General features: G+C 36.9%; 37 protein-coding genes (1 of these 37 cut by a window edge). 35 read left to right on the top strand and 2 right to left on the bottom strand.

Annotated elements, in window-relative coordinates:
- The 17 genes from H5092_RS12900 to H5092_RS12980 form a co-directional block, all read left to right on the top strand.
- On the top strand, positions 1–1,099 hold the 3' end of the coding sequence (locus tag H5092_RS12900; RefSeq protein WP_182733642.1) for an SLBB domain-containing protein. Its footprint begins 1,580 nt before the window's first position; 1,099 of the gene's 2,679 nt are visible here — the last part of the coding sequence; its start codon lies beyond the left edge, outside the window; the stop codon is at positions 1,097–1,099.
- A gap of 113 nt (positions 1,100–1,212) precedes the next feature.
- Positions 1,213–2,175, top strand: a complete 963-nt coding sequence (locus H5092_RS12905; protein WP_154903972.1) for a Wzz/FepE/Etk N-terminal domain-containing protein — start codon at positions 1,213–1,215, stop codon at positions 2,173–2,175.
- Between the two features lie 62 nt (positions 2,176–2,237).
- On the top strand, positions 2,238–3,518 hold the full coding sequence (tviB, locus tag H5092_RS12910; protein ID WP_182733643.1) for a Vi polysaccharide biosynthesis UDP-N-acetylglucosamine C-6 dehydrogenase TviB: 1,281 nt from the start codon (positions 2,238–2,240) through the stop codon (positions 3,516–3,518).
- 11 nt (positions 3,519–3,529) lie between these two features.
- A complete protein-coding gene (locus tag H5092_RS12915) occupies positions 3,530–4,486 on the top strand; it encodes a Gfo/Idh/MocA family oxidoreductase (RefSeq protein WP_154903971.1) in 957 nt (318 codons plus the stop codon).
- A 2-nt stretch (positions 4,487–4,488) separates the two neighbouring features.
- Positions 4,489–5,070, top strand: coding sequence for an acyltransferase (locus tag H5092_RS12920; RefSeq protein WP_182733644.1), 582 nt, complete (start codon positions 4,489–4,491; stop codon positions 5,068–5,070).
- Between the two features lie 7 nt (positions 5,071–5,077).
- Complete coding sequence (locus tag H5092_RS12925; protein WP_154903969.1) at positions 5,078–6,142, top strand: DegT/DnrJ/EryC1/StrS aminotransferase family protein; 1,065 nt, start codon at positions 5,078–5,080, stop codon at positions 6,140–6,142.
- Between the two features lie 18 nt (positions 6,143–6,160).
- On the top strand, positions 6,161–6,676 hold the full coding sequence (locus H5092_RS12930) for a DapH/DapD/GlmU-related protein (RefSeq protein WP_154903968.1): 516 nt from the start codon (positions 6,161–6,163) through the stop codon (positions 6,674–6,676).
- Positions 6,666–8,081 carry a lipopolysaccharide biosynthesis protein gene (locus H5092_RS12935; RefSeq protein ID WP_154903967.1) on the top strand — a complete coding sequence of 472 codons (1,416 nt, stop codon included), beginning with the start codon at positions 6,666–6,668 and terminating at the stop codon, positions 8,079–8,081. Before H5092_RS12930 ends, H5092_RS12935 begins: the two co-directional genes overlap by 11 nt.
- A 274-nt stretch (positions 8,082–8,355) precedes the next feature.
- Complete coding sequence (locus H5092_RS12940; RefSeq protein ID WP_154903966.1) at positions 8,356–9,201, top strand: hypothetical protein; 846 nt, start codon at positions 8,356–8,358, stop codon at positions 9,199–9,201.
- Positions 9,202–9,461: 260 nt separating this feature from the next.
- Positions 9,462–10,559 carry a glycosyltransferase gene (locus tag H5092_RS12945; RefSeq protein WP_182733645.1) on the top strand — a complete coding sequence of 366 codons (1,098 nt, stop codon included), beginning with the start codon at positions 9,462–9,464 and terminating at the stop codon, positions 10,557–10,559.
- Between the two features lie 355 nt (positions 10,560–10,914).
- Entirely contained in the window at positions 10,915–12,018 is a 1,104-nt protein-coding gene (locus tag H5092_RS12950) for a glycosyltransferase family 4 protein (protein ID WP_182733646.1), read from the top strand.
- A 300-nt stretch (positions 12,019–12,318) separates the two neighbouring features.
- A complete protein-coding gene (locus tag H5092_RS12955; protein ID WP_154903963.1) occupies positions 12,319–13,551 on the top strand; it encodes a glycosyltransferase family 4 protein in 1,233 nt (410 codons plus the stop codon).
- Positions 13,535–14,131: a sugar transferase gene (locus H5092_RS12960; protein WP_220492531.1), complete on the top strand. Its 597-nt coding sequence runs from the start codon at positions 13,535–13,537 to the stop codon at positions 14,129–14,131. Before H5092_RS12955 ends, H5092_RS12960 begins: the two co-directional genes overlap by 17 nt.
- A complete protein-coding gene (locus H5092_RS12965) occupies positions 14,124–14,765 on the top strand; it encodes an acetyltransferase (RefSeq protein WP_182733647.1) in 642 nt (213 codons plus the stop codon). Before H5092_RS12960 ends, H5092_RS12965 begins: the two co-directional genes overlap by 8 nt.
- 24 nt (positions 14,766–14,789) lie before the next feature.
- A complete protein-coding gene (locus H5092_RS12970) occupies positions 14,790–15,968 on the top strand; it encodes a DegT/DnrJ/EryC1/StrS aminotransferase family protein (protein WP_024596605.1) in 1,179 nt (392 codons plus the stop codon).
- 170 nt (positions 15,969–16,138) lie between these two features.
- Positions 16,139–18,073, top strand: coding sequence for a nucleoside-diphosphate sugar epimerase/dehydratase (locus H5092_RS12975; RefSeq protein WP_182720576.1), 1,935 nt, complete (start codon positions 16,139–16,141; stop codon positions 18,071–18,073).
- Between the two features lie 49 nt (positions 18,074–18,122).
- The gene (locus H5092_RS12980) at positions 18,123–18,317 is read left to right on the top strand and encodes a hypothetical protein (protein WP_182733648.1); all 195 of its coding nucleotides are present in this window, start codon (positions 18,123–18,125) and stop codon (positions 18,315–18,317) included.
- A 542-nt stretch (positions 18,318–18,859) separates the two neighbouring features.
- Here H5092_RS12980 and H5092_RS12985 read toward each other — a convergent pair.
- Together H5092_RS12985 and H5092_RS12990 are read right to left on the bottom strand one after the other, a co-directional pair.
- A complete protein-coding gene (locus tag H5092_RS12985; protein ID WP_310736014.1) occupies positions 18,860–19,327 on the bottom strand; it encodes an REP-associated tyrosine transposase in 468 nt (155 codons plus the stop codon).
- A 35-nt stretch (positions 19,328–19,362) separates the two neighbouring features.
- Positions 19,363–20,736, bottom strand: coding sequence for an MBL fold metallo-hydrolase RNA specificity domain-containing protein (locus H5092_RS12990; protein ID WP_182733650.1), 1,374 nt, complete (start codon positions 20,734–20,736; stop codon positions 19,363–19,365).
- 469 nt (positions 20,737–21,205) lie between these two features.
- Here H5092_RS12990 and wecA point away from each other — a divergent pair, with 469 nt between their 5' ends.
- From wecA to H5092_RS13080, 18 genes are all read left to right on the top strand, one after another.
- Positions 21,206–22,237, top strand: a complete 1,032-nt coding sequence (gene wecA / locus H5092_RS12995) for a UDP-N-acetylglucosamine--undecaprenyl-phosphate N-acetylglucosaminephosphotransferase (RefSeq protein ID WP_182733651.1) — start codon at positions 21,206–21,208, stop codon at positions 22,235–22,237.
- A 110-nt stretch (positions 22,238–22,347) separates the two neighbouring features.
- Positions 22,348–22,674 (top strand): DVU3141 family protein, encoded by a 327-nt coding sequence (locus H5092_RS13000; protein ID WP_220492533.1) that lies wholly within the window; start codon positions 22,348–22,350, stop codon positions 22,672–22,674.
- A 7-nt stretch (positions 22,675–22,681) separates the two neighbouring features.
- Positions 22,682–24,409 carry a polysaccharide biosynthesis/export family protein gene (locus tag H5092_RS13005; RefSeq protein WP_182733653.1) on the top strand — a complete coding sequence of 576 codons (1,728 nt, stop codon included), beginning with the start codon at positions 22,682–22,684 and terminating at the stop codon, positions 24,407–24,409.
- Between the two features lie 2 nt (positions 24,410–24,411).
- Positions 24,412–25,197: an ABC transporter permease gene (locus tag H5092_RS13010; RefSeq protein ID WP_182733654.1), complete on the top strand. Its 786-nt coding sequence runs from the start codon at positions 24,412–24,414 to the stop codon at positions 25,195–25,197.
- Between the two features lie 23 nt (positions 25,198–25,220).
- Positions 25,221–25,871, top strand: a complete 651-nt coding sequence (locus H5092_RS13015; protein WP_182733655.1) for an ABC transporter ATP-binding protein — start codon at positions 25,221–25,223, stop codon at positions 25,869–25,871.
- 2 nt (positions 25,872–25,873) lie between these two features.
- Positions 25,874–27,340 (top strand): lipopolysaccharide biosynthesis protein, encoded by a 1,467-nt coding sequence (locus H5092_RS13020; protein WP_182733656.1) that lies wholly within the window; start codon positions 25,874–25,876, stop codon positions 27,338–27,340.
- Positions 27,341–27,406: 66 nt separating this feature from the next.
- Positions 27,407–28,318: a glucose-1-phosphate thymidylyltransferase RfbA gene (gene rfbA / locus H5092_RS13025; RefSeq protein WP_182733657.1), complete on the top strand. Its 912-nt coding sequence runs from the start codon at positions 27,407–27,409 to the stop codon at positions 28,316–28,318.
- Positions 28,319–28,329: 11 nt separating this feature from the next.
- A complete protein-coding gene (rfbC, locus tag H5092_RS13030) occupies positions 28,330–28,875 on the top strand; it encodes a dTDP-4-dehydrorhamnose 3,5-epimerase (RefSeq protein ID WP_182733658.1) in 546 nt (181 codons plus the stop codon).
- A 24-nt stretch (positions 28,876–28,899) separates the two neighbouring features.
- Positions 28,900–29,799 (top strand): dTDP-4-dehydrorhamnose reductase, encoded by a 900-nt coding sequence (gene rfbD, locus H5092_RS13035; protein ID WP_182733659.1) that lies wholly within the window; start codon positions 28,900–28,902, stop codon positions 29,797–29,799.
- A 340-nt stretch (positions 29,800–30,139) separates the two neighbouring features.
- The gene (gene rfbB / locus H5092_RS13040; protein WP_182733660.1) at positions 30,140–31,219 is read left to right on the top strand and encodes a dTDP-glucose 4,6-dehydratase; all 1,080 of its coding nucleotides are present in this window, start codon (positions 30,140–30,142) and stop codon (positions 31,217–31,219) included.
- 15 nt (positions 31,220–31,234) lie between these two features.
- Complete coding sequence (locus H5092_RS13045) at positions 31,235–33,766, top strand: glycosyltransferase family 2 protein (protein ID WP_182733661.1); 2,532 nt, start codon at positions 31,235–31,237, stop codon at positions 33,764–33,766.
- On the top strand, positions 33,766–34,830 hold the full coding sequence (locus H5092_RS13050) for a glycosyltransferase (protein ID WP_182733662.1): 1,065 nt from the start codon (positions 33,766–33,768) through the stop codon (positions 34,828–34,830). Before H5092_RS13045 ends, H5092_RS13050 begins: the two co-directional genes overlap by 1 nt.
- Before the next feature lie 57 nt (positions 34,831–34,887).
- On the top strand, positions 34,888–35,532 hold the full coding sequence (locus H5092_RS13055; RefSeq protein ID WP_182733663.1) for a hypothetical protein: 645 nt from the start codon (positions 34,888–34,890) through the stop codon (positions 35,530–35,532).
- A gap of 21 nt (positions 35,533–35,553) precedes the next feature.
- Positions 35,554–36,558, top strand: coding sequence for a hypothetical protein (locus H5092_RS13060; RefSeq protein WP_182733664.1), 1,005 nt, complete (start codon positions 35,554–35,556; stop codon positions 36,556–36,558).
- A gap of 17 nt (positions 36,559–36,575) precedes the next feature.
- The gene (locus tag H5092_RS13065) at positions 36,576–37,883 is read left to right on the top strand and encodes a hypothetical protein (protein ID WP_182733665.1); all 1,308 of its coding nucleotides are present in this window, start codon (positions 36,576–36,578) and stop codon (positions 37,881–37,883) included.
- Positions 37,884–37,891: 8 nt separating this feature from the next.
- The gene (locus H5092_RS13070; RefSeq protein WP_182733666.1) at positions 37,892–38,947 is read left to right on the top strand and encodes a DUF563 domain-containing protein; all 1,056 of its coding nucleotides are present in this window, start codon (positions 37,892–37,894) and stop codon (positions 38,945–38,947) included.
- Positions 38,948–39,241: 294 nt separating this feature from the next.
- Positions 39,242–40,408, top strand: coding sequence for a nucleotide sugar dehydrogenase (locus H5092_RS13075; RefSeq protein WP_182733667.1), 1,167 nt, complete (start codon positions 39,242–39,244; stop codon positions 40,406–40,408).
- A gap of 874 nt (positions 40,409–41,282) precedes the next feature.
- A partial coding sequence (locus H5092_RS13080; protein WP_220492535.1) for a thrombospondin type 3 repeat-containing protein occupies positions 41,283–43,267 on the top strand: 1,985 nt, incomplete at its 3' end.

The following is a 43,267-nucleotide window of genomic DNA, read 5'->3' on the forward strand; positions in this document are numbered from 1 at the left end:
ACTCAAACCTGAGGATTATGCATTATTTAGTCGCCATAACTTATTAGCGCCGATTATTGCTAAATTTAAACAGCAAGCATCAGTGCAACAAGCAATGCAATTAGTTGAAATCAGCGGGAATGTAACTTTCCCTGGTATTTATCCACTAATGATTGGTGGTGAGGTAAGTGATTTAATAACAGCAGCCGGTGGCCTGTTAGAGTCTGCCTACGTAAAACAAGCTGAAATTACACGTATTGTAGCCAGCGATGGTTCTAAAATAGAACACTTAAGATTTGACCTTGAAAGCGCCATGAAAGGCGACCTTCAAAGTAATATTACATTACAAAGTAAAGACAGCATCAACGTTTTTGCAATTCCAAATTGGCAAGAAAATGTAAAAGTAGAATTAAAAGGCGAGCTTAAATTTCCAGGTACGTACACTATACGCCGTGGTGAAACGCTAACTGAATTACTTGATCGCGCGGGTGGTTTTTCACAATTTGCAGAACAAAAAGCAGCTGTATTTACCCGTACATCAATTAAAGAGCAAGAGGAAAAGCAGTTAGCGCGTTTATCTACAGAGCTTCGCCGCGACATTGCCTCTAAAAGCTTCCAAAACTCGGTAAGTAGCAACACACTTTCTTATGAAGAAATGAACAAGCTGTTAAACGACCTCGCAAGTGTAGAAGCCGTAGGACGTTTAGTAATTGATTTACCTTTAATTGTAAATAATCAACAAAACTTAGTACTGCAAGATGGCGATACACTTTATGTACCAAGTAAGCGCGATTCAATCAGCGTAATTGGTGAAGTTAATTACTCAACATCACATCTTTATAAATCAGGTGTTAGTGTTGATGATTATATAGCGCTAAGTGGTGGCCTTAAAGAGCGTGCGGCTGAAGATCGAATTTACATTATTAAAGCTAATGGTTCAGTGAAAATACCAAACACAGGTGGCTGGTTTGCAGCAAATAATGCTGACCAGTTAGAACCAGGGGACACAATAGTTATCCCAATGGATGCAGGGCATATGGATAAGCTAACGCTTTGGAGTACAGCAACGCAGATTCTTTATCAGCTTGGTGTGGCTGTAGCTGCTATTGGTAGCCTTTAACAAATATGCGCGACTTTATGTCGCGCAGAATAAACAATTTGAAGTAATACTTGAGCCTATATCTAAACTATTACAGAAATTTGATGCTTATCTGCTGAATTTGTGAGATTTAAATGGAAAATAAATTAAAAAACCCCAAGCAATATTATGGTGCAGATGAAGCTCATAATATTGTAAATGACGAAGTTAACTTACGAGAAATATTTTCAGCTATCTGGCAAGGTAAATGGACCATCATAGTTATTACTACTTTGTTTTCCATTGCATCTGTCTTTTATGCAATCAATCAAGATAATATTTATAAGTCTGAGGCATTATTGGCTCCTGCAGAGCAGGATAAATCAGGTGGCATAGGTTCATTGGCAGGTCAATTTGGCGGTTTAGCCAATTTAGCAGGAATCAACTTAGGATCAGGCATAAGAGATAAGACCCAAATGGCTCTTGAAGTATTAAAATCTCGTAAGTTCATTACTCAATTTATTCAAAAGCATAATTTGCTGCCAGATTTAATGGCGGTAGAGTCGTGGGATTTAACTAAGGGGACTATAAATTATAATCCTAATATATATAACTCAGGCACAAATACTTGGCTACGAGAGGTGAAAGCTCCTAAAAAGGCAGAACCTTCAATGCAAGAGGCCTATAAAGAGTTCACTAAAATTATAAATATAGCTGATGATAAAGAAACCGGTATGATCACCTTAGCGGTTGAGCATAAATCCCCAGTTATTGCTCAACAATGGGTTAATTGGTTAATACACGATATAAATGCAGAGATGAAAACTCGCGATGTAGCAGAGGCAAATAAAAGCGCTGACTTTTTAACCCAACAATTAGAGCAGACAAAAATAGCCGATATACGCACAGTACTTTATAAATTAATCGAAGAGCAGACCAAGACGATTATGTTTGCTAATGTTCGGGATGAGTATGTTTTTAAAACTATTGACCCAGCCATTGTAGCCGAAGAGAAGTTCAAACCTAAACGTGCTGTTATTTGCATACTAGGGGCGTTCTTAGGGGCTGCCTTAGCTATTATATATGTATTATTTGGTTTTTATTCAAAAAGAAATTGAGAGAAAATTGAACTAAAGACCAAGAGTTAAAGAAAAGCTTTCAAATCTTAAGAGAAATTAAAATGTATATTTCATCAGAAGAAATTAAAATAGGCGTTATTGGTTTGGGTTATGTTGGCTTGCCATTAGCTGTCGAGTTTGGGAAAAAATATCCCGTATTGGGTTTTGATATAAACCAGAAAAGGGTAGATGAGCTAAGTGCAGGGCATGATGCTACGCTAGAAGTCAGTGATGAAGAACTTCAAGATATTAAGCAGCTAAACTTCTCTTGTAATAAGCAAGAATTAGCCAGTTGTAATGTGTATATTGTAACGGTGCCTACCCCTATAGATGAAAGCAATGCGCCAGATCTAACCCCACTTCGAAAAGCATCAGAGTTATTAGGAGAGTTTGTTCAAAAAGGTGATGTTGTTATATACGAATCTACTGTGTACCCAGGTGCAACCGAGGAAGTATGCTTGCCTATTATCGAAAAAGTTTCGGGTTTAGTATTTAATCAAGACTTTTTTGCTGGTTACTCTCCTGAGCGAATAAACCCAGGTGACAAAGTAAATACTCTAACTAAAATTATGAAGATCACTTCAGGCTCTACGCTTGAAATAGGTGAGTTCGTAAATAGTCTATATAGCTCGATCATAACCGCAGGTACTCATTTAGCTGGTTCAATAAAAGTAGCAGAAGCTGCGAAAGTGATTGAAAATACACAAAGAGATTTGAATATTGCGATCATCAATGAATTTGCAAAAATATTTAACCGCTTAGGTATTGATACAGAAGAGGTGCTAAATGCAGCTGGCACAAAGTGGAACTTTTTAAAGTTTAAACCTGGTTTAGTAGGTGGGCACTGCATTAGTGTAGACCCATATTATTTAACTCATAAAGCACAAGAAGTAGGATATCGCCCAGAAGTTATACTTGCTGGTCGAAGAATAAATGATGGTATGGGTGAATATGTTGCAACTCAATTAGTAAAAAAACTATCAAGTCAAAAAATACATATTGATGAAGCAAAAGTGCTCGTGCTTGGTTTTACTTTTAAAGGTGATTGCCCCGACGTCAGAAATACCAAAATAATCGATATAGTTAATGAGCTTAAAGACTTTAATATGACAGTTGATGTTTACGACAGTTGGGCTAACTCTGATGAAGTTAAGCATGAATACGGTATTGATTTAATAAGCACACTACAAGAAAATAATTATGATGGAATTGTTTTAGCGGTTGATCACAGCGAGTTCAAAAAAATGGGGGCTGGAGCTGTTCGTAAGTATGGGAAATCAAAGCATGTCTTATATGATGTCAAACATGTTTTTGGAACTAGTGATTCTGACCTAAGATTATAATAAGGAATACGATGAAAAATTTTGCACTTATAGGCGCATCAGGATATATAGCACCTCGTCATTTGAAAGCTATTAAAGAAACAGGTCATAACCTTCTAGTGGCAATGGATATTAATGATTCAGTGGGGATCATGGACAGCCACTTCCCAGATGCTGAGTTTTTTACAGAGTTTGAAGATTTTACCGCGTATGTTGAAGATTGTGCGATGAAGGGCCAAAAACTAGACTACATAGCTATTTGCAGCCCTAATTATTTACATGCACCTCATATGAAATATGCACTGAAAAATGGTATTGATGTCATTTGCGAAAAGCCACTTGTATTGAATTCAGAAGATATGGATATTCTCAAAGAATATGAAACTAAGTATGGAGCAAATGTTAACTCAATACTTCAATTAAGGTTGCATCCTTCAATCATTGCTTTAAAAGAAAAAGTAGCCGCTGCGCCAGCAGAGAAAGTATTTGATGTAGATTTGACCTATATGACCTCGCGCGGTAAGTGGTATATGAAATCTTGGAAAGGATTTGACCACAAATCAGGCGGTGTAGCCACAAATATTGGTGTGCATTTTTACGACATGCTACATTTTATTTTTGGTGAACTTAAGCACAATGAAGTTCATTATCGTGATGAAAAAACGTCTAGTGGCTACCTTGTTTACGAGCGTGCACGTGTGAAGTGGTTCTTATCAATTGATGCTAACAACTTACCTGACAATGCTGTTAAGGGTGAAAAGCTTACCTATCGTAGTATCACAATTAATGACGGGGTTAATACAGAGGAGCTTGAGTTTTCAGGTGGATTTACTGATCTACATACTCAAAGTTATCAAAATATATTAGCAGGTAACGGCTTTGGTATTGATGAAAATAGAGTTGCCATTGAAACTGTAGAAAAAATTCGTGAAATGCTAGTAGTCGAAGCTGGCGACAAAGCACATCCATCACTTGCAAAGGTTTTATAGTTATGGATTATCACGTGCATGAAAGCGCCATTGTTGATAATGGGGCAAAAATAGGCAATAACACACGTGTTTGGCATTTTGTGCACGTGTGTAGTGGGGCACAGATAGGCGAAGGGTGTTCTTTAGGTCAAAACGTGTTTGTAGGCAACAAGGCTATTATTGGTAATAATGTAAAAGTACAAAATAACGTATCTATTTACGACAATGTCTATATCGAGGATGATGTTTTTTGCGGTCCTAGCATGGTTTTTACTAATGTATACAACCCTAGGTCGTTTATTGAGCGAAAAACTGAGTACCGCGATACACTAGTAAAAAAAGGCGCAACACTTGGTGCTAACTGTACAATTGTTTGTGGTGTAACTATTGGCGAGTATTCGTTAGTTGGTGCTGGTGCTGTTATAAATAAAAATGTAGCAGCATTTGCTCTTATGGTAGGTGTGCCAGCTAAACAGATTGGGTGGATCAGTAAATACGGCGAACAGCTCCAGTTACCTGTTAAGGGGACTGGTACCGAAAAGTGTAAGCATACAGGTGATATATACCAGCTTTCAGGTTCAACACTGACTTTAATTAATGAGTAATGACTAAATGCAATTTATAGACTTAGCTGCGCAGTACAAGCACTTAAAAATAAAAATAGATAAACGAATTCAAGATGTATTAGATCATGGTAAATACATTATGGGTCCTGAAGTACACGAGCTAGAAGAAAAACTTGCAGAATATGTAGGTGTTAAACATGCAATAACATGTGCGAACGGTACTGATGCTCTTACGCTTGCCATGATGGTGCTTAATATTGAGAAAGGCGACGCAGTCTTCTGCCCTACATTTACTTTCTTCGCGACTGCAGAGGTTATTGCTTATGAAGGAGCTACGCCTGTCTTTGTCGACTCAGACGAGGCCACTTTTAATATTTGCCCTGTTGATCTTGAAAGGCGTATTCAAACAACTATAGCTGAAGGCAGGCTAGTTCCTAGAGCTATAATCGCTGTAGATTTATTTGGTTTACCAGCTAATTACCCTGAAATTCAAAAAATTGCGAACAAATATAATTTAAAATTAGTTGAAGATGCAGCACAAGGCTTTGGTGGTAGTATTAACGGCAAAAGAGCGGGTAGCTTTGGTGATATCGCAACAACAAGCTTTTTTCCTGCTAAACCACTAGGTTGCTATGGCGACGGTGGTGCAATATTTACTAATAATGACGAATATGCAGAGTTAATAAAATCTTATCGCGTTCATGGGAAAGGTAGCGACAAGTACGACAACGTTCGTATAGGTATGAACTCTCGATTAGATACGATTCAAGCTGCGATATTACTTGAGAAGTTAGCAGAATTTCCAATTGAGCTTATAAGCCGTAATAAAGTAGCTGATAATTATGAAGCTACATTATCAGGTAATTACAAAACACCTCAAGTACCTGAGCACTACATTAGTTCTTGGGCGCAATATACTTTAGTTTCTGACAACCGAGATGCCGCAATGGCAAAGTATAAAGAGCAAGGTATACCCACCATGATTTATTATGGTACTTGCATGCATCAACAAACAGCTTTTAGCTCTGTAACTTATAAAGATGGTGATTACCCAGTTGCTGAAATGCTATCACGTTCTGTATTTAGTATTCCGATGCATCCATACTTTTAACCCTTTTTAAGGTTTTTAATGCGTAAATTACATTTTTTAATAGCCAAAGTGGTTTTCTCTCTATTCAATTGGGCAAAAAAAACTGTTTTTTTAGCTAAATTAGAAAAAATGAAAAACGTTTCTAATTTAGCTTCTTGTGGCGTTAATACCGTATTTACCGGTAATGTGCAAAATATATACATAGGAGATTACACTTATATAAATCGAGCCCATATAACATGTGGTGATAAGTCAAATGTAATTATAGGCTCTGGTTGTGCAATAGGCTATAACGTCTCTATAAAGGCTTTGACACATTCTATGAAAAAGCCAACAACAAATATTAACGGACCTCTAGTACATAATGAGAAAACTATAAAAATAGGTAATGATTGCTGGATCGGAGACAATGTTTTTATTAAAGAAGGCGTTGCTATAGGATCTAATGTAATTGTAGGTGCGAACTCAGTTGTTACGTCTGATTTTGGGGATAACATAATAATAGCTGGAAGCCCTGCTAAATTAATAAAAGAAAGAAACGAAAATGAATCCTAGGAGTTTTTTTAATTTTCTACTCGGGCCTATTTTTGTTGTAATTTTAAGCTTTATATCAATCCCATTAATGACTAGTTTATTTCCCCCGGAAAGTATCGGTAAGTTTGCCATTTTACAAGTTTTAATAACTTTTTCGATAGTTTTTTTATCGTTTGGTTTAGACTTGTCGTACATAAGAAGCTACCACGAGACGATGGAAAAGAAGTCTTTGCTTTTCTCATCTTTGCTTCCAGGAATAGGGCTATTAATTGTAGTTATATTTATCTGTCTACTTATTAGTCCATCTTTTATAGCAAGTAAGTTATTTGAAGCCGATAATACCCTATATTTTTACATTTCAGCTTTAGCAGTACTGTTCTCATTTTTAATTCGATTTCTCTCCCTTCCGCTTAGGATGGAAAATAAAGGTAAGTCGTTTTCATTAGTTCAATCAATTCCAAAAGTATTTTTATTTCTGTTTTTGCTTATAGCCTATAATTTAAATATAATCTTTGATGATTTCTTTTGGTTGTTAGCTGCGCACTGCGTTTCGTTATTTTTTGCTTTGCTTATTAATTTTATTATTTTAGGGCGCTCACAATTTACTTTTAATTTACCTTATATATCAATATCTAGTTATAAAAAAATGTTTCAGTTTGGGGTGCCAGCAGCTTTTTCTGGGCTTATATTTTGGCTATTTCAATCTTCAGATAAGTTATTATTAAAGACGCTTGCTCCTTTATCTGATTTAGGTATTTATAGCGTTGCTTTTAGTATTTCAGCGGGGGTTGCTGTTTTTTCTAATGTTTTTAATATGCTCTGGTCTCCTTACATTTACGAGAAGTTGAGCTCTAATAGTAAACTTGATGACTTGGGTTATTTTATTGATTTTTATTTAATGTTTACATACTTCTTTTTAGGTCTAGCCATTGCTTGTTCACCTGTAATTACATTGTTCTTTTCTGAACAATACTTTTCAATACAATATATTATTGCTTGTTGCGCATTGGGTTTCTTGTTCTATTCATTATCGGAAATGACGGCTATAGGCATTAATATTGAAAAAAAGACTTCTAAGGGTTTAATCGCTACAGTTATATCTGCTATTTTCGGAATCTTAATTAGTTACTTTTTAGTACTCTATTTCTCAGCTACTGGGGCTGCAATAGGCATGCTTATTTCATACTGGATTTATTTGGTTTTAAGGACCGAAGTAAGCATTAGGGTGTGGAAAAAAGTTGATCGACTTAAAATCTATTCTGTTACATTAATTGCATTATCATTTGCTTCAACTTTTGCGCTTCTAAAGTTAGATGAATATAAATATACCCTTGTTGCTGTATTTATTTACTACATAATTGGCTTTTTAATTTTCAGAAAAACATTCAAGCAAACTATAAAGTTTATTATTAAGCTTAAAAATTGAGAGTTATTTATATATGTATGCTCTAATATTTATAATTATATGCTTGTTGCTTTTGAAAGGGAGCTTCTTAGAGGTTGTAAGTCCAACTTTATACTCATTATTAAATGTATTAACTTTTGTTGCTCTTACTCTTTTTCTTTTTATACTTATCCTTAAGAAAAACATAAAAGTAAACTTAACTAATATGCTTGTTCTACTGAGCCTTTTCTTTTTTATGTTAGTGTCTTCATTCTATAACTTTGAAAGTATTAAAAGTGGAGGCTGGAATGCTTTAATGACTCTTTTAGTTTTATTCTTACTTTCTTCTGTTAAGCCTAATAAAGATGATTTTGATTTCTATAAAATTGAAAAGTCCTATTTATTTATTACTGTCATTTTTTTAATGACTAGTTACATGCTCTATATTTTAGGTGCTCAATTTGCCTCCTCTCATACTCAATATATATTAAGTGGGCCTTATTTAAATCAAAATACTATGTCAGTTAATCTATTTTGCTTAAGCATTATTGGATGTTTGATTGTTAAAGAAGAAAACAAGTATTACTTTGTTCCTCTACTTTTAATTATTTTTCTATCTATATTTTTGACAATGTCGAGAGCTGGAATGTTGTTCTCCATTTTTGTTTCTTTAATATTTTTTGGTAAAAACAGAATTATTCTCTTCACTCCCCTTTTAGTGGCTATAGGTTTGTATTTTTTACCTGCTGATTTTTATAGTCGGCTAGAATCGAAAACTTTAGAGGCTGGCTCATCAGGTCGGCTTGATTTTATTAATCAAGTCTTTTCAGATAAGCTCGATAATATAGGTTCTTTATTTTTTGGAGTAGGAGTTAATAATACTGTTTTTAAGCTACATGGGGATACTCTTTCTGCTCATAATAGTTATATCAGCTTTTTTTCAGATTTTGGTCTATTATGCTTCTCCTTATTATTTATGTATATAACCCTAATTTTACGAAAAGTGGAAAGAAAAAGTATGTTGTATATGCTTCTTTTGCTAGGGTATGGTTTATTCGAAACAATCTTATTTAAAGGGTTATCATTATCATTTTTTCTCTTCTGTCTCTTGGCTAATAATCAACGTAAAAAGAAATATGTTAGTAATACAGTTGGAATATAGAGCTTTTAAGCGCTGCTGAGAGCAAAGTATATAAAATATCTGTAAGTAAGGCAGCAGCTATAAGGTCTTAATTGTTGGTAATGTAAATTAAGACTCGTCCGATAATAAAAAGGCATTATGACGCTGAAAGCCTAATATATTAAAAGTAAAAAGAGTCACCTAACATTAAAATAAACAATAAAGTAGACAGTTTCTCAAAAGTACTCTAGAAGTCATAGTTAAGTACTTTGACTACTTTTATCACTTAGAAGTATCTATAAATGAAAGTTTTAATTATTCCGTATAACTACCCAACAATCAATAATAGCCAAAAAGCAATATTTATAGCCGATCAAGTAAGTATGCTACGGGAGCAAGGTAATGACGTGACTGTTCTTGGAGCAATACCAAAAACAGCTAGTGAAGCGATTAAAAGCCGTTGCTTTAGGTTTGGCCGTTTGTCTGAAGAAAAGGATGTTGTTTCATTTCCTGCAATCAGAGGTATGGACCGCTTAAATAATACATTGCAACTAGCAATTGGCAAAAAGCTATTCCAACAATTTTTATTGCATAACCCTAAACCTAATTTAGTGCACGTGCATAATGCTTCATGCGGTGCTTTAGCTCTGTGGATCAAAAAAAATTATGATATACCGTTTGTGGTTACAGAACACTCAAGCTTGAAGTGGAAAAAATTGTGTGAAAAAAGCTTAATTTTGTATAAAGAAAGTAAAGCTAATATTGCTGTAAGTAATGCATTTGGCATGCACCTATCGTTAAAGTATAAGCAGATTTTTCATTATGTCCCCAATGTTGTTGACATAAATTTCTTTAAAAAAGCTGATAGCGGCAGAATAACAGGGGCTTGTAAAACCTTCGTTTCAATTGGTAATTTAACAGTAAATAAAAATCATCAATTAGCGATAAGGTCAGTTAAAAGTTTATTAGAAAAAGGTTATGAGGTTAAACTATTTATTGGAGGAGCTGGCCCCGAAGAACAGCAATTAAAAAAATTGATTAAGAGTTTAAATTTACAGAAAGATGTTTTCTTACTAGGGCAGTTATCACGCTTGCAAATTAAAGACTTGTTAAATAGATCTGATTATTTTTTATTACCAAGTAAGAAAGAAACATTTGGGGTTGTTTTAATTGAAGCTATGGCCGCTGGCTTACCAGTATTAGCCCTTAAAAATGGTGGTAGTGAATCTATTGTTACGCCTGAGGTGGGTCTACTGGCTGAAAATGAGCAATTTTTCATAGAAAAAATAAGCCTTCTTTTAAAAATGGACTTTCAGAAAAACGCCATTTTTGAGTATGTTTATAGTAAATTTTCACAGTGTGCAGTAATGAAAACGTTACTTAAAATATACAAGATTTAAATAGTTATACCGACTGGATTTTATTTCGGTTTATATACATTCCAATAATTACTTCTGTAAATACGAACACTTTATATGTGATTTTATTGTATTGTAATGTTATTTAACCCTTAGAGTTTATTTTGTAATTATTTGCTTATGTAAGTGTTTTATTAGTGGCGAAACTTCTAATATCTTCTTATAACAATTATAATTATGGCTTAATGACTCTTACAGGAAGCAGTCATTACTTTTATTTACGAACCCTATAATAGAAAGTTTTTTACTCAAGTCGCCGCACTCTTAAATGATAGACTGATTAAAATTATGCAGCTGCATTGAAACAGCCCAAATGGTTGAAGGAAGTCAAGTAAGTATGAAAATTAAAAGAATTGCACAATTAACAACCGTTCATCCTAGATATGACACCAGGATATTAGTAAAAACGAGTGCCTCTTTAGCTGCAAGAGGCTTCGAAGTCGTTTTACTTGTTGCAGATTCATTAGAAGATGAATTGGTAAGTGGAGTACGAATCGTTAATATAGGGGGATCAAAAGGGAATAGGATTGTTAAAACCCTAAATAGACTCGTTTTAATGTTCCGAGCGGCAGTTAAGGAAAACGCGGATATATACCACTTTCACGATCCAGAGCTAATGCTTATTGCGCCTTTGTTAAAACTCAGAGGGAAAGTAGTGATTTATGATGTACATGAAGATGTACCAAGACAGGTTTTGCGTAAAAAGTGGATTCCATTTCTTCTGAGAAGACCAATATCTTTGTTAATTAGAGCGGTCGAAAGCCTTGTATCAAAATTAGTGGACGGCATTGTTACTGTGACGCCGACTATTGCGAGTCGTTTCCCTTCAGAGAAGACAATTGAAACTCGAAATTATGTAGATTTAAAAGAGTTTGACTCATACGAACCAACAAAATCTAAGTCATTAATTACCTATGTCGGGGGGATTACAGAGGCCCGAGGTATAGTACCAATGGTATCAGCCTTTGCAAACTTACCAGTTAATTTAACTTTGGCTGGAAAGTTTCAAGAAAGTGGACTAGAAAAAAAATGTAAAAGCACACCCGGATGGCAGAATGTCAATTTTATTGGTTGGCAGTCTCGTAAAAGTATCGTAGAAATATTAGATGAAACCCAGATAGGATTAGTTGTACTCCAAGCAACAGGGGACTACGAGGAGGCATTTCCAGTGAAGCTATTTGAATATATGGCTGCAGGCGCTGCTGTTATTGCATCTGATTTTCCGTTATGGAGGGAGATTATTGATGGGGCTGAATGTGGTATTTGCGTTGACCCTGCTTCAGCAACTGCAATTGAAGAAGCGATTGCATATTTAAAAAATAACCCTGATGTTGCAAAAAAAATGGGTCTCAACGGCAGAAAAGCTGTTGTTGAAAACTATAATTGGGAAAGTCAAGCTACAAAATTATTTCATATGTACGACAAATTGCTATCTGTATAAGTGGGTATGTATAAAAATGAAAATATTTACAATTTTAGTTGATACAAGATCACAACTTATAAAAGCAGCCTCACTAAATTAGGAGCTTATTAATAATAGCTCTGCAGTTAGTGTGGTTATAAATCATGAACCAAATATCTTAGATTTTTTAAAAAATGAAAAACTTAATACTAGATTGTTTAATTAAAATACGTTGCAAGCCTTGCTTTTTTTATAACCTTTTGTTTTTTAAAGGTTGTAGTGTTAATTTGTACGGAAGTGGAGTTGCTTCTAGCAATATTATTAATGCGTTAATTAACTATGGAAAATAACGTTTGGTACATATCAAAATATGCCAATATAAAAGAGTATGGAGCAGACACAAGGCAAGCCAGCTTTTGCAAAGAATTTGCTAAGGCTGGTTACAATGTCAGGCTTATCACATCAAACTCTTCCCATTTATATAACCATTTACCAAAATTTAAAAGCCGTTACTTTGATGAAAAGAGTAATGACTTCAGTGTCACTTGGGTAAATACCTTGAAATACTCTAAAGCTACGAGTATCAAACGTATTTTTAGTTGGTTATGGTTTGATTTTTTTGTATTGATGATGGCATTTAATAAAAGGTATGAGAAACCTGATGTTGTTATTGCCTCCTCACTATCATTATTCACTGTATTAACCGGTTGTTTTTATAAAAAGTTTTATAAAGCTAAGTTTATATTTGAGGTTAGAGATATTTGGCCGCAAACGTTAATAGACTTAAAAGGCTTTAGCGCAAATCACCCATTAATTTGGCTTTTAAGTAAGATCGAAAGGTTAGGTTATAAATACTCTGATTCTATAGTTGGTACCATGCCCGGTTTAAAACTACATGTTGAAAACGAAGTCGGCCTTGGTTCTAAAGTGCATTGTATTCCTCAAGGTGTGAGCTTTGACTTTTACAAAAATAGTCAGGAAGAATTAAGTAAGGAATATATCGAACAATATATTCCTAAAAATAAATTTCTTGTAACCTACACTGGAACTTTTGGAGAGGCTAATGCTTTAGAGTACATAGTTGATGCTGCGAAAAAGTTGAGAAATTCAAGTAATATACATTTTTTGTTTGTTGGCGGTGGTTATTTAGAAGAGCAGTTAATTGATAGCTCTAAAGATCTCAATAATATTACTTTTGCGCCTAAAATAAGGAAAGAGCAGATACAACACTTACTTGGTCTATCTGATTTACTCGTTGCCTCGGTGCGTAACGAAAGAATATACAAATACGGTATGTCTTTAAACAAGTTTATTGATTATATGTATGCAAAAAAACCTATTGTTTGTATGTATTCTGGTTACCCATCTATGATAAATGAAGCTAACTGTGGTGAGTTTACGCCAGCTGAGGATAGTGATTATTTTGCGAATGTAATCAAGAAATATCAATCTATGAATTCTTTAGATAGGGAACAGGTTGGTGAATTTGGCTTTGAGTTTTTGATAAATGAGAGAAGTTTTATCGTGTTAAGTAAAAAGTATATGGGGTTATTTAATGAAGCGAATAATTGACTTTTTAATTGCTCTTTGGGCATTGCTTTTTTTACTGCCAGTAATACTTGTGGTTGCTATATTTATTCGTTTTAAATTGGGCTCACCTATTTTGTTTACGCAAGACCGCCCTGGCTTAAACGGTAAAGTGTTTAAAATGATGAAGTTTAGAAGCATGCTCGATGCTAAAGATAAGCACGGTAACCTGCTTCCAGATAACGAGAGAATGACTAAATTTGGTGCTTTTTTACGTTCTACCAGTTTAGACGAGCTACCAGGCTTGTTTAATGTTATTAAAGGCGACATGAGCTTAGTTGGGCCAAGGCCACTACTAGTGCAGTACTTACCGCTGTATAGCTCAGAACAAGCTAAACGCCATAATGTAAGACCTGGTATTACAGGTTGGGCACAAGTAAATGGTCGTAATGCAATTAGCTGGGATGAAAAGTTTAAGCTTGATGTATGGTATGTAGAAAATCAAAGCTTCCTCCTCGATATAAAAATATTACTGTTAACAGTAAAAAAAGTTTTCGTAAGAGAGGGCATCAGTGCTGATGGGCATGTAACTATTGAGCCTTTTAAAGGTTCTAATAATGACTAAGCCAGCTTTAAAAACGCTGGCTATTTTAGGAGCTAGCGGCCACGGTAAAATAATAGCTGATATTGCGGAGCAGCTAGGCTTTAGTGTTAGCTTTTATGATGATGCTTATCCTAATAAAAAAAATATAGAGCATTGGTCTGTTGTAGGTACATTTTCAGATTTGCTGAATGTACCTAGTAACAACATGAATGTTGCTGTTGCTATAGGTCACAATAATACTCGAGAAGAAAAAATAAAAACGTTAGCCAAAAATGGCTACACACTTCCTATCCTAATACACCCAAGTGCAATTATAAGTAAATATGCTCAAATAGATTCTGGATCTGTTATAGCTGCCAACGCTGTTATTAACGCTTTCGCAGTAATAGGCCGTGGCTGTATAATTAATACCTCAGCTATAATTGAGCATGATTGTAAAATAGGTGACTTTACCCATATTTGTCCTGGTACTTCGTTAGCTGGCGGAGTTTACGTCGGGCGTAGTAGTTGGGTAGGTATTGGAAGTAAAGTAAAACAACTTATTAATATTGGCGATAATACATTAATTGGTGCAGGTAGTTTGGTTGTTAAAGATATACCATCAGGTGTAATTGCTTATGGCTCTCCCTGCATTAAAGTTTCAGAAAATAGTTAAGCTTTTAAATCTTATAGGAATTTCATGTTAAATACCCCATTCTCTCCATGGCCTAGCTTTACACAAGAAGAAGCCGATGCAGTTAGCCGTGTTATTTTATCTAATAAAGTAAATTATTGGACGGGTACTGAAGGCCGTGAATTTGAAAAAGAATTTGCAAGCTGGGCTGACAGCAAATACGCAATAGCGTTAGGTAATGGCACATTAGCACTTGATCTTGCACTCAAGGCATTAAACATCGGCGCTGGTGATGAAGTAATAACTACACCACGCACCTTTTTAGCATCTGCTTCAAGTATTGTTACATCAGGAGCAGCACCTGTATTTGCAGATGTCGATCTGAATAGCCAAGCTATTACCGCCGAATCTATAAAAGCAGTACTTACATCAAAAACTAAAGCAGTTATTGTTGTTCATTTAGCAGGTATGCCAGCGGAAATGGATGAAATAATGGCGCTCAGCAAAGAACATGGTTTTTATGTAATTGAAGACTGTGCACAAGCGCATGGTGCTAAATATAAAGGTCGTTCTGTTGGAAGCATTGGTCACATAGGTGCATGGAGTTTCTGCCAAGATAAAATAATGACCACAGGTGGCGAGGGCGGCATGGTAACGACTAACTCAAAAGAGTTATGGTCAAGCATGTGGAGCTATAAAGACCACGGGAAAAGCTTTGATGCTATTTATAATAGAGAGCATCCACCAGGTTTTAGATGGCTACATGAGAGCTTTGGCACTAATTGGCGTATGACCGAAATGCAAGCTACTATAGGTCGTATTCAGCTAAAGCGTATGGCTGATTGGACCGCAAAACGCCAAGCATATAGTACATTGCTCGATAGTGCAGCAGAGAATTTCGAGTGTATAAGATTAGTTAATGTACCAGAACATATCGAACATGCTCAATATAAGCACTATATGTTTATAAAACCAGAATGTTTGGCTCATGATTGGGATCGCGACCGTATAGTAAACGAAATTACGGAACGTGGTGTACCGTGTCTCCAAGGTAGTTGTGCAGAGGTTTATCTTGAAAAAGCATTTGATGATACCCCTTGGAGACCTAAAAAACGTTTACCTAATGCAGTACTATTAGGAGAAACGTCAATTATGTTTTTGGTCCATCCAACTTTGACTGAAAGCGAAATAGGTAAAACAGCTCAAATAATCAACGAAGTGCTTGTTTTAGCTTCTTTAAAATAAAAACATATACCTAACGATAACGTTTACTAACAAAAAATAACCAAATACATAAAGACTATATAAATATTTACATATAGTCTTTATTTATTAAGTGCAATAGTTGTTCATCTTGTAGTAAAATTGTAATCAATAGAATAGTAGTCTTACTGCTAGCTTCAGGGAAATGTATTGTGTCTTTAAAATTTTTAGTTAATTTACCTCGTCCTCAAAAAAGAATTATTTCTCTCCTCATCGATAGCGTATTTATAATTGTTGCTTTTTGGCTGGCTTTTTTATTAAGGCTAGACAGCACCGTCGTTTTAAAAAATACACATACTTGGATTTTATTATCAGCATTATTGCCGCTTAGCTTATTAAGCTTTGTAAAGCTTGGGCTCTACAGAGCTGTGCTGCGCTATATGAACACACAGGCTATGTGGGCCATTATTGCCGGTGTTGTACTTTCGACTGTTTATTTAACTATTTTATCTTTTTTTCTTAGTGCGCCAGTACCACGCACCGTTCCTTTTATTTATGCCAGCTTTTGTATTTTATTTGTTGGTGGTGCAAGGCTAACCGTGCGAGCTGTAGTTGGCCAAATAACTATGCGCCGCAAAGAAGGCGTAATTATTTATGGGGCTGGTTCTGCTGGCCGCCAATTAGCAACTGCCTTAGCAAATGGCCCTGAATACTCACCAGTCGCATTTATAGACGACGACCCTAAAAAGCATTTATCGTTAATTCAAGGTATTTGTGTGCATGCACCGTCGCAAATTGCTGAAATTGCAAAGCAAAAGTGTGCAAATAAAATATTATTGGCACTACCAAGTACATCTCGCAGTCGTCGAAAAGAAGTACTTAACGCAATAGAAAAATTTAAATTACAAGTTATGACTGTTCCCGGTATGGCAGATATTGTTGCAGGAACAACTAATCTTGATGAAGTAAAAGATGTTGAAATTGACGACCTGCTAGGCCGCGATTCAGTGCAACCTCGCCAAGATTTAATGTCGGCAAATATAGCCGATAAAGTTGTTATGGTTACAGGTGCCGGCGGCTCTATAGGTTCTGAGCTTTGTAGGCAAATAGTAAAAAATAGTCCGACTAAATTAGTGTTATTTGAACTATCTGAGTTCGCGCTTTACGCAATTGAAAAAGAGTTATCAGAGTTTTGTGCAAAAAATGACTTAAATATTGAAATACTACCAATACTGGGCTCTATTCAAAATAAAAAATTAGTTGAGTCAACATTTTCTACTTTTAGTGTTCAAACTGTTTACCATGCAGCAGCGTATAAGCATGTACCTTTAGTTGAACACAATGTTGTAGAAGGCGTGCGTAATAATGTTTACGGCACCTATAACTTAGCAACTGCGGCCATATATACAAAGGTAGAAACTTTTGTTCTTATATCAACAGATAAAGCAGTACGCCCAACAAATATAATGGGTACTACTAAGCGCATGGCTGAATTAGTATTGCAAGGGCTATCTGAAATCCAAGACACAACACGTTTTACCATGGTTCGATTTGGTAATGTTTTAGGATCGTCAGGATCTGTTGTACCCCTGTTTAGAAAGCAAATTAAAGCAGGTGGTCCAATAACACTAACTCACCAAGACATAACCCGCTACTTTATGACAATTCCAGAAGCAGCTCAGCTAGTTATTCAAGCCGGCGCAATGGGTGTGGGAAGTGACGTGTTTGTACTCGATATGGGTGAGCCTGTTAAAATTAAAGATTTAGCTATTAAAATGGTTCACTTGTCAGGGCTTGAAGTTAAACACGCAAAACGACCAAATGGCGATATAGAAATACAATGCACAGGTTTACGCCCGGGTGAAAAGCTTTTTGAAGAGCTCCTTATAGGAGACAACGTTATTGGCACCGACCATCCAAGAATCCTAAGTGCACAAGAAATTAAAATGCCATGGAGTGAACTGTCTCCATTTTTAGATAAGCTTAAATTAGCCTGTGACGAAACCGATCACCAAGAAATACGTAGATTACTTTTAACCGCACCTACTGCTTTTTCACCAACTGACGGTATTTGTGATTTAAACTGGAAACAAAAATTTAATAATCAAACGAATGTTACAGTTTTACCAAACGTAAGTGGCTCCTAAAGCGAATAGATTTCAATAGTTTGATGTTTTTAGGGAATGAAATGCCTACGTGGATTACCCCTCGGTGTATGGTGACCATGTAAGCGTCTTGCTTGCTGGCGCACTAAAAGCGCAGCTTTACGTATTTATTAACTTGCGTGAGCAAGCTTCACGCCTACGTGGATTTTTCATCCTCGGTCTAGGTGAATATGTAGGCGCCTTGCTTGTTGGCGCACTAAAAGCGCTGCTTTTATATATTTATTAAATTGCGTGAGCAAGCTTCACGCCTACGCGAATTTTTCATCCTCGGTGTAGTGACCATGTAGGCGCCTTGATTGCTGGCGCACTAAAAGCGCAGCTTTTACGTATTTATCAAATTGCGTGAGCAAGCTTCATGGCTACGTGGATTTTTCATCCTCGGTCTAGGTGAATATGTAGGCGCCTTGCTTGTTGGCGCACTAAAAGCGCTGCTTTTATATATTTATTAAATTGCGTGAGCAAGTTTCACGCCTACGTGGATTTTTATCTTCGGCGTATGTAACCATGTAGGCGCCTTGCTTGCTGGCGCACTAAAAGCGCAGCTTTTACGTATTTATTAACTTGCGTGAGCAAGCTTCACGCCTACGTGGATTTTTATCTTCGGCGTATGTAACCATGTAGGCGCCTTGCTTGCTGGCGCACTAAAAGCGCAGCTTTTACGTATTCATCAAATTGCGTGAGCGAGCTTCACGCCTACGCGAATTTTTCATCCTCGATGTATGGTGACCATGTAGGCGCCTTGCTTACTGGCGCTTTAAAGCCACCGCTTTACAAGTAAACACAATCCCAATATGGATATTTCTTTATGTTGTCCACTAAGCCATCACGTAAAGGGTTTGCGACTACATACCTCGCTTGACCTATTAAATCTTCATTATTCCTTATTTTGTGGTCATAGTAATTTGATTGCCATATCCTTCCATGCGTACCGCTATGTTTATTAAGTCTATAAGTTGTAATGTTTTTAAAATTCCTAACTAGGTTTGAAAGGTTAAGGCTACTATTTAACTGTAAAATCCAATGTATATGATCAGGCATGATTACGTAGCAGATAGTATTAAGTGAATTGTTTTTTGAAAATTTAATGAGTTCACTCGCAATTAACCGTGCACATAAAAAGTTAGCAAATAATGGCTTACGAAAATCACAACAAATTGTAATAGAGTAATAAGCGTTTACCGAAGTGCAGCGTCCTTTTAAACGTTTATGTGTGTTTGCCATATAATTAATTTCCATTTTAATAAATTAAATAGCGTGAGCAAGCTTCTCGCCTACAATTTACCAATCTCTATTTTAACTTCACTACTTAATATCTCTTTGTACTTTGCTGCTAACGCATTTTTTGCATCATCATCGCCATGCACAATTTTTATATGGCTTGGCTTTTTATGCATACCTGTTACAAATTTAATTAATCCGTTTTGATCGGCATGGGCGCTGTAGCCACTAATTGTATGTACTTTGGCGTTTATAGTAATGCGAGCATCGTTTATAAAAACATATCCATTACGAGGGCTATATTTTTGAATTTCACGGCCTAGCGTTTTATTACCTTGGTAACCTACAAACAATACATCGGTGGTTTTGTCATTTAAAAATCGCTCAAGATAATTAACTATACGCCCACCAGTGCACATACCGCTTGCTGCTAATATTATGGCTGGTGTTGGCCGCGAACTTAAATAGTTGATAATAGCCAAATGCTCTTTGTGTGAATCAACCGTAGTTAGGTTTTTAAAATCGAGCGGGTGCCTACCGTTTGCAACTTTGCGTTTGGCCTCGCTATCCCATAGGTATTTAAACTTTTTGTATTGCTCAGTAAAATTGGCTGCCATAGGGGAGTCGAGTATTACGTGAATGTCTCGCCACTTAGACTTTTTAGATGAGCTATGTATGAGTTGCTCCAGCTCATATAGCAGCTCTTGTGTACGCCCAATACTAAAAGCTGGCACTAACACCACGCCATTATCGCTAACAGCGCGTTCGATAATGTTTTTTAGCGTTTGAGTGCGCTCTTTACGGCCTTGATGGTTTTTATCGCCGTAGGTTGATTCAATAACTAGAGTGTCGGCTTTGTAGGGCGGCTTAGGCGAAGGGAGTAGCGGGGTATGCGGCGCGCCTAAATCTCCTGAAAACACAACGCGATGTTTGTTGTTATCATTATTTGTAATATCAATTTCAACGTAGGCAGAACCTAATATATGCCCCGCACGCTGAAACCTCGCCTTAGCTTTATCGGGCGCTTTGCAAGGCAGTTCAAACCACGTTTTATAATCAACAGCAACTATGCGTTTACTTAATAAGCTTAAGCAGGCAGCTATAATTTTAGGGTCGCGGGTTACACCCACTTTTAAAGCGTCTTCAATTACTAAAGGTAATAAACTGGCCGATGCAATACTTGTAAAAATAGGGCCTTTAAAACCGGCTGCTAATAAGTAAGGAATTCGACCAACATGGTCAATATGGCAATGGGTAACAATAAGCGCAGTAACATGGGTAACATCAAATTCAATTGAAAGATCTGCTTTAGAATCCTCACCCTGAAATAATCCGCAATCAACAAGCACACTTGTTTGCTCGTTAATTACCAGTTCGTGGCACGAACCGGTAACTCCATTAACCGCTCCGTGGTGAAGTATTTGCATGATGGCTCACAGTAATTAGTCGTTTTTGTAATGACATTTACAGTAGAAGTTAAATTACAAAGATTCAAGGTAGGGTATAGCCGCAGTGTTTTAATGATAAAGAAAGCATATTTTCTTTATTAAAACTTAATTCCTAATTTATTTATAATTTAGCTGTCGTAGATCAACGTTCAGGCTATATTTAACCATATTTATTTACCATACTGTCGATTACACGCTATGGTCGGTTATCGAGAGATAGAATTAAAGCTGTAATAGTATTGAAGTACTTTAAACAACTATTTGTGGTATTATTTTTAACATTGAAAAAATAAATCATTACAAAACTAGTGATAAATCATGTGTTTTAAGTGCTTTTTCTTGATAATATAGTTGTAATTAGCCATGCATAAATGTAAAGGTTTTGTATACTTATGAGAAGTACATATACGTTGCGCTTTAGCTATACTTTTACACATATGGATACATAATGGATTTTTGGTTCCCTCTCTCAATTACGTTTATTATCTCACTTATTGCCATAAAAGTGATTAATCCTATTGCTGTAAAAACAGGGTTGGTTGACTTCCCTTGCGATAGAAAAATACATAAAGGAAACATTCCTTTAGTTGGCGGAATTGCAATTTATTTAGCCGTATTAATTACTTCAATGTTATTTATAGAACACAGCCGAAACTTAAATATTTATTTAGTTGCATCAGCGTTGGTACTTTTTTTGGGTACTTTAGATGATCGTTATCAACTCTCGGTAAAAATCCGACTTGTTGCACAAGTGTTTGTAGCCTCGTTAGTTATATTTGGAACAGAGATCTACTTACACAGCTTAGGATATATTTTAGGTTGGTTTGAACTCAAATTAGCAGGATTTGGAATTGTATTAACGGTTATTGCCATTATTGCAGGAATCAATGCTATTAACATGATGGATGGCATGGATGGATTAGTCGGTTTACTCAGTGTAGTTGCATTTACTGCTTTGGCGTTTTTACTAAGTCGAGTAACTAATGCATGGTATTTGCTACCTTTTTTATTTATTGCTGCCTTATTAGGGTATTTAATATTTAATCTTAAACTGCACAGCTCAGTCACAAAAATATTTATGGGTGACTCAGGCAATATGCTCATAGGCTTAACTCTAGTTTGGCTTATGGTAATAGGGATAGAGTTAGATGCGCCAGCATTAAGACCTGTAACTGCCTTGTATATAATTGCTGTACCTTTAATGGATATGGCAACAGTAATAATGCGAAGAGTCAAATCAGGTGTATCCCCTTTTCAGGCTGACAGACAGCATTTGCATCATATTTTTGAAGCTGCAGGTTACAGTCATCGATTTTCGCTTATTGTTATTTCGTCTGGTGCAAGTATACTTGCCCTACTAGGTTGTTTGGCTGAAGTTTATGCAGTTGCTGAGTGGATAATGCTAGTGTCTTTTTTATTGTTTTTTATGTGTTATTCGGCAATTACTAAACAAGTATGGAAAAAGCTAACGAAAATTTAGCACATCAAGGATTTTATTTTGTTACTTACCAATAGATTAGAAAATAAATAATGAAAAATAATAAAGTTATACTATCACTTCTCCCTTTTCTGTTTTTAACAGGCTGTGCTATGTCACCCCCTGTTCTTCATGCCACACGTGCTCTAATAGACGAACCAATAAAATCTAACAGTGCTAGCGCATTACCCACGTATTTCAGTGATGTATTAGACTCTAAGCCGCAAGGCTATACAGGGCAATACAATAATATTGAGTTTACATTAGGCCTGCATTATACGTCAGCATTGGGTGAAAACTGTAGAGTGGTTTATTTAAAAAGAGCAGAACAATTAGCCGAACAAGAACGTCGAGCTGTGTGTAAAAATACCAACCAGCAATGGGTAGTAACGCCTCAAGTAATTGAAAACAAAAACAACCAAATTAGCTTTGGAGCTTAAGCCCTTTATGAACATGCTAAGCAAAATATTTCAAACATTTTTAATATTAATCTGCTCTACCTTTAGTCTATTTAGCGCTAATGTTACTGCAGCAGAACAAATGTCTTTAAGCCAGCTTGAAAGCGCAGGTACAACTCAAACGCAACTACCTAATGCTGCGTTACAAAATGGAACATATAATAAACAAGGGCGTTCTGGAACATTATTGCCAGGCGAAATGTCAGCGGCTGAATTACTACCTACTCCAGAGCTTGGCTTACCACCTCCATATGGTGCAAACTTATTTGCCGGTGGTTACGAAAGTGAGCGCCAAGATGGTTTAAACGACGACTATACAATAGCACCAGGCGACAAAGTTTCTATTTGGCTGTGGGGTGCAATAAATCAATCAGAAGTTATAACGGTTGATAACCAAGGTAATTTATTTATAACTAATGTAGGTCCTGTATACGTAGCAGACGTAAAAGCAAGCCAGCTAAATAGTTACGTAAGCAAGAAAATAAAAGAAGTATATAAAAGTAGCGTACAAATATACGTAAACTTACTTACAGCAACGCCAGTGAGTGTTTACATAAGTGGTAGCATTGTTCGTCCTGGGCAATATGCAGGTATAGCTTCCGACAGTATTTTGTACTACTTAAAGCGAGCCGGTGGAATAGACTCTGAGCGAGGCAGTTACCGCTCTATAAAGGTATTACGAGACGATAAAGTAATTCAAAATATTGACCTATACGACTTTATACTAAGTGGTTACCTCCCTAAGTTTAACTTTAAAGACAACGACGTAATTTTAGTTGAGCGCCAAAAGGCAACAGTTGTTGTATCAGGAAGTGTAAGAGCACCATTTAGGTTTGAGTTTAAAGATAATCAAGCAACGGGTGAGCAACTAGCAAAATTTGCCTTGCCACTTGCTAAAGTCAGCCACGTAGGAATAGTAGGCGACCGTAAAACAGGCCCATTTTCGGTTTACTTACCTTACAACGAGTTTAAAAGCTTTACACTTAAAGATGGCGACCGCCTTATTTTTAACGACGATATACGTGCACAAGTGCTCGATATTCAAGTAGCGGGTAGTTACTTAGGACCATCGTACTTTGCGGTAAAAAACAACACCCGCTTGCACGACCTACTTGCCAACATACAAATAGATAAAGATCTTGCTGACTACAAGTCAATTTATATACAGCGTAAAAGCGTAGCTAAAAAGCAAAAAGAGATGATTGACCAAGCGTTAGACCGATTAGAACGCAGCATATTTACCGCCCCTGCATCGTCCGACGGAGAAGCTAAAATAAGAGCCGAAGAAGGTAAAATGATTTTAGAATTTACAGAACGTGCCCGCAAAGCGATTCCGCTTGGCAAAGTAGTTATTTCTGATCAAGGTCAAGTTGCAAATATTAGGTTAGAGCAGGGGGATGTAATACACATACCAGCAAAAACTGATTTAATACACATAGGTGGCGAAGTGCTCATGCCACAAGCGCTTGTGTACAACCCAAATGCAACAATTGACGACTACATCGCATGGGCTGGGGGTTATAGCGAACGAGCCAATTACGACCAAATAATGGTTATACACCCTAATGGCATGATAGACGTAGACGCCTACGGCAACTTAAAACCAGGGGATCAAATATTAGTATTACCAAAAGTCGACACTAAGTTTTTGCAATCGGTTAAAGATATAACGCAAATAATTTACCAAATTGCTATTGCGGCAAATGTAGCAACTTAATTATGACTACCGTACTTAAACGTAGTAATTGGGCAATATGGCGCGACGTTATATTTGCCCTATTTGTTCGTGAAATTCGTACCAGCTTTAATGATAGGTTAGGGTTGGCATGGGCTGTAGTGCAGCCATTAAGTTTTATATTTATGCTATCGTATATGCGTGGACGAATGAGTGGTGGCGATATACACACTATGCCTACGTTCGAGTTTATGATGTACGGCATGTTGCTAATACAGCTGTTTTTAGAAACATTAACAAATTGCTCTGGATCCATACAAAAAAATAAAGCCTTGTTTGCTTTTAGGCAAGTGCAACCCATTAGTAGTGTATTGGCCACCGCATTTTTTAGTTTTTTAATAAAGTTAGCAGTATTTGCGCTCATTTTTGTCATTATGTATTTTTTAAAGATGGACTTTAAATTAGACGACCCATTATTTGTGATAGTAAATATATTAAGCCTATGGATTTTTTCTGTGTCGCTGGGATTGGTTTTTGCAATTGCGCAATGCTATGTGCCAGAAGTGAATAAAATTAAAAGCATTGCAATACGTCCACTTTTTTTCATATCGGCAGTGTTTTTTTCTATGCAAGATGTACCAAAAGAATACTGGCCATACCTCGACTGGAATCCTATTTTACACGCAATAGAACTAACCCGCCATGCAGCTTATAGCACCTATAGTATAGAGGCTGTAAGTGAGCTCTACTTGTTTTCGTGCGCATTAGTTAGTTTGTTTTTTGCATTATGTATTTACCACGTGTCGTGGAAACAGGCTATAAGTAGGTAACCTTATGCAACAAGGAGTATTAAGTGATTAAGCTGCAAAATGTTACCAAGTATTACCCCTCAGTGTTAGGTAACCAATACATTTTTAAAAATGTAAGCTTTGAAATACCCAGCGGCCACAATATTGCTATTTTAGGCTCTAACGGCGCGGGTAAATCTACCCTTTTTAGAATGCTAGCTGGCAGCGAATACCCTAATAAAGGTGAAATTATTACTGACCTTCACTTATCGTGGCCGGTAGCGCTTGCAACGGGGATTCACCCTCAAATGAGTGGCGCCGAAAATGCCCGCTTTATAGGGATAATTAACGGTGTGGCCGATTTAGACACATACGTACAGCGTGTAAGGCAATTTGCCGAGCTAGGCCCAAAGTTTGATTTACCTGTAAATACATACTCAAGTGGCATGAAGCCCCGCCTAGCATTTGCGTGCTCAATAGGTATAGATTTTGATGTGTATCTTATAGATGAAGTTACCTCCGTGGGCGATGCAAAATTTAGAAATAAAACTCGCCGAGCGCTTACACAAAAGAGTAAAAATGCCAATGTGATAATGGTTAGCCACGAAATGGATGAGCTACGCCATTTTTGCGATAGCGCCATAGTACTGCACCAAGGCGAACTTACTTTTTACAACGATTTAGAGCAAGGAATTGCTCATTACCAGGCATTATAATTATGAGTCAACAAGCAGTGGACACAATAGAACAACGCTTTACCGAGCTACATAAACGTACCAGTACAGAGGTATGGAATGATGGCGATAAACTTTTTAAGCTTGCGCAAGACATAGAAAAAACAGATATTTATTTGGCTCGCCGCGTTATGCAACGTGTGCGTATATTGCAGCCAGAACGTCCAAAAATAAAAGTGCATTTAAAGCGCTTAAGTGATGAAGTAGCCTTACATGCAAAGCAAACGCAAACTAGCACTTCTACTGAGCCAAGTAACAAGCGTAGTGAAAATAAAAAAAACAGTGAAGAAAAAAATAATAAATTGGATAACTTTTACAGTAAATTAAATAATAATTTCAGCTCAAAAAAGTGGGCCCAGCCTTGGGTTGTGTTACTGGCTGTACCGTTTGTGCTATTTGCATTTTATCAGCTAGTTTGGGCTGCACCACGGTTTGAGAGCCGAGCGCAATTAATTATTCAGCAGCCAGATGGTATGGCAACAATGGACCCGTCAATGGCGCTACTGAGCGGTTTGGGTGTAGGCGGTAACTCAACAGCTGATACCGAAATAGCAAAAGCGTATATTCACTCAGAAGACTTGCTAAATTACTTACAAACACACAATAACCTAAAAGAGCATTACCAAAACGGTGGCGATGTGTTTTCGCGTTTAAGTAGTAATGCCAGCATAGAAGATTTATTAAAGTATTATATAGATCACACCACAGTAGAGATTGACGAAGCCTCAGGCGTAATTAAAATTTTAGTACAGGGCTTTACCCCAGAGTTTGCTAATACGCTAACGCAAACCATAGTTAACCGCGCAGAGTGGTATATAAACTCAATAGGCCACCAATTAGCTGACGCGCAGTTACAGTTTATAAGGTTAGAGCATGCAAAAGTTGAGCAGCGCTTACGCGATGCGCAAAAAAACACCCTCGCTTTTCAGCAAAAAAATAACTTACTCGACCCAGAAGCCGAAGGCTTAGCACTTCAGCAAATAACCTACGGGCTTGAAGGGCAAATAGCGACTAAAAGTGCGCAGCTAAAAGGGCTGCGTTCAACCATGACCGAAAAAGCCCCGCAAGTAGTTATGCTAGCCTCTGAGCTTAGTGCGCTTAAAAAGCAACTAGAACTTGAGCGAGATAGGCTATCTACCCAGCAAGGTACTAATAGTAATATAAAAAATAATGGAACCTCTGTAAGCGAAGTGCTTGCGCAATTTTCTGATTTAAAAATTGAGTTAGAGCTAGCGCTTAAAGGCTATACATCTTCTGAGGTATCACTTGATAAAGCGCGTATAGAGGCTTACCGCCAGTTAAAATATTTAGTGGTGGTTGAATCGGCAACGCTACCGCAAGACAACAAATACCCAGCTACTTTATATAATATTTTATTATTCGCAGTATTACAGCTAATGCTATTTGGTATTGGTAAAATAGTTTTAGCTACAGTAAAAGAGCTAAGGTAAACTTAAGCTTATAAAAGCTACAAAGCTTAATAAGTATTTAATTAAAATGGATAGATAGGATTCTACATGCACTCTTTAAAAGCACCGGCCACAAAGTCGGCACGCAAAGGTATTATTTTAGCTGGTGGGTCAGGTACTCGCTTATACCCACTTACTAAAGTAGTAAGTAAGCAGTTAATGCCTGTTTACGACAAGCCTATGATTTTTTACCCGGTGTCTACGTTAATGATGGCAGGTATTACCGAAATTTTAATTATATCAACCCCCGCAGAACTACCGCGTTTTAAAGAGCTATTAGGCGATGGCAGCGCATGGGGTATTATATTTGAATACAAAGAGCAACCAAGTCCAGATGGCCTAGCACAAGCATTTTTATTAGCCGAAGATTTTTTACAAGGCCAATGCGCTGCGTTAGTACTTGGTGATAATTTATTTTATGGTCACGATTTATCTTTATCACTGCAAAATGCAACTGAGTGCGAGCAAGGTGCTACCGTGTTTGGCTACCATGTATCAAATCCTAAATCGTATGGTGTGGTTGAATTTGACCAAAATGGCAAAGCCATTTCAATAGAAGAAAAGCCAGAAAAACCTAAGTCAAACTACGCCGTACCAGGGTTGTACTTTTTTGATAGCCGCGTAGTGGAGTTTGCTAAAAACGTAAAGCCTTCTGAGCGAGGCGAGCTTGAAATTACCGACGTAATAGACCAATACCTCGCTAAAAAAGAGCTAAATGTTGAAATAATGGGCCGTGGCACAGCCTGGTTAGATACAGGTACACTTGATGATTTGCTTGATGCTGCTAACTTTATTCGCGCAATAGAAAAACGCCAAGGCTTAAAAATTAACTGCCCAGAAGAAATAGCCTACCGCATGGGTTACATAAATGCAGAACAGCTTAAAAAGCTAGCAAAGCCGCTTAAAAAATCAGGCTATGGCAAGTATTTATTATCGCTTTTAGATCAAACTGTATTTTAATAGGCATTAAAATGAAATTTATAGAAACAAATATTCCTGATGTAAAAATTATTGAGCCACAAGTATTTGGTGACGAGCGCGGTTTTTTTATGGAAACTTTTCGCACAGAGCTATTTAACCAACACTGCGGCGAGCGTACCTTTGTGCAAGAAAATCACAGTAAATCGGCCCACGGTATACTGCGCGGCTTACACTATCAAACACAAAATACCCAAGGTAAATTAGTGCGTGTAACGCAAGGTGAAGTATACGACGTAGCCGTAGATATGCGTAAAAGCTCTCCAACCTTTGGGCAGTGGGTAGGGGTATTACTGTCGGCCGAAAATAAACGCCAGCTTTGGGTGCCAGAAGGCTTTGCACATGGTTTTTATGTAACCACCGACACAGCCGAGTTTGTTTACAAATGTACCGACGTATACAACCCTAATGTAGAAGTGTCTATAAAATGGGACGACCCAACGCTTAATATTGACTGGCCACTGGTTGACGGAAAATTACCGCAGCTTTCAGCAAAAGACGAAGCTGGGTTAAGTTTTAAAAACGCACCCACATTTTAAACTTTAATTATGTAAGTAAATTTCATGAAAGTATTAGTAACAGGTAAAAATGGCCAGTTAGGTTTTGAGCTTCAAAAAAACTGCCCAAACAATATAGAGCTTGTATGCTTTGGCTCTAAAGAGCTAAACATAAGCAACGCCGAGCAAGTAAACGAAGTGCTAATTAGCCATTCGCCCGACATCGTTATTAATGCGGCTGCTTACACCGCAGTAGACAAAGCCGAAACCGACGTAGATAACGCCTATGCAGTAAATGAGCAAGGTGCTGCTAATTTAGCAAACGCGTGCAAGCATATTAATGCAAAATTAATACATGTTTCGACTGACTTTGTGTTTGACGGCACAAATACCCTGCCTTACACCGCTACCGATGCCACAAACCCGTTAGGGGTGTATGGTGCATCAAAGCTAGCCGGTGAGCAGGCTATTAATGAAATTTTAGGCTCGCAAGCAACCATAGTGCGCACAGCGTGGGTTTATTCTGTTTTTGGTAATAACTTTGTAAAAACAATGTTACGATTAATGGCAGAAAAAGAACAGTTAGGTATAGTAGGCGACCAAGTTGGTACGCCAACGTGGGCGGCAGGTTTGGCGAATATGCTATGGGCTTTAGTAGCTAAAGCAAGCAGTGAGCAAGTTTTAAATACTGAAAATACAGCAACTATTTTAAATTGGACCGATGCGGGTGTAGCTTCGTGGTACGATTTTGCAGTAGCAATACAAGAGCTTGCAATAGAGCAAGGGCTATTAACTAAATCAATACCTATTAGTGCAATACCAGCAGCAAGCTACCCAACACCAGCTAAACGCCCTGCATTTAGCGTGTTAAATAAAGCTCAGACTGAAGAAATAAGTGGCGTAAAAACAGTTCACTGGCGCACACAATTAAAAGCAATGCTAACAGAGCTAAACGCGCAAGCGTAAATTATAAATGCAGACGCGCAGCTTGCTGGCGTTATTAATTACTCCTCGGTGTAGGGGCAACGCCTTGGTGATAGATTACAAATAAGTAATCTATCACCAAAGAGTACACAGAGAGTAAATAGAGTATACCCGTAGGCAAGCCTAGCTTGCTGGCGCAAATAGCGTTAATTACTTCTTGGGGTGGCGCAGCGTTTTTATACTCTAGGTAATAAAATGCTTTATAAGTGAGACGTAAACCTCACTTTTAGGCAACCAAAAATATAAATAAACTGTAAGCAAGCCGCTTACAATTTAAAAATAAATTAAAGGCTATAAAGCCAAAATATAAACGGAACAAGTAATGACTGCTAAAAATTTATTAGTAACAGGCGGAGCCGGTTTTATAGGTGCAAATTTTGTACATTACTGGTTAGCACAAAACCCACAAGACAAAGTAATTGTGCTAGACGCACTCACCTACGCAGGTAACAAGGCCAACCTAGACTTAGTAGCTAATAACCCAAACATGACCTTTGTACACGGCGATATTTGCGACACCGCACTAATCGAAAACCTAATAGACACTCACCAGTTAAACACCATAGTGCATTTTGCAGCCGAGTCACACGTTGACCGCTCAATAACGGGGCCCGACGCCTTCATTGAAACAAATATACTCGGTACATACAGCTTATTAAAAGCCGCTAAAAAAAAGTGGATAGACGAGCCAAAAGCGGTGGGTAATGAGCCATTAGCGCACCGCTTTCATCATGTAAGTACCGACGAAGTATACGGCACATTAAGCGCAACCGATCCTGCTTTTACCGAAGAAACAGCCTACGCACCTAACTCACCGTATTCTGCTTCAAAAGCAGCGAGCGACCACTTAGTACGTGCATATCACCATACCTATGGGCTTGAGGTAACTACTTCAAACTGTTCAAACAACTATGGGCCATACCACTTTCCTGAAAAGTTAATCCCTTTAATTGTAACCAACATACTTAACGACAAACCACTGCCTGTGTACGGCGACGGCCAGCAAATTCGTGATTGGTTATACGTAGAAGACCACGCCCGTGGTATAGAGCTGGTGCTTAAAAAAGGCCGCATAGGCGAAAATTACAATATTGGTGGCAACAACGAATGGGCCAATATCGATATTGTAAAACTAGTGTGTAAAGTAATGGGCGAAAAGTTTGCAACCAACCCAGAGCTTGCTAAGCGTTTTCCTAATGCTAAATCGGCTATTGCCAATAATGTAGAGCAGCTAATTACCTACGTAGAAGACCGTGCAGGCCACGACCGCCGCTACGCAATCGATGCCACTAAAACAAATAACGAACTAGGCTATGTACCTGCTGAGAGCTTTGAAACCGGCTTTGCTAAAACGCTTGATTGGTACCTAGATAATGAAACTTGGTGGACTCCACTCCTTTAATTTTACGAGAATAAAATGTCAGAATTTAACGGATTTATAGAAAGCTTTTCCAACGGCAAAATAACAGGTTGGATTTCATCGGGTACCTTAGTCGCTAAAGTTTACTGTGGTGATACATACCTTGCTGATATTAATAATAAATTTATGCGAGAAGATATAGTAGAGGCTGGAATAACTGATGAACCGGCTGGTTTTGCTATCGATGTAAGTGAGCATATATCAGAGCTTGCCGGTAAGCAGCTTTTTAGCATAAAAGTCGACGAAACAGTTGTATGTCAACAAGAATACTATATCCCTAATGGCGAATGTTTGATCAAAAACCCTTTTTTCACTAAGTCTGATTTATTCAGTATTAATGATGCAAGTGTTGCAGTAAATCATAGGGTTGGGATGACTCTAGATCGTTTTGTTGCGCCTTCATCACTAAAACATACTAATGGCAGCTATACACGATTTGCTTTTACAGATGCACATAGCTCAAAGCAATTTTTTGAGTTAGAGCTGGATTTAGATGCTGAAAAATTAGATGCTGAGCAAGAGTTTCCTTTAGAGCTTGCCTTGGTGGCGAAAAGTTCGCATATAAGCAATGTCCATGTACGTTTTATTTCAACAGAAACAGGGGCTTGCTTACTTGATGAGCCAATCATGCTGTCGCCTGCATGGGATTATAAAAAAATATTTTTGACATCGGATTTAAGCCAGCATATTCGCAGTGGTGTAGTTAAATTAGTATTAAGAACAAAACACTATGGCAAGCGCTTTATTGACCTAAGCATGATCTGCCTATCTGAAAATTGCGCTAAATTTAAAACGCCTATACAAATTAACGATGAGTTAGCTGCAGAAAAAGAGCTTGTTAAAGATACAACTAATGTAATTAAAAACGGTGAATTAACAACTTGGAATAAAGGGGTTGCTTTCCCTAAATTAGCTCGAGGTCAAGAGCTAGCCGATAACTGGTTCGTTGAGATGAACAAAGGTAATGAATCAAAACTCAATATAGCCGTTATGTCTGATAATGCTCAAATTGATCCGTTAGCGCAAAACATTCAAGCCAAATTGGGGCTTAGAGTGCGCACTGGTGCCATTGAAGGTTACGCGCGTATTATAACGGCTCTACATAAAGCACACTTAAATGTTGTAGATTACAACGTGAACATTGATATTGAAGCAATGGCACTTAATAAAAAGGCTGTGCTACCCAGAATATATTTAATTGCCAGAAATAGCGTAAAAGATACTGTTGTGGCGGATATTGCTCGTAAAGTTACGTTAAATGGCAGACAAACACTACAATTTAGTTTAAAGGCAAGTCAGTTAGAAAAAGTATTAAAAAATCAGGTGGATAAACCGGTATTAGCACTTGCTTTTGACTTGGTTGCTGGTGGCGACTTTACGCTGTTTAGCCTTACCATGGTGCCAGCTGAAAATAATACAGATGAAGCCGAAATAGTTGATACCAGTGCCTTCACACACAACATTGCATTTGAAGATAGCAGCATTACTTCTCAGCTTAGCATTTTAAAAGGTTTAGATGCTTGGGCAAGTGAGAAGCCTGTATTTTTTAATGAAACAGCTAATTCACATAAAAATGAGCTCATAAACAATACTGTATTCAATAGCGAGTTTGGTGCTGCTGTTGCTGCTTTAACGCCACAAAAGATGACGCGCCCTTCAAGAAATTTTCCGTTTATTGACATTATAGTGCCCGTTTACAATGCGTGCGATGATGTATTACTGTGCTTATCAGCGCTTATAGAAAAAACAGATATCACGCATCGAGTAATTGTTATAAACGATGGTGAAGATGAGCGAACGGCGCAAATGTTAGCTGCATTTAATGACAGCTTTAACCACCTTGAAGTTTTAACTAATCCTCAAAATATTGGTTATACAAAGTCAGTAAATAAAGGGATTAAGCATTCAAACGCACAGTGGGTTGTCGTGTTAAATAGCGACACTATTGTAAGTGATAAGTGGTTAGGTAAGCTTATGAATTGTGCTCAATCAGAAAATAACATTGGTATGGTAGGGGCGCTTAGTAACGCAGCTAGCTGGCAATCTGTACCAAGAATTCATGACGAATCTGGAGATTGGCACTTAAACCCCTTACCTGAGGGGCTTTCTGTTGATGCAATGGCTGAGCTCATTGCTAATCATTCAATACGTGAGTACCCACAAGTTGGTGTAATTAACGGGTTTTGCCAGTTAATTAACATGGATATGCTGGATAAAATAGGGTTATTAGACGAAGTAGCTTTTCCAGTTGGTTATGGTGAAGAAAATGACATGTGCGCGCGAGCAGTAAAAGCAGGGTATAAATTATTGATAGCTGATGATACCTATATTTTTCATGCTAAATCAAAAAGCTTTGGCCACGAAAAAAGAAAAGTACTCGCTAAACAAGGAAGCGAAGCTTTAAAGAAAAAGCATCCTGATGTGGACTGGAATGCAGTAACTAAAATCATACGCGAAAATCCAGCATTAGTAGAACTTAGAGAAAAAATGGTAGCTGAGTTTAATCAATTTGCAGACGAGAAATCATAATGAATATTATTTATGTATTACCTGTTAAAGGTGGCGGTGGCGGTGCTCATTCTGTTGCACAAGAAGTTAATGAGCTAGTAAAAATGGGGTTAAATGTAAAAATAGCGGTTAATACAAAAAATTACCCAACCTTTGTCACAACTTACATTGATATGCCTAATGTTAGCCGTAATGTGATTGAGTTTTCTGATGAGAAAACATTAGCCCTTCACCTACAAAAAACAGATGTTGTTGTATGCACTATTTTTACTTCAGTAAAGCTAGTGCAATCGGCATTAAAATTAGTGAAAGGTAATAAACCTAAAGTAACTTATTACGCTCAAGATTATGAGCCGTTATTTGCTTTACCAGATGACCCCCTTTGGCAAGAAGCTTATGATAGCTATACTTTAATACCGGATATGACTGTATTTGCAAAAACAGATTGGATCCGTAATGTCATTACCTCAAACCACGGTATTGATGTAAAAAAGGTAGCCCCAAGTATTGATCATGATGTTTACTACCCTGGTTTGAGTAAATCAACAACTCAGTTATGGGTAAGTGCAATGGTAAGGCCTAGCACACCAAGGCGTGCCCCAATGCGAACCATGCGTTTACTAAAAAACTTATCTGAAAAATTTGGTACCCAAGTTAACATAAATATTTTTGGTTGCTCAGACGACGACTTATTTTACAGTAACTTACCTACCGATTTTAACTACCATAATCACGGTGTACTAACGCGTAATCAGGTATCTGCGTTGTTGCGTAAAAGCCATCTTTTTATAGACCTATCAGATTACCAAGCATTTGGACGAACAGGGCTTGAAGCAATGGCGTGTGGGTGTGTATCGGTTGTGCCTGCTATTGGTGGTGCAGACGAATATATTAACCATAATGTTAATGGCTATGCTGTAGACCCCAGAGATGAAAAAACGGTTTTTGATACGGTTACCGAGTTTTTAGAATTACCAGTAGATAAAAAATTGATATTTCAGCATCAAGCGATTGAAACTGCGCAGACTTTCTCTGTACGTAAAGCCGCATTTTCTGAAGTTAAGTTGTTTAGTTCACTCGTTTAATACTTATAAAAATAGACACTATGGTTAATTATAGTGTTTATTTTTTTGGAGAAGCCTATGGATATCGAAGGTTTAAAAATAGAAGACTCAGGTGAAAATAATACTATTACAGTTGAGGAAGGCTCTATTTTCAAAGGCTGCAGAATTATTTTAAAGGGTAATGATAATAATATATACCTTGGTAAAGCTCTTTTATATAAAAATTTAGTTTTAAACCTGAAAGGCAACAATAAAAGGTTTGAAGTTAAAGCGACCAGTAAAAATATTAACAATCTTAAGTTTACGTCTATTCGTGGTAATAACCAGGTATTTACAATTGGTGAAAACTTTAGTTGTGGCGGAATTGAAGTGCAAATGAATGATGGTGATGAAACGTTTACCATAGGGAATAATGGGTTATTTTCGTGGGGTATTAAAGTTAGAACCTCAGATGGTCATTCTGTAGTAGATTTAGCAACTGACACCGCAATAAATTTACCTAAAAATGTGCACATAGCTGATAGGGTTTGGGTTGGCGAAGATGTGAGTTTTTTAAAAGGGTCAAAAATAGCTACTGATAGTGTTGTGGGAAGTCATGCAGTTGTTACAAAGGCTTTTGAACAGGGAAATTGTGTTATAGCTGGGTTTCCTGCCAGTATAGTTAAAGAGAATATTAAGTGGGATAGAAGAATGCCCTACGAATATAATAAAACTAAAGCATAATGTTTATAAAAAGAGTACTTGATGAAAAAAATTATATTACATGTTGGGTCAGGTAAAACAGGCTCCACATCAATACAAAAAGCCTTATACGAATGTAAAAAAGAAAATGATTCGAAGCTTTTTTACCCTACTATACTTAACCACAAAGGTAATCAAATTTTTAGGTTTGCCTTTTGTGAAATCAGTGATACACCATCAAATATTAAAGCTAAGTTTAAAAACGATCCACAAGGGTATTCTGATTATCAAAAAGCTATAAAAGAGTCTTTTGAAGAGAATATTAAAGGGCATGATGATATTATCGTCTCATCAGAGTTTTTATTTTTATCAAATAATGATGAAGTTGCAACAATAAAAGCTTACTTAACAAATTTAGGTTTTACTGAAATACATGTAATTATGTACTTGAGAGACCCCGCTAAATACTACCTTTCGGTTGCACAGCAAGCATTAAAGAATCACTATAAACTTCCTTCACCTTCTGGCTTCAGGTATGAAATGCTTGAAGCTATAAATCATTGGCGTTCAATTAACGTTGCTAGCTTTACCTTAAAAGAGTTTGACAGAGCTTGTTTGTATAAAGGCGATGTGATTGTTGATTTTCATAAGTATATTGAACAGCTGGGTTATGAATTTGAATTGAAGCTAGCAACTGCTAAAAATGAAACTATGTCTGTTGAAGGAACTGTAATATTGCAGGACTTTCATCGGTTATTAGAATTGGCGGGCTTAGACGAAACAGAATATAGGGCAGAAAAAATTAGAGCTAGAACTTTTAGCAATAAAGCGACTAAAGGCACAAAGCCAATATTGCACGATAATATAGCGGCTTATATTTATAAAAAAAAATATGATGAAGTAATCTATATAGCTGAAGAATACAAAGTATTCACTTCTTTGACAGAGATTTTATTGTTAAACGAAGATGGTCCAGCAAATGAAACATTGAGCTCGATAGAGTTATTTACGGATATCGTTTCTGGTTTTAATATGTCAGCTTATATAGAGCTTCTTAAAAAACTTTAATAGATCTAGGTGTTAACTTGACTAAAAAACTAAATACGATTTTGCTTGGTGGATCTAACTCTATAATGAGTGGTGCTTTGAAAAGTGGGTTGGGGTGTAAATCTAGTTTGCATAATTTTGCTATTGGTGCCTCTTCCGTTGTACAAAATGCTTCTGAATTATCTAAAAATAGACAAAAAATTATTAATGCTGACCTGGTTATTACAGAATCAAATGTTAATGATAGCCATAATGTTAATGTTTTAAATGCACCTATTAACTTTATGGTAGAAAAAATATCCGAATATTATTTAGAATTGTCCAAGTTAAATAAAAACTGTGTAGTTTTTATTTTGCCAGTTAAATTTATCGAAGGGAAAACTGAATCTATTGATATTATTGAAGAGATTAACAATGCACATAGGGCTAATGCAATTAATCATGGCTTTTACATTGTTGATCTAGCACTTTACTTTAAGGAGTTAAGTAGTGATGTTATGGATATGGTGATGCCAGATCCAAGGCATGTAAATAATTCTTATATGTATAATATTGGAGTTAATGTCATTGCTTACTTTACATCTCTAAAAAATGTAGCAATTAACAAAGATAAATTGATTTTAGCAGAAAGCAACTATTCATTTTTGAATGCAAATCTATTTGGTTCGATAGAGACTAAGCAAAACTCTATGTTCGAAGCAGAGCTTTTAGAGTTGGATGAGGGGGAGGTATATACTTTCCCTAAGTCTTCATTCGGCTATTACCTCATCGGTATTGCTACTTGGAGTGATGGTGATTCAGCGATTGAAATTGCAAGCAAAAAGAATGTTTTACGTAAGGCCTTCAATAACCTTAATGCATTCAATGAACTATTAACTCCAATTAAAATAGATGAAAGCACGCAATTTAGCACTATAAAAGTAGATATCAAAACAACTGAAGCATCGGTGAATGTTAGCGACTTTATAAACTGTAACAATAACACAAGGTTGGCTGGTTTTTATGTGGCAAAAAATTTAGTAGCGTGCGATTTATCTTACGAAACTCCTCTCGACTCTGCTTATAGCCGCGATTTGGACTTTCTTATTCCGGATGTAATGCCATACTTTCATTCCGTTAAATTTTTTCTGAGCCGAGTGTCTATTACAAAGGTTATAAATTTAAAATACAATAACTCAAAGGCTGACGCATCTACTTTTTATGCTAACTTAGTTAAAGACGCAGCTGTTTTTTTTATAAATAAGGATAATTCATTGGCATATAAGCTAATGAGATTAGCTCTTTTTATAAACCCTAAGAATCGATTGGCAAAAAAATGGCTTAAAAATAGAAAGTCAAAAAAATGAAGGATTTTATGAAAACTAAGTGCTGGAAAGACTATGTTACGATTTTAAATAGAGCTAATACCTTCACACCTAGCTACTTCAACAAACAAATAAATGATCTTAGTTTAAATATTAATATTATTGATAGTGCTAAGTCAGTTCGTTCCGAACTTGATTTAAAATCAAGAACTATGCCTATAAATATTTATGATTGTGCTGGCAATTTAGTTGAAAGTAGTCATCACTTTAGAGGGCCTAAACACGACTTTTTTAAGTATGATAAAAATACTGAACTGGATCTTTCTAATAATTATACAAAAATTGAGGGTGATACTATTTATTTAGGATGGTTAATCCCCCATTACGGCCATTTTTTGATGGAAACATTATCTAGGTGTTGGGTTCTTGAATTATTAGAAAAAAAATCTAACTATAAGTTTTTATTTAACTATTACAATAAAGGTAATGACTTCATAAAAGATAAAAAGTGGGCTAAAGAGTTTCTACTTTCCTTTGGTATTCATGAGGAAGATATAATTTTTGCTGAAAAAAACTTTTACTTTGAAAAATTGATTATTCCGAGTCAGTCGTTGATTTTACACTCAAGCGTTAATGTAAAGTCTCAGAAGTATATTTGGCATAAAATTAAAAGCTTTTTTAAACCAGAAGGTTTGCGTAATGACAGAAAGGTATATTTATCTAGAAAACTGTTAAAAAAAGAAAAACGTAGACTTGCTAATGAAGATAAAGTAGAGGCAATTTTTTCTAAATTTGGGTTTGAGATTATTTATCCGGAAACACTTTCGTTAAAAGAGCAGGTTAACTTATTACATAACTCTAAAATTGTTGTAGGTCCTTCTGGAAGTGCATTACATAATGCTGCTTTCATGCAAGAAGGGAGCCTATTAATAAGTCTAACTACGCCCGAGTTTTGCCTTTTAAATGAGGTGCTTTGTTGTTTTTCGGCTAAAACGCAATATGAGTTGTTTTTTGGAGAAAGCTCTGATGATGGAGCTGGTCTCTGGACGATTGACTGCGATGAGCTAGATCTAATGTTGAGAGGGCATGTTTTCATTAATAGCTAAGAAATGATACGAGTTAAAGGTCTAAAGGCTTGGGATATAAACAGTGATTGGAACATGTTTAGTCTTCAATTTAAACATGTTAATTGTGCATATCAGGCAGTTAATTGTAACCCCGCACATAAAGGGTTAATTAATAGGGGGAGTAAATTTGAGGGGGTAATGACCATTAAACGTTAAGTTACTTTGTTTTTATAGCAGGGATCTTAGTTTTATTTATATCTATGAGATTAAAGTTTTTTATCATTGTCGTTCAACTATCTAAAGCTTATTAAGCTATCAAATAAAAGGAATAACATGAAAATTGCCGTAGTGGGTACAGGCTATGTTGGCTTATCTAATGCTATGTTGCTTTCGCAGCATAATGAAGTAGTTGCGTTGGATATTGATGAAAATAAAATAGCGCTTTTGAATGATAAAAAATCGCCGATTGTTGATACAGAAATTAGTGAATTTCTAACGCGCAGTGATTTAAATTTTACAGCCACGACTGATAAAGTAGCCGCTTATAAAGATGCTGATTACGTAATTATAGCAACGCCCACTGACTACGATGTTGAAAATAACTACTTTAATACGAGCTCAGTAGAGGCTGTTATTAAAGATGCAATAGCGCATAACCCTAATGCCGTTATGGTAATTAAATCGACTATTCCCGTAGGTTTTACAGCCGATATTAAACAACAGCTCAATGCTGAAAATTTAATGTTTTCACCAGAGTTTTTACGCGAAGGTAAAGCCCTTTACGATAACTTACATCCGTCACGTATTGTTGTTGGTGAGCAAAGTGAGCGTGCAACTGTTTTTGCTAACTTGCTTAAACAAGGTGCTATTAAAGAAGATATTGAAGTATTGTTTACTGACTCTACTGAAGCTGAGGCGATTAAGTTATTCTCAAATACTTATTTAGCTATGCGAGTCGCTTACTTTAATGAGCTTGATAGTTATGCAGAGGCTCACGGCTTAAATTCTAAACAAATAATACAAGGTGTCGGCTTAGACCCGCGCATTGGTAATCATTATAACAACCCATCGTTTGGTTACGGCGGTTACTGCCTTCCAAAAGACACTAAGCAGTTACGTGCTAATTACCAAAACGTACCAAATAATATTATTGGTGCAATTGTAGATGCTAACACTACCCGTAAAGACTTTATTGCTGAGTCAATCATCAAACGTAGCCCTAAAATTGTGGGTGTGTACCGTTTAGTTATGAAAACGGGCTCTGATAACTTTAGGGCTTCAGCTATTCAAGGCATTATGAAGCGTATTAAGGCGAAAGGTATTGAGGTGGTTGTTTATGAGCCTGTACTTGAAGAAAACGAGTTTTATCATTCACGCGTAATAAAAGATTTAAATGAGTTTAAGCAAATATCAGATGTTGTAGTTTCTAACCGTATGGTTGAAGAGCTAAATGACATTGCAGAAAAGGTTTATACGCGCGATTTGTTTGGTAGTGATTAAGTTACCTGTTTTAATATTAAAAATAGGATTTAAGTTACTTAAAAAAGCTGGCTTTTAATTTTTATTAAGGCTGCTAGCTCAAAAAGTTCGCCCTCATGGTAAGGTAATTAATAATAAAGTGAATACCTACCAAGCCAAGCTAGCCACCACCAACTAATAACATATTTGGTTTTGTACCCTATAAACAAGTGATTTAGACATTGTTATCACCACATAGAACACCGAGTTCACAGAGAAGTGAAGGGGAAGCTCTAATTACTCCTCGGTGCAGCGCGCAGCGCCTCTATGCCCTCGATGGTAGATTTGTTTTTATAAAGTGATTAAGACATTGTTATCACCACAGAGAACACCGAGTTCACAGAGAAGTGAAGGAGAAGAGCTAATAACTCCTCGGTGTAGCGCGAAGCGCCTCGGTGTCCTCGGTGGTAGATTTGTTTTTGACTAAAGCTCTTAAAGTGATTAAGACATTATTATCACCACAGAGAACACAGAGTGCAAAGAGAAGTAAAAGAGAAGAGCTAATAACTCCTCGGTGTAGCGCGCAGCGCCTCTGTGCCCTCGATGGTAGATTTGTTTTTATAAAGTGATTAAGACATTGCTATCACCACCGAGAACACAGAGCTCACAGAGAAGTAAAAGAGAAGAGCTAATTTCTCCTCGGTGTAGCGCGCAGCGCCTCTGTGCCCTCGGTGGTAGATTTGTTTTTAAAAGTGATTAAGACATTGTTATCACCACAGAGAACACAAGGAGAAGTGAAGAAGAAGCCTTTCCTTCCTTAAAGCTTATATTAAAATACAAATAAAAAAGTTGTTTCTTTTTTGTAAATTGTATTAAGATCGCTCTTTACAATTTTTTATATTTAAAAGGACTTATTATGAAAATTGCTAGTTTAGCAATTAGCATTTTGCTAGCTACTTCTTCAGCAACTTCACAAACTTTGGTAACTCACCCTTCTAAAAATAGTGCTAAAGAAGCAGCTTATTTTACTGCAAAGCCTTCTTCGGCAGACTTGAAAAAAACGACTCTCTTTAGTTTAGATTTAACTCCAACTCCAACTCCAACAATGGACTATAGCGGCCAACATTCAAATCTTAGTTTAAATGCAGATAGCGCCTCAAGTGCTTTTTTAAGCAGTGAGCTGGTGGAAGGCGACTTTGTTTTAATAGATGAAGGTAACGACACTTACTTACCTTATTTTGCTACTGCACTTAATTTTGAAAGTGATGGTACAGGTATTGCCGGGTTTGATTTTTCAGATTCTTTTTATGATGAGCAGTTTGACTGGGTCTTAACTGAGAGCGGTAATATAAACCTTACCTCTAAAGGACGAGAGTATACTGAAACCTCATATCCGCCTTTTGAGGATATTGCTGAATTATATGGCCAAGCCCTAGCCGATCATTTAAATGAAAAATATGAGCGGGGGGAAATTAATTATATTTTACAGTACCAAGTATATACTGAGTTTGATTTAACAATTTCAAAACAGGGTTTAGCTGATAACTATGAGACAGTTCACTTAGCAGGTAATGATTACAATACGCTAATAGTACCTGATGAATGGGATTGGCCTGAAAGCACGCTAAAAAGTACGGTTAGTTTTGACAAAGTTAATAAGCTATATGATGTTAAAACAAGTGTGATGCTGGCCTCTGAAAAAAATGACCCTCAAGGTAAGTGGGCTGTGCCTATGCCCTATAGTATTGAGAACACTAATGAAGGGGCTGAGGATTACTTTGGCACATTTGCCGAGACTGTTGATCTGCAAGCTCATGGTGCGGTGAGCGATGAAACGCTATCGGGCATTAAATATAATAGCTGGGCTGTTAATGAGGGCGTTATTACACTTGTAAATGATGATGCTGAATATAAAATAACCCCATTTATAAATATTGAAAAAGCCTACTTTACTCGCGTTGAAGAGTATAAAAATAATGCCTTAACACGCACATACATAGGCATGATGGCCAAATATGACGACACCTACACAGAGTACGCTAACAATTTAGATATTCCTTTTCCTAACTTTTGGGCGTTGGGCACCTACTTATACACTCGCAGTAGTAATAATGATGTGATAAATGTTGATGACTTAACCGGATATAAGTTTTTTGCTGACGGGCGCATGTGGCGTTACGTTACTTTACAAGAAGGTGAGGTGGGTAATAACAATTACGAAGATTGGCGTTATGTTGTAGATGAAAGGCACGTAGTTACTGAGCGCGACAGAGGATATAGTTTGCGCCAGCGCCATTGGGATACCATTTCTGTAAATGACGCGGGGCAGGCATTTGTACTGCAATACTCTTACATTGGCTATGACACAAATAACGATGGCACGGTAACCGACGATGAACTTTCGCCATTTGTGTTGCCCAGTATACAAATTATGATTAAAACTGATTTAAGTACTTATGAGCGTTGGGAGTCGTTACCCGATACCGACAGCGACGGCTTAAAAGATATTCAAGAAGAAGAGCTGGGTACTGATATTTACAACGCCGATAGCGATTTTGATGGTATTTCTGACTTTGACGAATTTACCAATGGCTTAAACCCACTCGATGCAACAGACGCTGCAGCGGATGCTGATAACGACGGCGTATCAAATAGTGATGAGCTGTTATTTGGCACCGACATTAACAATGCTGACACCGATGGTGATGGTGTATCTGACGGTGATGAAATTAGGTTAGGTTTAAACCCGCTTGATCCAAATGATATAGCTAATGCACCTTCTGATTTAGTGAAATTTACAGACTACAATGGTGATGGTGTTATTGATTGGCTTAAGCATTCTGTAGTGGGTGATGCCGTATGGTTAACTGTATTAGATGGCCGCGACTTCTCAGCCTTTAG

The sequence above is a fragment of the Pseudoalteromonas sp. SR41-7 genome (genome assembly GCF_014163935.1).
Taxonomy (GTDB): Bacteria; Pseudomonadota; Gammaproteobacteria; order Enterobacterales; family Alteromonadaceae; genus Pseudoalteromonas; species Pseudoalteromonas distincta.

Bases quoted from the DNA above. Each gene is read 5' to 3' on its own strand.
- H5092_RS12935 (WP_154903967.1), top strand. From the start codon at position 6,666: ATGAATCCTAGGAGTTTTTTTAATTTTCTACTCGGGCCTATTTTTGTT.
- H5092_RS12920 (WP_182733644.1), top strand. From the start codon at position 4,489: ATGGATTATCACGTGCATGAAAGCGCCATTGTTGATAATGGGGCAAAA.
- H5092_RS13045 (WP_182733661.1), top strand. From the start codon at position 31,235: ATGTCAGAATTTAACGGATTTATAGAAAGCTTTTCCAACGGCAAAATA.
- H5092_RS12990 (WP_182733650.1), bottom strand. From the start codon at position 20,736: ATGCAAATACTTCACCACGGAGCGGTTAATGGAGTTACCGGTTCGTGC.
- rfbA (WP_182733657.1), top strand. From the start codon at position 27,407: ATGCACTCTTTAAAAGCACCGGCCACAAAGTCGGCACGCAAAGGTATT.
- H5092_RS12965 (WP_182733647.1), top strand. From the start codon at position 14,124: ATGACTAAGCCAGCTTTAAAAACGCTGGCTATTTTAGGAGCTAGCGGC.
- H5092_RS12905 (WP_154903972.1), top strand. From the start codon at position 1,213: ATGGAAAATAAATTAAAAAACCCCAAGCAATATTATGGTGCAGATGAA.
- H5092_RS12915 (WP_154903971.1), top strand. From the start codon at position 3,530: ATGAAAAATTTTGCACTTATAGGCGCATCAGGATATATAGCACCTCGT.
- H5092_RS13010 (WP_182733654.1), top strand. From the start codon at position 24,412: ATGACTACCGTACTTAAACGTAGTAATTGGGCAATATGGCGCGACGTT.
- rfbC (WP_182733658.1), top strand. From the start codon at position 28,330: ATGAAATTTATAGAAACAAATATTCCTGATGTAAAAATTATTGAGCCA.
- H5092_RS12985 (WP_310736014.1), bottom strand. From the start codon at position 19,327: ATGGAAATTAATTATATGGCAAACACACATAAACGTTTAAAAGGACGC.
- H5092_RS13005 (WP_182733653.1), top strand. From the start codon at position 22,682: ATGAACATGCTAAGCAAAATATTTCAAACATTTTTAATATTAATCTGC.
- rfbD (WP_182733659.1), top strand. From the start codon at position 28,900: ATGAAAGTATTAGTAACAGGTAAAAATGGCCAGTTAGGTTTTGAGCTT.
- H5092_RS13020 (WP_182733656.1), top strand. From the start codon at position 25,874: ATGAGTCAACAAGCAGTGGACACAATAGAACAACGCTTTACCGAGCTA.
- H5092_RS12925 (WP_154903969.1), top strand. From the start codon at position 5,078: ATGCAATTTATAGACTTAGCTGCGCAGTACAAGCACTTAAAAATAAAA.
- H5092_RS12940 (WP_154903966.1), top strand. From the start codon at position 8,356: ATGACTCTTTTAGTTTTATTCTTACTTTCTTCTGTTAAGCCTAATAAA.
- tviB (WP_182733643.1), top strand. From the start codon at position 2,238: ATGTATATTTCATCAGAAGAAATTAAAATAGGCGTTATTGGTTTGGGT.
- H5092_RS13050 (WP_182733662.1), top strand. From the start codon at position 33,766: ATGAATATTATTTATGTATTACCTGTTAAAGGTGGCGGTGGCGGTGCT.
- H5092_RS12950 (WP_182733646.1), top strand. From the start codon at position 10,915: ATGAAAATTAAAAGAATTGCACAATTAACAACCGTTCATCCTAGATAT.
- H5092_RS12960 (WP_220492531.1), top strand. From the start codon at position 13,535: ATGAAGCGAATAATTGACTTTTTAATTGCTCTTTGGGCATTGCTTTTT.
- H5092_RS13060 (WP_182733664.1), top strand. From the start codon at position 35,554: ATGAAAAAAATTATATTACATGTTGGGTCAGGTAAAACAGGCTCCACA.
- H5092_RS13055 (WP_182733663.1), top strand. From the start codon at position 34,888: ATGGATATCGAAGGTTTAAAAATAGAAGACTCAGGTGAAAATAATACT.
- H5092_RS12955 (WP_154903963.1), top strand. From the start codon at position 12,319: ATGGAAAATAACGTTTGGTACATATCAAAATATGCCAATATAAAAGAG.
- H5092_RS13070 (WP_182733666.1), top strand. From the start codon at position 37,892: ATGAAAACTAAGTGCTGGAAAGACTATGTTACGATTTTAAATAGAGCT.
- H5092_RS13075 (WP_182733667.1), top strand. From the start codon at position 39,242: ATGAAAATTGCCGTAGTGGGTACAGGCTATGTTGGCTTATCTAATGCT.
- H5092_RS12945 (WP_182733645.1), top strand. From the start codon at position 9,462: ATGAAAGTTTTAATTATTCCGTATAACTACCCAACAATCAATAATAGC.
- wecA (WP_182733651.1), top strand. From the start codon at position 21,206: ATGGATTTTTGGTTCCCTCTCTCAATTACGTTTATTATCTCACTTATT.
- H5092_RS12970 (WP_024596605.1), top strand. From the start codon at position 14,790: ATGTTAAATACCCCATTCTCTCCATGGCCTAGCTTTACACAAGAAGAA.
- H5092_RS12930 (WP_154903968.1), top strand. From the start codon at position 6,161: ATGCGTAAATTACATTTTTTAATAGCCAAAGTGGTTTTCTCTCTATTC.
- rfbB (WP_182733660.1), top strand. From the start codon at position 30,140: ATGACTGCTAAAAATTTATTAGTAACAGGCGGAGCCGGTTTTATAGGT.
- H5092_RS13000 (WP_220492533.1), top strand. From the start codon at position 22,348: ATGTCACCCCCTGTTCTTCATGCCACACGTGCTCTAATAGACGAACCA.